The organism is Faecalicatena sp. (genome assembly GCF_058819085.1).
The window spans coordinates 1-57,671 of record NZ_JBZUUL010000039.1 but is presented as its reverse complement, the minus strand read 5'-3'; the positions used below and the strand labels follow the sequence as shown (position 1 = coordinate 57,671).

The following is a 57,671-nucleotide window of genomic DNA, read 5'->3' as shown; positions in this document are numbered from 1 at the left end:
GGTGGGGAAAATTCAGGCCGTATATTATCATCGCCCCGCCATTTCTGGCCATTTTTAATATTCTGACCTTTACGGTCTGGCCAGTCAATGGTACTGCAAAAGCAGTTCTGTGCGGAATCAGTTATATTCTTGCAGGAATGGCATATACGGCAGTAGGTGTTGCGATCAATGGTATTGTAAACCGGCTTTCTACCGATTCCACTGAAAAGATGAAGATGATTTCTGCAGCAAATGTAGCGAGTAACATCTTACAGACAATACTTGCCGCAATCGCAATGCCGATGATCCTTTTCTTTGGAAAATCTGATTCAGTGAATGGCAAGGGATTTTTATGGACAACGGTTGTGTTTGCTCTTGTGTCTATTCCGCTCTTCTGGCTGTGTGGATTCAAATGCCGTGAGGTGGAAATTGCAGAACCACCAAAGGCAGATAAGAAAGGTTCCTTAAAAAAGGAGCTTGGAACAGTTGTTAAAAACAGGCAGCTGCTGATTGCGATTACTACGGTTTTTGTAGGAGCCATGGCAGCAATCGCAAGAATGTCATTACTATCTTATTATGTGATTTATGTTGTAGGATCTTATACCATGATTTCAGCAGTATTTACAACGTTAACTGTATGTCAGATTATCGGAACTGCTACCCTTCCCTGGGGAACGAAAAAGTTTGGGAAAAAAGGATATATGATTATTTTAATTGTCATAAATGCGGTAACAGATTTGATTTTATTTTTCAACCAAAGTCCCACAATTACATTTGTAATTGCAGTCTCTGTCATCGGGGGATTTTCACAGGGCGGTGGAGCAATCTCCTATGGTATGATGTGTGACTGCATCGATTATGGCGATGATAGATTTGGGGTAAGAAATGAAGGAATCGCATCTTCTTTGATGAGTTTCAGTGTAAAACTTGCTTCTGCAATTACAGGATCTGTAAGTATCTTTCTACTTACAGCAACAGGATATGTAGCAGGAGCACAGCAGAGTCCGTCTGCGCTGACAGGAATCAACATCATTGTAAACCTTGTCCCTGCAATACTTCAGCTGGTCGGACTGGTTCCATTGATCTGGTATAAACTGGATGCAAAGAAGATGGATGAAATTGCTGCAAGCTTACAGAAGCGGAACAGTAGATTGGAATAATTGGAATAATTCTTACTCAATGGATGGACATTGTATGTTCTCTGCTATAAAATAGTTTTTATCGGAAGCGATACAAACAGGAAAGAGGAGAAGAGGCCAATGTACAAAATGAGTACCTTATGCTATATAGAAAAAGATAACAAATATCTGATGCTGCACAGAACTGTGAAGAAGAATGACGTGAACAAGGATAAGTGGATCGGAGTGGGAGGACATTTCGAGGCACAGGAAAGTCCGGAGGAGTGTCTGCTTCGGGAAGTGTGGGAGGAGACGGGATATACGCTGACCTCATATCGTTACAGGGGGATCGTAACGTTTGTCTATGGGGAGGACGTGACGGAGTATATGTCCTTATATACAGCGGATGGATTTACCGGGGTGCCGATCGCCTGTGATGAGGGAGAATTGGAATGGGTAGACAAGGAAGCGGTTCTCGGACTGAACCTGTGGGAGGGGGATAAGATTTTCTTCCGCCTTTTGGATGAGAATCAGGACTTCTTTTCCCTAAAACTGGTCTATGACAAGACGGATACGTTAAAGTATGCGGCCCTGGATGGAAAACCAATGGAACTGTTCGATATCCTGAATCCTGATGGAAGCAGGACAGGGATCGTCAAGGAACGGGGCGTTGCACACCGGGAAGGGAGTCTGCATGGCACTTCCCATACATGGATCGTGCGTGAAAATGAAAAGAGCGGATATGACGTACTGCTTCAGAAACGCAGTTCTGTGAAGGATTCGTATCCGGGATACTATGATATATCTTCTGCGGGACATGTGACGGCAGGAGACGAATTTCTCAACACTGCCATACGGGAGCTTAAAGAAGAACTGGGCATCAAGGCAGCGAAGGAAAGTCTTGGCTATGTAGGGATGCGGCAGGCCGGGCTTGAAGAGGTATTCTATGGGAGACTGTTTAAAGACGCGGAACTATGCACGATTTATGTATACCGGGAACCTGTTGATATCTCGGAATTAGAACTTCAGCCGGAAGAGGTGGAGGAGGTCATCTGGATGGACTACAGGGAATGTATGCAGGGAATACAGGATAGGACATTAAAACACTGTATTTATATAGAAGAGTTTGAAATGCTGGGAGAGTATCTCGGTGTGAAGTAGAAGGGAAGGCTGTCGCAAAACTGCGGCAGCCTTTTAGTAAATGGCATGCAGATCCGGTCTTCTGATAGATTCGCTCTACTCATTTCCGGTCAGACATCTGTATCAGCACAAGATCAGATTTGGATTTAGCTTTCTCACTCGTTCCTGCAGATCAGGATCAAGCTCTTTATTTGTAATGATATAGTCGTAATCCCAGAATTCGGTAAACTTTACAAGGCTGTTCCCGGTAAATTTTGTATGATCAGCCATCAGAAATGACTGGTCACTCTGCATGCAAAGTGTGCGCTTGAGTTCGGCATCCAGCTCTTCCGAGGTGGTTATGCCGAAATCTGTGGAACAGAACATGGTTCCTATAAAGCTTTTATTTACATGGTAGCGTCTTAGAAATTCCACCGTTGAGATATCGAGTGTCCCTCCGATCTGCTCCTGGTATGTTCCTGGAGCAATGACCAGTCTTATCTTGCGGTTCGTGCTAAGCTGCAGGATCGCAGACATAGAATTAGTGATCAGGGTAGCATGTACATCGGGGAAATATTTGGTGATCTGGACGGAGGTAGTACCGGAGTCTAAGAAAATAGTGTCCCCTTCCCGGATAAAGCCGGCTGCCGCCCTGCCGATCGCTTGTTTATAATGCAGCATTTTTTCACTGCGAGTAGGAAAATCAGGAATCGAGGGTCTTCCTTTAGAAAGGTGCGCACCGCCATAATGTGTTTCCAGGATTCCCTGCCGGGCAAAAAGGTGCAGGTCACGGCGTATGGTCATGGGAGATACACAAAATTCCTGTGCGAGGGCACTGACAGAGACCTCGCCGTTTTCTTCTAATTTCTGTAAGATCCTCTGCCGGCGGTTGATGCCGTCGAGTGTATCTGATGTTTGATTTGGTTCTTTTTTTTGATCCATAGCACAATATCCCCCTTATAATCAGTTAAATAAAACATGATTAAACATTAAAAAATGTTCTTATATGTGTTATTATATATGTGTGGAAACGATAATGCAAGACTTGAGGTACAGAGGGTTATGAAAAAATATGAAGTGGTAGTTTTCGATGTTGACGGTACTCTGATTGATACTCAGGAGACGATCCTGCTTTCCCTGCAGCATATGCTTTTCAGGATGACCGGACGGCTCTATCCTTTTGAGGAACTTTATTTTGCACTTGGGATACCGGGAGATAAAGCTCTCGACCAGCTTAAGATCGAAGATAAGGAAAATGCTATGAAGACCTGGCTTCTCTACGATGAAAGATATGGGTATCTGCAGAAACCATTTGACGGGATCAAGGAACTGATCAGCTGGCTGAAACAGAAGAAGATCCGGCTGGGGATTGTGACTTCCAGGACCCGGGAGGAGTTTAGGAAAAGTGTGGCAGGCTATGAATTTATGAAAAGCTTTGAGACCATCATCTGCGCAGATGACACGGGGAAGCATAAGCCCGAACCGGAGCCTATGCTGGAACTGCTGAAAAGGATGCACGCAGAACCTTCACGTGTTTTATACGTCGGAGATTCTTCCTATGATATGGAGTGTGCCAGAAGAGCCGGTGTGGACTGTGCTCTGGCCGTATGGGGGGCGCATTTTCCAGACAATATCCGTGCAGATTATAAAATGGAAAAAACGAATGATATAAAATCTCTTTTTATTTAGAAAATACTGCTTGACTAATTTTTAACAAGCGACTATTATAAGATTAGGTGCTAAATTATCTGAAAAAGGAGATGTCTAAAATGGGTATTTTTGACGGAAAAGTTGCAATTATCACAGGAGGCGGAAAGGCTAAGTCAATCGGGTACGGAATCGCAACAGCTTATGCGAAGGAAGGTGCAAACCTGGTTCTGACCGGAAGGAACATGCAGAAGCTTGAGGATGCGAAAGAAGAGCTTGAGCGCCTCTATGGGATCAAGGTCCTGGCTTTACAGGCAGATGTCAATCCTGACGATGAGTCAGAGGAAGCAGTGAACAATGTTGTAAAGAAGACGATCGAGGAATTTGGAAGGATCGATGTACTGATCAATAACGCACAGGCTTCTGCATCAGGAATCCCGCTTTCCATGCAGACCAAGGAGCATTTTGATCTTGGGATCTATTCAGGGCTTTATGCGGCTTTCTATTATATGAGAGCATGTTATCCTTATTTAAAAGAGACACAGGGAAGTGTCATCAATTTTGCATCCGGTGCCGGATTATTCGGAAATGCAGGCCAGAGTTCTTATGCGGCTGCAAAAGAGGGAATCCGCGGACTTTCCCGTGTAGCAGCCACAGAGTGGGGCAAGGATAACATCAATGTCAATGTCGTATGTCCGCTTGCCATGACTGCACAGCTTGAGAACTTCAAAGAGTCTTATCCAGAGGCTTATGAGAAAAACTTAAGAGCAGTGCCGATGGGACGTTTCGGAGATGCAGAAGCGGATATTGGACGAGTATGTGTGCATTTGGGATCTCCTGATTTTAAATATATGTCAGGTGAGACGATTACACTTGAGGGTGGTATGGGACTTCGCCCATAATTGGCTATAGCCGTCAAGTATATCCAGACAGAGGTGGCTATACCGATCCTGTGTAGTTTGCCGGTTTCTGCTTGACTGTGAATATTAGTACAATAAAAAAATAGAAATAATAATAGAAATAATAGAAATATACAAAAAGGTGTTGCATTTAATATGCTTTTGTGTTTATACTTGGGATAGACTGAAAGAACAGACATCATGGGAACTGAAACGTTCTATGTGACTGACGGAAAAGTGGAGCATACCACAAGGGAGCATAGAATTGAACGCCGACCGTCTGGGCAGCTCGATCATTGGGCTGCCCTTTTTTGCGTGTAAAAAGGACTTCTGTCCGCTGCGTGATATCAGAAAGAGTGCCTAAATGACCGGGAGGTAACGTAAATCTGAGATTTGAACGGAGGAAATATCATGGAACGAAAAAACTTTGAGCAATGGAACGGTTTTACAGCAGGGGATTGGCAGAAGGAGATCAATGTAAGAGATTTTATTCAGAAGAATGTAACTCCTTACGAAGGAACGGATGAGTTCCTGGAGACGAAAACAGAACGGACAGGCAGACTGATGGAACGTTTGAACAGTCTTCTGAGACTGGAACAGGATTTTGGCGGGGTATTGGATATCGATACACAGTCCGTTTCCTCACTGACCGCGTATCAGCCGGGATATCTGGATAAGGAAGAGGAATTGATCGTGGGGCTTCAGACGAACCGCCCGTTAAAGAGGGGAGTGAATCCCTTTGGCGGTATCAACATGGCAAGAAAAGCATGTAAGGCATACGGCTATGAGCTCTCGGATAAGATCGAGCAGGAATTCCAGTATAGGACGACACATAACGACGGCGTATTCCGTGTCTACACAGAGGAAATGAGGAAGGTCAGACATGCGGGGATTCTGACCGGACTGCCGGATGCATATGGAAGAGGGCGTATCATCGGAGATTACCGCAGGGTGGCTCTGTATGGCGTGGACCTTTTGATCGAGGAAAAGCAGCAGGATAAGAGGCGGATCGGCGAGGGGGATTTTGATGTGGATTCGATCCGTTTGTCTGAGGAAGTATTTCAACAGATCAATTTCCTGCATAAGATGAAGGAAATGGCACAGATGTATGGCTATGATATTTCGGCACCTGCCGGAAATGCAAGAGAGGCAGTTCAGTGGACCTATTTTGCATATCTGGCTTCTATCAAAGAGCAGAACGGGGCTGCAATGTCCTTAGGAAGAACGAGTACGTTTTTGGATATTTATATCCAGAGAGATATAAAGGCCGGCATTTTGGATGAAGTGCATGCGCAGGAGCTGATCGATGATTTTGTGATGAAGCTGCGTATGGCGAGACACCTGCGGACACCGGAATACAACGAGCTGTTCGGCGGTGATCCGATGTGGATCACAGAGTCTATCGGAGGTATGGATGAGCAGGGACGCACGCTGGTGACGAAAAACAGCTTCCGCTTCCTTAATACACTGTATAATTTAGGGCCGGCTCCTGAGCCAAACCTGACTGTCCTGTGGTCAGAAGGGCTTCCGCAGGGATTCAAGGATTTCTGTGCGAAGGTCTCCATCGATACGGATGCGGTCCAGTATGAGAATGACGATCTGATGAGGCCGATTTATGGGGATGATTATGGAATCGCCTGCTGTGTTTCGGCCATGAAGATCGGAAAGCAAATGCAGTTCTTTGGGGCCAGATGTAATCTGCCGAAGCTGCTTTTGCTTGCATTGAACGGAGGATATGATACCTATACCAAGGCATATGCCGGTCCGGAAATGTCAGTGTATGAAGGAGAGGTACTGGATTATAACGTGGTGATGGAGCGTTTGGCTAAATACAGGGAATGGATCTGCAGACTGTATACTAATACATTAAATGCGATTCATTATATGCATGACAAATATGCATACGAGAAGACCCAGATGGCGCTCCATGATACCGAGGTGGAGCGTTTCATGGCCTGCGGTGTGGCAGGGCTCTCTGTTTTGACGGATTCCTTAAGTGCGATCAAGTATGCACAGGTCAGACCGATCAGGGATGAGAAGGGATATATTGTAGACTTTGAGACAATAGGGGAATTTCCGACCTATGGGAATGATGATGACAGGGTGGACGAGATCGCAAAGCAGATCCTGGCAGAGATGTCTGCGGAGTTAAAGAAGACGAAAACATACCGCAGCGCAGTACATACCTTGTCAGTTCTCACCATCACATCGAATGTAATGTATGGTAAGAAGACCGGGGCAACGCCGGACGGCCGGAAAGCAAAAGAGCCGTTTGCACCGGGAGCAAATCCGATGCACAACCGTGAGAAAAATGGGGCGCTGGCTTCCCTGAATTCGGTGGCAAAGCTCTCCTATGATGACTGCCGGGACGGGATTTCCAACACATTTTCCATTACCCCGGATACACTGGGCCGGACCAGGGAAGAACGGCAGGAGAATTTGGTGCAGATCCTGGATGGATATTTCAGGCAGCTTGCCCACCATATCAATGTCAATGTGATCAACCGCGAGATGCTGGTGGAGGCATATGAGGATCCATCCAAATATCCGAACCTGACGATCCGTGTTTCAGGATATGCGGTGAATTTCCACAAGCTGTCAAAAGAGCAGCAGAAGGAAGTCATCATGCGCACCTTCCATGAGGCAATGTAAGTGTGAATATGTAAGCTCAGTATGCATTGTTTTTTGCGGCCATAGAGAGTATAATGATGGAAACTATGGTAGTGATACGCAGATTCAGGAAGGAGAATGAGTATGTCATACGCAGTTGTTTATAGCAGCCGTACAGGGAATACTGAGAAACTGGCGAAACACATCCACAATATCTTAGGGGAAGAAAAGTGTGCATACTTTGGAGGTGTGCCCAAGGAGGTGCCAGATGCGAAGGTGATATTTGCCGGGTTCTGGACTGACAAAGGGATCTGCTGTGAGGAAATGGCAGAATTTCTGGAAAAGCTGGAGGGGAGGACTATCTTCCTGTTCGGTACGGCAGGCTTTGGCGGGGCCAAGGAATATTTCGACCAGATCTTAAACCGTGTATCTGCATTTCTTTCTGAAGACTGTACGATTCAGGGGACTTATATGTGTCAGGGAAGCATGCCTGACAGTGTAAGACAGAGATATGAGGCAGTGCAGGAAAAGAACCCGGATGATCCGAAGATCAAAGCGATGCTGGAGAATTTTGACCGGGCATTGTCCCATCCGGATGAGGCAGACTTACAGGCGCTGGAAGGAGAAATCTATAGAGTATGGAAGGCTTAACCCAGGTAACACATGAATTCGAGCCGGTCTTCGATGAGAACTCAAGGGTGCTGATATTAGGCACCTTTCCCTCCGTTAAGTCCCGTGAGAATCAGTTCTATTATGGTCATCCCCAGAACCGTTTCTGGAAAGTCATGGCAGAGCTTACAAAGGAGCAGGTGCCGCAGTCCATCGAAGAAAAGAAGGCCTTGCTGCTGCGGCATGGGATCGCGGTCTGGGACGTTATTTCAAGCTGTGAGATCAAAGGCTCCAGTGACAGCAGTATCCGTAATGTTATTCCCGCTGATCTGAACAGGATCCTAAAGCATTGCGATATCCGCTGCATCTATGCTAACGGAGCAACAGCAAGGAAGCTGTATGATAAGTATAGTAAAGAACAGACCGGCAGGGAGATCATCGGATTACCCTCCACGAGTCCGGCCAATGCGGCATATTCTATCGACCGCCTGATGGAGAGCTGGGGGGAGATCGCGGGATTTCTCAAAGGGGTCTGACCCCTTTGCTCTCCGTTTTCAGAATATTCAGATTATTTTCTTTTTACCGATTGTTAACGGAAGTATAACAATGCACAGATAGAGGTATGTTACTTCCAATGTTAACATATATTAGTAAAGTACTGCATTGCAGGACGTACATGGATAAATATAAGTAGAGAGAAGTTGGGTCTGAATGAGTAAAGAGAGTAATAAGTTAAAGGAAAATTTGGTCGAAAGCGATTTCAGCATCAAGGGTGAGTGCGCGATCAGCCTGCTCCTGACGAAGCTGGACATTATTAATATCGAGCTGTCAATGGAATTGGACCGAAATGTGATCCAATTGAAGACAGGCCGGATGAAGTCCTATGAAAGTACATGCAAGAAGTTAAAAAAGAAGGGGCTGGAAAAGAACTTTTCCAATGCACTGGAAAAGATCAACGATCTCATCGGCGTCAGGGCAATCTGTTCTTATGTGGATGATATCTACCGGATTGCGGATATCCTTTCGGAGCAGAAGGATGTTAAAATAGTAAAGCAAAAGGATTATATTAAGAGTCCGAAGCCGTCAGGCTACAGAAGCCTCCATATCATCATGGAGATCCCGATCGCTTTCCAGGGAGGAACCCAGTGGATGAAGGCTGAATTACAGCTTCGTACCGCTGCAATGGATTACTGGGCTAACTTAGACCACCAGTTAAGGTATAAGAGGGGACGCAAAGAAGCAGAGCTGATCGATGCCGAATTGCGGGCGTGCGCTGACATGGTTGAAAATCTTGACACAAAAATGTTGGAAATCCGCAGAAAAATTGATAGAATATAGAAAAGCACATGAGAGGAGCTAGAGGAATGGTTGAGACAGGGGTTATACATGGACGATTTCAGATCTTCCATTTGAAACATATGGAATATTTACTTGCAGCGAAAATGAGGTGCAAAAAGCTTTATATAGGAATCACACATTCCGATATCGTGGCATTTGCGGCAACCTCCGATCTGGATCAGCACGGGACGACAAAGAGAGATAATCCTCTCACGTTTTTTGAGCGGTTTGAGATGATCCAAGGTGCACTGGCCGACTTTGGTGTGACGCGGGAGGAATATGAGATCGTTCCCTTTCCGATCAGCCAGCCGGATCTGATCCCCCAGTATATCCCGAAGGACGCGGTACATTTTATGAGCATCTGCAGTGATTGGGATGAGGAGCGTCTTCAGATCTTGGAGCGGCTGGGCTTGAATATAGAGATCCTCTGGAGAAAAAGTCCGGAAGAAAAGGGAATCACGGGAACAGAGGTCAGAAAGCTCATAGCCGAGGAAAAGGATTGGAAACAGTATGTGCCTAAGACAGTCAGTGAATACATTACCGGGCATGAGATAGAAAACAGGATCCGCAGTTTGAATTATCTGTATGAATAAAAGGTTTATAAAGCAGAAGCCGTACACATATCTTTGCAGAGGAAGGATATGTGTACGGCTTTTTTATTCATGACAATAGAATGTTCGCGCAAACGTGCTTTCTATCGTTTGGCGGCAGGAACGTTAGATGCATCAGCCGGCCTGCCCTCTGGATCTCTGATCCCGCTTAAGGAAGCAGAAATGCATACATCAGTACGAAATGACATGCGCTTCCTCCCATGACAAAGAGGTGGAAGATCTCATGGCTTCCGAAGTTCTTATGCTTACTGTCAAAGATCGGCACCTTCAATGCATAGATGATCCCGCCGATCGTATAGATGATCCCTCCTGCCAGCAGCCAGAGGAAGGCTGGTCTGGACATATTATTTAAGATCTGTGTAAACGCTAATACACAGGTCCAGCCCATACCGATATATAACACGGAGGAGACCCACTTCGGACAGAAAACCCAGAAGGCCTTGATCAGGATCCCTACGATCGCGATCCCCCAGACGAGTCCGAGCATGATATGTCCGGTCGGCTGGTTCAGCACGAGGAGGCAGATCGGTGTATAGCTTCCTGCGATCAAAACAAAAATCATCATGTGGTCGATCTTTTTCAGTACAGTATTTACCTTTTCTGACAGATCGAATGTATGGTAAGTGGTACTTGCTGCGTACAATAAAATCAGGCTTACCGAATAAATGGCAAGTGAGATGACATAAATCCTGCTTGGCTCATGTGCAGCCTTTATCAGTAGTGGAATCGCTGCAAATATAGCCATCAGCATTCCGATAAAATGTGTGATCGCGCTTCCGGGGTCTTTGAGTAAGTGCTTTTTGTTCATAATAAACGCCTCCTAGAAAATAAAAACATTACATGTAGTTTTAAAAACTATGTTTAGTATATGCTAATATTACAACTAATATTATTAAATTGCAAGAGTTTCACTTAAAAAACTTAAACAACAACTTTTGCAATGTATGCAACAAGTATGCCAATTGGATTTTTTGGGGGAGGATTTATAATGGAATTAACAAAAAAACAGACACTTGAAACGAAGGAATCAAGTGAAAGAAAAGGAGAATGATATTATGGAAATGACATTAAGATGGTATGGTTCAAAATTTGACACAGTAACATTACAGCAGATCAGACAGATCCCGGGGGTGACAGGAGTCATCACGACTTTATATGATACAGTACCAGGAGAGGTGTGGAGCAGAGAAAGAATCCGCGCGATGAAGGATGAGGTTGCAGCAGCAGGACTTCATATTGCAGGGATCGAGAGTGTGAATATCCACGATGCGATCAAGACAGGTGCAGAAGACAGAGACAAATACATTGACAATTATATTGAGACTCTGGAAAATCTTGGCGAGGAAGATATCCATCTCGTATGCTATAACTTTATGCCTGTATTTGACTGGACACGTACAGAGCTGGCACGTGTAAGGCCTGACGGATCTACAGTACTTGCTTATACACAGGAAGCAGTCGATGCACTGGATCCTGAGAAGATGTTCGATTCCATTGCCGGAGACATGAACGGAACGATCATGCCTGGCTGGGAGCCGGAACGTATGGCTCATGTAAAAGAACTGTTTGCAATGTACAAGGATATCGACGATGAAAAATTATTCGAAAACCTGAAATATTTCCTGGAGCGGATCATGCCGGTCTGCGACAAATATGATATCAATATGGCGATCCACCCGGACGATCCGGCATGGAGTGTATTCGGTCTTCCTCGTATCATTATCAATAAGGCGAATATCCTCCGTATGATGCAGATGGTGGACAACCCGCACAACGGTGTGACATTCTGTTCAGGATCATACGGAACAAATCTGGAAAATGATCTGCCGGATATGATTCGTTCTTTGAAGGGAAGAATTCACTTTGCACATGTCCGCAATCTGAAGTTCAACAGCCCGACAGATTTCGAGGAGGCAGCACACCTGTCATCTGACGGAACATTTGACATGTATGAGATCATGAAAGCGCTATATGAGATCGGATTCACAGGTCCGATCAGACCTGACCACGGACGAATGATCTGGGATGAAGTGGCAATGCCCGGATATGGACTGTATGACAGAGCACTGGGAGCAACTTACCTGAATGGATTGTGGGAAGCGATTGAGAAAGGAGCAAGATAATTATGAGATTAAATGAAAAAGGTCTTGAGAACAAAGCACAGTGGGAGGCAGCAGGATATCACCTGCCTGAGTTTGACCGCGAAGCTGTAAAAGCAGCGACAAAGGAAAATCCTTTCTGGATCCACTTCGGAGCTGGCAACATCTTCAAAGCATTTCAGGCAAATGTGGTGCAGAACCTGTTGAATGCGGGAGTACTGGACAGAGGTCTGGTCGTTGCAGAAGGGTTTGACTATGAGATCATCGAGAAGATGAACCGTCCTCATGATGACTATTCCATCCTTGTTACCCTGAAAGCAGATGGAAATGTGGAAAAAACAGTGGTCGGAAGCGTGGTGGAATCCTGCATCCTGGATTCTGAAAACGATGCAGAATTCGGCCGCCTCAGAGAAATCTTCCAGAAGGATTCTCTCCAGATGTCAACCTTTACGATCACAGAGAAAGGCTACAGCCTTGTAAACGGCAAGGGAGAACTTCTTCCGGCTGTGGCAGCAGATTTTGAGAACGGCCCTAAAAAGCCGGCAAGCTATATCGGGAAAGTAGCTTCTTTATTATATACACGCTATCAGGCAGGCGAGAAGCCGATCGCAATGGTAAGCACAGACAATTGTTCCCACAATGGGGATAAGCTGTATGCCGCTGTGAATGCTTTTGCAGAGAAGTGGGTGGAGAATGATCTGGTAGAAAAAGGATTCCTTGAATATATCAACAACAAAGAAAAAGTATCCTTCCCGTGGTCCATGATCGACAAGATCACCCCACGCCCGGATGCTTCTGTAGAGGAGATCTTAAGAAAAGACGGCCTGGAAGAGCTGGAGCCGGTCATCACCTCCAAGAACACGTATGTTGCTCCATTTGTAAATGCGGAGGAATGTGAATATCTGGTGATTGAGGATTCCTTCCCCAACGGACGTCCAGAGCTGGAAAAGGGCGGACTGATGTTCACAGAACGCGAGACTGTGGATAAAGTAGAGAAGATGAAGGTATGTACCTGTCTAAATCCACTCCATACTGCTCTTGCGGTCTTTGGATGTGTACTGGGCTATGACCTGATCTCCAAAGAGATGAAGGATGAATCCTTAAAGAAGCTGGTAGAAGGCATCGGATACACAGAAGGTCTTCCGGTAGTGATCGATCCGGGCGTTCTGGATCCAAAGGAATTCATCGATACTGTTCTGAATGTGCGTATCCCGAATCCATTTATGCCGGATACTCCGCAGAGAATTGCAACAGATACTTCCCAGAAGCTTGCGATTCGCTATGGTGAAACGATCAAGGCATATAAGGCTTCTAAAGAGCTTCATGTGGAAGATTTAAAGCTGATCCCGCTCGTATTTGCAGGCTGGCTGCGCTATCTGATGGCGGTAGATGACAATGGTAATGCATTTGAGCTAAGCCCGGATCCGCTTCTTGACACAGTATGCCCTTATGTGGCAGGCTTTAAGCTTGGTGAAGACGCCGATGTGGAGGCTGGTTTAAAACCGGTTCTGGAAAATGAGAAGATTTTTGGTGTGAACCTGTGTGAGGTCGGGATGGCAGAGAAGGTCTGCACATATTTCCGTGAAATGATTGCAGGAAAAGGCGCAGTACGTGCGGTTTTACAGAAATATGTAGGATAAATACGTTTATCATACCGGATAAGGCTGTCACATTTCGTGGCAGCTTTATTCACAAGGAAAACGAGAATTGTGGATAAGTAGGAGGAAAATGCGTAAGCAGGAGGGATAAAATGAAGAAAAAAGAGTTTGACCTGTTGGCATTGGGGGAGATTCTGCTGAGGCTCTCGCCGCCGGACAATGAAAGGATCGTACGCGGGGATATGTTCCAGAAGCAGGTCGGCGGTGCAGAATTAAATGTTGCCTCCGGGGTATCCTTGTTAGGACTGAGGTCCGGTATTATTTCCAGGATACCGGATACCAGCATCGGGATCTTTGCGAAGAACAAGATCCGATTCAGCGGAGTCAGTGATGATTATCTTGTATATGACATCAGCAGGGATGCACGTCTGGGCGTATATTATTATGAGAATGGAGCCTATCCCAGGAAGCCGGGAGTCGTATATGACAGACAGCACTCCTCCATGACAAGGATCTGTGTGGATGAATTCCCGGAGGAGATATATGGGGCCGCACGCTGTTTTCATACATCGGGGATCACACTGGCGCTCAGTGAGGCGTGCAGAAAGACCGGGGTAGAGATGATCAGGCGGTTTAAGGAGCAGGGAACGTTGATCTCCTTTGATGTGAATTTCAGGGGCAACCTGTGGACGGGGGAAGAGGCCAGAGAGTGTATCGAGGGGATCCTTCCCTATGTGGATATCTTTTTCTGCTCAGAGGACACAGCCAGGCTGACATTCAAAAAAGAGGGGGACGTAAAAGAGATCATGAAGAGTTTCGCCAAGGATTATCCCATCTCCGTGATCGCGTCCACCCAGAGAACAGTGCACAGTCCTAAGGTGCACAGCTTTTCCTCCGTGATCTACGATGCACAGGCAGACTGCTATTATGAGGAAAAGCCATACAAAAATATAGAGGTGGTGGACCGCATCGGCAGCGGTGATGCTTATGTATCCGGTGTGTTATACGGACTTCTGTCAGAGAATGGGGACTGTCAAAAGGCATTGAAATATGGAAATGCAAGCAGTGCCGTAAAAAACACCATTCCCGGTGATATGCCGTCTCTGACACAGGCTGAGATCCAGGATATCATTGCCGATCATGAAAATACAGGATACCACAGTGAGATGAAGAGATAAGGAGAAAAGTTATGAAAAAATTTTTAGACGATGATTTTTTGTTATCAACCAAAACTGCACAGAAATTATATCATGAATATGCGGAAGTGATGCCAATACTGGACTACCACTGCCATATCAGCCCCCAGGAGATCTATGAGGACAGAAAATTTGAGAACATCACCCAGGCATGGCTCGGTGCCGACCACTACAAATGGCGTCAGATGCGTTCTAATGGCGTGGAGGAAACTTATATCACTGGAGATGCCACAGACCGTGAGAAGTTCCAGAAATGGGCGGAGACACTGGAAATGGCGATCGGCAATCCTTTATATCACTGGAGCCACCTGGAGCTGAAAAAGTATTTCGGTTATACAGGGTACTTAAACAGCCAGACAGCAGAGGAAGTGTGGAATCTGTGCAATGAAAAGCTGGCCCGGGCTGACATGACAGCCCGTAATCTGATCAGACAGTCTAATGTTACATTGATCTGTACCACAGATGATCCGGCGGATTCCCTGATATGGCATCAGAAGATCGCAGCAGATGACAGCTTTGATGTGCAGGTGCTTCCCGCATGGCGCCCGGATAAAGCGATGAATCTGGAAAAAGCGGATTACACGGAGTATTTGAAGAAGTTAAGTGAAGTCAGCGGTGTTGAGATCAACAGCTTTCAGACCTTGAAGGAAGCGCTGAAAAAGCGTCTGGATTTCTTTGCCGAAAACGGCTGCTGCATATCAGACCACAGTCTGGAATATGTTATGTATGTTCCGGCATCCGAGGAGGAGATCGAGGCTATTTTTGCAAAAAGGCTGTCCGGCCAGAGCGTGGACCGTCAGGAGGAGTTAAAGTTTAAGACTGCATTCATGACTGTTCTTGGCAGAGAATACCACAAGAAAAACTGGGCGATGCAGATCCATTACGGTGTGAAACGTGACAACAACCAGAAGCTATTCAGGCAGATCGGGCCGGATGCGGGAGTCGACTGTATCAATAACTATGCTCCGTCTGCACAAATGGCGGATTACCTGAATGCCCTGGCAGAGACAGATGAGCTGCCGAAGACGATCCTTTACTCCCTGAACCCGTCAGATAATGCGTCGATCGGTACGATCATCGGATGCTTCCAGGATTCCAGCGCAGTCGGGAAGATCCAGCAGGGAAGTGCATGGTGGTTCAATGACAATAAGACAGGAATGGTTGAACAGCTGATCTCTCTTGCAAACTTGGGATTACTGGGCAATTTTATCGGAATGCTGACAGATTCCAGAAGCTTTTTGTCTTACACCCGGCACGAGTATTTCAGACGCATCCTCTGTGAATTGATCGGAGGCTGGGTGGAAAACGGAGAATATCCGGAAGATTATCAGACTCTTGAGAAGATCATCAAAGGGATCTCTTATGAGAACGCAGTGCGTTATTTTGGATTTGACCTGTAAAACAAAAGAAGAGCTCTTTCGCATACGAAGAGCCGTTCTGCCGGAAAGAAGCTTCAGGCAGAACGGCTCTCTTAAAGTGGGTTTTCCTCTTTTCGTGTAACCAAAGAGACCATATCCTGACAGTCCTTTGGAGAGATCCCGTATTCCTTTTTAAATGCCCTGTAGAAACTGGAATAATCGCCGAAACCAAACATCTGATAGGCCTGGGTGATATTATCACCGCCCTGTATTGCTTCGCGGCAGGCGCTCAAACGTTTCTTAGTGATATACTGGTGGATGGAGAGCCCCAGGTTATCTTTAAAAACATGGGCAATATGGTATTTGCTGACATAGAATTCACTGGCAAGGACATCCAGGGAGAGGTTCTCGTCCAGATGATCCTCAATATACTGGGTCAGATTCTGATAAAGAGATTCTGTGACCTGGGGATTCTGCGGATTATTCCGTTCATAGACCAGGCGGTTCAGATGCAGGATCAGATCGTCCACACAGAGCGTGATCTTAGGTTCCCGTCCGAACTTGTCAGAGCGCTGCTCCTCGATCAGACGCAGGATGCGGGACTGTATCGTATTAAATGTAATGCGGTCATTATGGAAAATGTAATCGTTCTTAATCTGGACATACTGCTGCAGATATACATAATCCGGGGAAATATGAAGCAGATGATTACAGTACTCCTGGCTGATCCAGAAGACAAATCTGCGGTAAGGAAGCTCCATATCCCCGATCACAGCCTTGTGGTGAACGTGGGGCGGGATCAGGATCAGATCACCATACTGCAGGGGGTATAGTGTGTCCTGTATCTGGATCTTCACATTTCCTTCCAGAAAAAAGTAGAATTCGTAATAATTATGGGCATGCATCTCCACATGCGGCGGGAGATTCCTGTCGTTATAGTAATAAATCTCAAAATCCTGCGACAGCATATACTGTCTGGTGCTGAATTTGGTCTGGAGATTCTTCTTCATAAATCGCTCCTTTCTGCTTACTATGTATGTTAGCAGAAAAGCGCAAGATTTACAATATCATACAATTCTTGGAATCCCGGGCCTCCTCCTGTTTCATTGCGGTCAGCAGCTTCATGGCATCCTGCTGTGTCAGTGTGTGCAGTTTTTCGTCAAATTCAGCACTGTTTTTTGTGTGCGATTCCAGGTAACGCAGTCGTTCAAACCATTCAAACTTCAAATCCGGCACCCCTTTCTTTTTACCTTGATTTTACTTTCACATGTGCCCCGATTACAGGTGGTTTTCTTTTGATTACCGTTATTCTGCCAGGTATATTGACTTCTGATTTTTAATGTACTACACTTCTTACTATGATATTATCGTATATCTATAAGGAAATATACCTATATAACGACCGGATTTTGGTAAAATAACGCCAGACAAGGCGGATACCAGTGACAGGAAAGGAGGGATCACATGTTCCTGGAGGAAATAAAAATGTCAGATCATAAAGAGGAAGAGATTTTCGAAATGAAGGCGGAATATCCTTATGTGATCCGTAAGATCGCACCGTCTCTTGGGCGGACCTACTTAGTCCCCTGGCACTGGCATCAGGAATTAGAATTTGTTGTAGTACACCAGGGGGTACTCGAATATTTCACCCCGGACAAAAAAGTATGTGTCCATCCGGGAGAGGGCTTGTTTGTGAATACAAATGTACTTCACCAGCTTAGTACACCGGAGCCGATGACTCCGATCAAATATGACGTGCATATGTTCCCGCGGGAGTTCATTGCCCCTCAAAAGAGTTTGATCGATACCAAGTACTTAACCCCGCTGCTTCAGTGCAGCAGTATCACGGTGGTTGATCTTAAAAGGAAGAATCCCATCCGTAAGAGGATATTGGATAAACTGGAGCAGCTGGCAGAATGGGAGAGGGCAGGTGCATTTGGGTATGAGATACAGTCCAGGAATTTGAGTGCAGAACTGATGCTGGACCTTTTTGAGGACCAGAAGGAATATATTTATACGGAAAGTGAACCCTCCTTCAATAGTGAGAGCAGGTTGAAATCAATGCTTTTATTTATTCAGGAGCACTATGCTGAGGAGCTCTCCCTAAAGGATATTGCGGATGCTGCCCACATCAGCGAGAGGGAATGTCTGCGCTGCTTTCAGAAAATGCTCCGTATCACGCCCTTTGCATATCTTAAGTCTTACCGCGTGCAGGTGGCCTGCGGTCTTTTGAGCTTTACGTCAGACAGTATCATGACGATCGCAATGAAAACAGGATTCAGCTCCAGCAGTTATTTTGGTAAGACATTCCGCAGGCATATGAACTGTACACCGAATGAATACCGGAAGAACAGCCGGGCGGGTACGGAAGTGAAGGGACAGCGCAGGAAAAAGGAAAACTGACAGACCGGCTGCAGGACAGAGAAGATGGGAAGTGGTTTCATGTTAGAGAAGGGAAAGGAACACATAGGGAAATTCAGGGATAATTTTGTGAAAGCGGTGCCGGTGATCGTATTTTACCTGGTAGTGTTCTACGGGGTCATTTTTTTATTTGGTACTTCGTATTTGTTACTGGTATCTGTAGCTACAACGACATTTAAGCTGAATTACCAGAAGCAGTTCTGCTTTAAGGCAGTCCTGTCTTTGGGAGTGGAACAGCTGGTTCTTTGTGTCCTGGCATTTGCAGCGCAGCAGAGTATGCTGCTGTGTGTCCTGCTGAACGGACTGGTTCCGTTTTTGTTGGTCTTTTTAAGGACGACCAGGTTCAATCAGAGGGGATATTTTATTAACGGCATGGTTTTCGTATTCCTGCAGCTGCGTCCGGTAGATAAGGAGGGGCTTCTGCCCCAGCTTTTGGTCTATCTGTGCATTCTCTGTGTGCTGGCCGCTGCTATGAAGCTGTGGGCCTTCCTGCATAGGAAAGAAAAGGATTACCCGGCAGTCAGGGAAGGACTGGGAGCCATAGCTTCCCGGTTTCAGGAGCTCTCAGAAGGAAAGCAGGTCAGGGGGATCTCTGCGGAGATGGCAGCGATACAGAACCGTTTCTATGCCGGCGGACAGGCTGCCAGAAGGGTCAGTGAAAACAGGACAGTAAGTGTTCCTTATATTTTTGCACTGCTGTTCCAGCGGACTGCTTACTTCGTAGTGGATTACCACCAGCAGAAGAATCCCTTCTCCCGGGCGGACAGAGTGCTCTTTGCCAAGCTTTCAGAATATTTGGAGCAGGTACGGGATCAGTTGAATGAGGAGGATAATGAGCCGCTGATCCAGAGGGCAGGAGAGATCCTGAATGAGATTCATGAAGTCAGTGAGACCGCCAGCCTTTTTACAAGAAACTTTATGCATCTGCTTGTATTTGCATTAAAGATTATTACAGAAAAGGAGAGGGAACAGGATGACAGCCATATTGACTGGCGGCACTTTTTCCAGGAAAAAAAAGAGCGTCTGCATCCAAACCAGTTTGAGATGAGGTTTGCCCTGAGGCTCTCCATCGTACTGATGATCAGCTTTAGCATCAGCAGATGCCTGAATATCACACATTCCTATTGGCTGCCTTTGAATGCATTTCTTCTGGTACAGCCTATGTATGAGGAGAGTACAAGAAGGTTAAAGAACAGGATCTTAGGAACGGCAGCAGGCAGTGTGGCCATTTTCTTTATATTGATGTACCTGAAAAGCATTACCGCACATTTTATCCTGTCGGCTGTGCTGATCTCTTTCATGTATTCTTTTACACCAGGAAGCATCCAGCAGGTATCATTTTCCACAGGATTTGCATTGACGCTGGCTTCCTTATCGCTGAACAGCACTACGGCCGTGGAATTGAGGCTGGTCTATGTGCTTGCTGCAGTGGTCCTGGTCTTGTTTGCAAACAGGTTCTGTTTCCCTACAAGTTTGTATGAGCAGTTTCGGTTCAATCTAAGAGAGGTGTTCCACATGGAGACGGATTACCTGGATTTCCTGAGGATCGGATGCCGCCGCAGGATCGACTACTCGGTGATGGAGGATGCCCTTGCACAGTTTGGACTTACATATGGGCAGGCGATGGAATACCTGACAAAGAACCGGGCAGAAGAGGTGGAACGCTATATGGGCTTTTTGAATGTGTTATGGAGGATGGTCGCGGAGGTCGAGCAGATGGTGTTCTATGTGACCACAGAGTCGATAACGGCAGGAGAGCGGGATGGGATCATCAGTTTTGCGATACAGATGCAGGGGGCATTGAAAAAAATCAGCGAAGGTCAGACAGAGCTGAATATGGAGAATGCAGCAGAAAGCGGGCTTGAGCCGAAAAATGATTTTTTCCTGGGACATCTGATGGAGAAATATATTGGGAACATGAGGAAGCTTAACAATATCTGCAGAAAAGATCCCGCACTGCAGGCTTATTTTGTGGAAAAAGGGGAATCCTAACAGGGAATTCACAGAATGAGGATCGTAAAATTGACATCCGGTTAAAAGTCTGTTATGATAACACGTGAGACTAATGAGTATCCTTTACTTGATGTCAGGTAAAGGGTGCTTTTTTTGAGTGATTTTAATGAATGAAGGAGTTTTATGGAAGAAACAAGATTTGAAGAATTGGGACTTTGTCCTGAAATTATGAAAGCAATTAAGAATATGGGATTTGAGGAGGCTTCCCCGATCCAGGCGAAGGCAATCCCTGTGATGAGGACAGGGAAAGACATCATTGGCCAGGCACAGACAGGAACAGGAAAGACAGCAGCGTTCGGAATCCCTCTTTTAGAGAAGATCGACCCGAAGAATAAGAAGCTTCAGGCGGTGGTACTCTGCCCCACAAGAGAACTTGCGATCCAGGTAGCGGAAGAGATCCGTTCCCTGGCAAAATATATGCATGCGATCAAGGTTCTGCCGATCTACGGCGGACAGGAGATCGTGAAGCAGATCCGTTCCTTAAAGAGCGGAACTCAGCTTATCATCGGAACCCCGGGACGTGTGATGGACCACATGCGCAGAAAGACCATCAAGATGGAAGAGGTTCACACTGTTGTTTTAGATGAGGCAGATGAGATGCTGAACATGGGTTTCCGCGAGGACATCGAGACGATCCTGGAGGGAGTTCCTAAAGAACGCCAGACCGTACTTTTCTCAGCTACTATGCCCCAGGCGATCCTGGATATCACAAAGAAGTTCCAGAAGGATGCACAGCTTGTTAAGGTGACGAAGAAGGAGCTGACAGTACCGAACATCGAGCAGTATTATTATGAAGTAAAGCCGAAGAATAAGGAAGAGGTGCTTGCCCGTCTTCTGGACATCTATACACCGAAGCTTTCAGTTGTATTTTGTAATACGAAGAAGCAGGTAGACCTGCTCGTGAACGGTCTTCTTGGCAGAGGCTACTTTGCAGCCGGCCTGCACGGAGATATGAAGCAGGCACAGAGGGACAGGGTGATGCAGGGCTTCCGTTCAGGAAAGACAGATATTCTCGTAGCCACAGACGTAGCTGCCAGAGGAATTGACGTGGAAGAAGTGGAAGCGGTATTCAATTATGATCTGCCGCAGGATGACGAGTACTATGTACACCGTATCGGCAGGACCGGAAGAGCCGGACGTGAGGGACGCTCCTTCTCCTTTGTATCAGGAAAAGAAGTGTATAAGTTAAAAGAGATCCAGCGTTACTGCAAGACGAAGATCTATGCCCAGAAGGTACCTTCATTGAATGATGTGGCAACCACAAAGATGGAGAATATCCTGGAGGAGATTGACAATATCATCGAGACAGAAGATCTGACCAAATATCTCCAGGCGATCGAGAGTAAGGTCAATGACTCCGATTATACGGCCATGGATATGGCAGCCGCATTCTTAAAGATCAGTTCCGGGCAGAATGAAATAAGCCAGGAAGAGATGGATTTTGGGGATACAGGTGCAGAGGAAGCCGGAATGGTAAGGCTGTTTATCAATATTGGAAAGAAAAATAGGGCGAAACCGGGAGATATCGTCGGCGCACTTGCAGGTGAGAGCGGAATCCCGGGAAAACTGATCGGATCCATTGATATGTTTGATAAGTATACTTTTGTGGAGGTTCCTAGAGAATATGCAAGAGATGTACTCAATGCAATGAATAATGCAAAGATCAAAGGAAAATCAGTGGCGGTAGAGCCGGCCAACCAGAAATAATCAAAGAAAGCCTCATTATGGATATGAGATCGATCATTCCATAATGAGGCTTTCTATTTGTGGCCGGTCAGATGTTGACCCTATTTGTGGATCCGTGTCCCTGCCTTTCCTTTCATCGCATCCTTTACCTTATCAAAGGAGGTGATGATCGCGCTTCGTCCTTCCCGCTCCCCGATAAATTCAGCGGCAGCCTTGAACTTTGGATACATATTGTAGATTCCAAAATGTCCCTGTTCCATATATTCCTTTGCCTGATCCAGGGTAATATCCCCGAGCTTCTCTTCATTCGGCTGTCCAAGATTGATGCATACCTGCTCCACGCTTGTCAGGATGATCAGTTCGTCAGCGTTCACACCCTCTGCAAGCTTTCCGGCAGTTAAGTCCTTTTCGATCACGGCGCTGGCCCCTTTTAAATGGTTGTCCTGCTCTAATACAGGAATACCGCCGCCTCCGCAGGCGATGACTACCTGGTCGGCATCAAGCAGTGCGTTCACAGCATCAAGCTCTACGATCCTGACCGGATTCGGAGCAGAAACAACACGGCGGAACCCTTTTCCTGGTTCTTCGATGACATAGTTCCCTTTTTTGCGTTCTTCGTTCGCCTCCTCGGCTGTCATATAACGGCCAAGCACCTTGGTCGGGGTATAGAATGCTTCATCGTATGGATCTACAATGACCTGTGTGAGAACGGTACTGACTGTCCGGTAGATCCCGCGGCTTAAAAGCTCCTCACGGATACCGTTCTGGAGGTCATAACCGATGTAACCCTGGCTCATAGCAGAGCAGACGGACATCGGAGCGGCTGTGTAATCATCGTGTGTCTTGCCAAATTCATTCATGGCGGTGTGGATCATGCCTACCTGTGGTGCATTACTGTGAGTGACAGCGACCTGGTATCCTTCTTCAATTAAATCCGCAATGGATTTTGCTGTATTCTTTACGGCGACCTTCTGCTCAGGAAGGGTAGTTCCCAGGGCACGGTGGCCTAATGCGACAACAACTCTTTTTTTCATGTTTGTATCCCCTTTTTCTATTTAAATTTGTGTCTATCAAGTGTTATACAGTGAATTATATTATTTTTCCATAGAAAAAGCAACGGTCAACTTACAGTTCAACAACACGGCAGCGGTGGCCTGTATATTTGACAAACTTTTTCAGGATATCATCCGTCTTGATCTTTAATGTGGAAGTATTGATACATGGATGGCATCCAAGATATTCATTTCCCAAAAGGTCCTTGTCGACCAGCAGGTCCACATACCAGTCTTTATCATTCATCAGACCCAGTACACTGACAGAACCAGGAGTGATGTCCAGATATTTCTCCATAAATTCAGGTTCCGCAAAGGAGAGCCGGGAGATTCCAAGCTGACCGGACAGATCCTTGGTGACAAACTTCTTTTCCCCGGGCATTAAAAGCAGGAAAAAGGTGGTCTTCTGGCGGTTGCGCAGGAATAGGTTCTTACAGGGCATGATACCCAGTTCGGTCTCGATCGCCTGGCAGGCCTCGATCGTAGGTGCAACATCGTGGTCTACACCTTCGTAGGGGATACCAAGCTTGTCCAGTACCTCATAGACCCGGATCTCCTTATCAAGGCGGCCTGTACAGTCAGGCCTGGATGTAAAGTGTTCTTTGCTGACAAAAATCTCGTCCATAATAAAAACCTCTCAATCAATTATTTTTTTCTAGAAACATTCCCTAAACCTTTGTGAATAAAAAGCCCGGTTTGAGCAGTTCAGACAGAAGTTCAGGGTGTGTCAGAGCATAGGTAAGATCTGCTGCAAATAAAACACACAGCAGAATACATAACACTAGCTGCATCTTTTTGGGCAGCCGATGGAAAAGGTCATCCCACCGCGGTGCCAGATAGTACAGGAAAGCACATCCCAGAAGTGCGAAGAAGATAGCACCTCCCATAAAAGTCTTTCCGTTTAAATTCAGCAGATATCCGGTATAGTCAGTCTGTACGATATCCCATTCATACTCCAAGAACCAGTTCATAAGATATTCGATCATAGAGTAGATCACCATCATCATAATGAATGCCGGGATGGGTCTGTGTACAAATTTCTGCACAAGGACAAGCAGGATCAATCCGCAGAATCCATATAAAGGAATCCAGGGACCCAATAAAAAGCCACGGTTCAAAAAAACACCGTCACGGATCAAATGTACAAAGCTTTCGAATACCCATCCGAATACGGAAAATGCGAAAAATAAAAAGATGCAGGATCTTAATCCATATTTTTTGTCTGCATGGATCGGTACTTTTACGGCCCTTGCAGGCGGCTGTATGGAATAAAGAAAAACAGGGTACTGTTCCGGGGCAAAGTAGGAAATCTTCGTGTATGGGCCTTCTGAGTCATCATAGAGGGCCTTGCTGATCAACAGCTCGTCTTCTGAGGGCACCTGCTCTAAAAGCCTGTCGTTGAAGTGCTCATATCCGGGAGAACGTGAGAGTACATAATTCCTGCGCAGCTCCATGTAAAGCTCTGCATCTGTTCCTGCCATGTAAGGATTGACAAACAAAAAGTCCAAAAGCCCTAAAGTGAACAGTGAGAGCATATGCCATCCCAGGAAGGAAACATGCAGAAGAAACATTCTCCATTTGTTCCCGTGCATCAGCTGCCTGGATAAATGAAAAGCATCACTGCGGTCCACAGCCGGATTTTCGGCAAGAATAAAAGGAATCATGCTGTATTCATAGTGTTTGATAATACCGCCTACAATGGTAAAGTTCCAGAGAAACTGGCATATAGAACGGCACAGCATGACCCATACAGGATTCCTTAAATAGTTTAACTTAAACAAAAAGAAAATCTTGCTGATCCGTGTCTGGTGATAATTCCGGGCCTCCAAAAAGAATCTGCGTTCTCCGATCAGGAGCGGATTCTCGATGAAAAGCTGGTATAGGATGGCCAGCAGTACTCCGGCTAATAAAAAGACGGTAGACAGCTGGAAGGTATTGACCAGAATATCATTGAAAGCCCTGAGGATGGAAAAGAAAATGGATTTGCTGCTGGTATAGGTATTGATCAGAAAGTCGGCGGCTGTACCGGCAGGGGTATGAAAAGCCTGTACCGGCTCGTCTGAAATATGTTCTACCGTATCGGCCACGATCTCAGAATTAGAAGCCCCGGCTGACACATCCGGTACAGCCTGGACCTCATGGTCCGGTTCATACCGGTTGATAAATATCGTGGAAGAGGTATAGGCAGTCGTCAGCATTGCCGTAAGAAAACAAACGGCAACCATACGCCAATAATTGAATTTTAAGGACTGTCTTGTCTTTCTCTTAAGTACTTTTCTCTTCCACATAAGGAACCCCCCTGGGCAGAACTCGTTATTATCTCTATTATAGTCAAATTGGCCGGATTAAGCAATCATAAACAGGAATTCATCTCAGAATGAAAAACAGCCAAGAAAAAATATAAGAGGCAGTACAGAAGCACTAAACTGCTTCGTACTGCCTCTTGGACTTGATTTTACAGCATCATGCCCATGATATAAAGATCATAATACTTGCCATTGAGCAGTGTGGAATTACGGCAGCAGCCCTCCACGATAAAGCCGAACTTCATATAAAGAGCGACTGCCTTCGGGTTATCTGCCCTGGTATCCAGACGGATGCGGGTGGTGACGCCGTTTCCGCGGGCCCATGCGATCAGCTGGGTGATCAATTCGGTACCGATTCCCTGTCCCTGATACTTCTCTGCCACCACGATCCCCAGTTCTCCCTCGTGGCGTGCCTTGATCTTGTGGCTGGAATTGATCGTAGCGATTCCGGCGATCTCGTCTTGGTCCATTGCCATCAGCATGATATTGGTCTGATTGCCTTCGAGCGCCTTGACAGCTTCGATTTGTTCCTGAACATTCAGTGGGTACTCATCCTTCTCAAAGCTGAGATAGGTCGTTTCTCCGCCGACAAAATTGTAAAAAGCGACAATTCTTTCGGCATCCTCTACTTTTGCTCTGCGGTAAACTACATTGGGATTACTCATTTGTATCCTCCTTTTTTATCCGCTGTAAGGTGTCCTTTTTCAAGAGCCGGCGGATCGATGAAATATGGTTTTTTAGTTTCCTAGTTAGATTGATACCATCCCCACAGGTATAAGATCGGCCAGATGAGGGAAATCAGACTTAATACTGAAAAACCGGTGGTCATGGCAGTGTAAACGATGCTGAAAACTTCATATGCTGCAAGGATGATCCCAAGGATCAATACGGACTGTTTGGATCTGTACAGGATCCCGACGATGCCGGAAGCCAGGAAAACCGCAGCCGCTATGAATGTCAGTGCATAGCCCAGTGTGGACGGCGGAGCGATGCCCATGGCAGCATAGGTCTGTTCGATCACACCGCGCATTGCGATAGCCATGATACCTGAAATTATGTTTAATGCTCCGATTACGATATAAATGATAGAAACTACTTTTAACATTGTACTTCTTTGTTTCATAGTGAGAACCCTCCTCGTTTTTTGAATGATATTTTAGTTGTTATATATTTTTAGTTCCTTTTAGGTTTCGCTCCTCAGATGTGACGTTTCTTATATGTTCTGCTGCATACAAGCCCTTTAAGCGGGCAGGGAACTTTACATCCGCCTGAGTGCCTCGATCGGACTAAGCCGGGCAGCTTTTCTGGCCGGATAGATCCCAAATATGATTCCCACGCTGCAGGAAAAAATCGTAGCGATCAGGATCGCAGGGAAGGAAAGCTGTGCCTTGATCCCTCCGATGCCCAGTGCTGAGATCAACGCGGTGAGCGCGGCTCCCAGAATGATCCCGATGACGCCGCCCATGCCGGAAATGATTGCGGACTCACACAAGAACTGGGCGATGATAGAACCCGTCTTGGCTCCCAGCGCCTTGCGGATACCGATCTCCCTTGTGCGCTCCGTCACAGATACAAGCATGATGTTCATGACTCCGATTCCTCCTACGATCAGGGAGATCCCTGCAACCAGTGCCACGAAAGCTGTGACGCCGTCCATAATGGAACCAAACATATCTGAAAGATCCATAGGCTTCTGCTGAATAAATGGTGTATCTCCCAGGTTCTGGTGTCTTGAATTCAAGATCTGTACGGCGCTTTTGGCGACTCTTGAGGCCTGGTCTTTATCCTTTGCCGTAATGGATACAGCAGGGAAGCCTTCGACCGGATTGCCAAATGTATTGGATGCGGTATAAGGCATTTCCAGGCTGATACTTTTATCCATTCCCATAGCAAGGTACTGCTTCTCTGCCTCCATCATTTCCTCGCTGGTATTCCGTACGCCTGCGATCAGCACATTTTGGATACTGCTGTCAACCTGCAGTTCAATGCTCATTCCGATGACATCCGTATTTCCAAACAGATAAAGTGCAGTCAGCTCGTTGATTACACAGACCATACTTCCATTTGCCACATCGCTGTCTGTAAAATATTTCCCTTTAACCAGAGGCTCCGTATACTGTGCGTTTTCATAATCCGGAGTAGTAAGTAAGACATAAGCGTCAAACTTACCCTTACGCGTTGTGATTGAAGCGACGGTCGTTGTGGTGGCAGATACGCTCTGTACAGAATCGCTGAGTGAGGTCTTTAAAAATGCAATATCATCTCCTGTGATGGAGTTTGGGTCAGAGACCTCCTCTGTATTGACCTGCACGGTCACGGTATTATTCTGCTCATTGGAGGCATCTACAACGTCCTTTTTCAAGCCATTACCGATGGAAACGATCGTGACAACAGAGGTGATCCCTATGATGATCCCCAGCATTGTTAAAAAGGAGCGGCCTTTATTGGAACGGATATTATCAAGAGCCATTTTTACATATTCTAAAAATTGTCCCATTTTATGTCCTCTTTTCTTTCACTTCAGGCTATTCCTTTACGGTGTCTGCGGCTGTATCCGCATCAGGATTCTTTTTCTCTGCGGCAACGGCTTTCATACCCTCTTTGATATCTACATTCAGGTCATTGACCACTTTCTCGCCTTTTTTCAAACCGCTTTTGACTTCGATCTGTGTTGTTGAGGCAGTTCCAAGTTCAACCGGCTTCTTTACAACAGTGCCGTTTTCGATCACATAAACAAAATCACCTTCGGAGGAAGTATTGATGACCTCTGTTGGAACAACAAGCACATCCCTGGCTTCTGAGACGGTCATAGAGATCTTGGCAGTTGCACCGATGCAGAGATTTTCATCCGGATTGTCAATATGGATCTCGGCACCGATGACAGGATTTCCCTTCGCATTTTCAATGGCGATCTTATTGACCTTCTTTAAAGTACCTTGATATTTATAATCTCCTACAGTGATCGTGGCCTTGCTGCCGACCTTCATCTTATCGTAGTCATCAGGAGAAACTTCGATCTTTACACGGACCTTTTCTGTACTGGCAATGGTGAACATTGCCATTCCCTGTGTGGCAGCATTGGACTGGAGTACATCAACAGATGCGACAACGCCATCCATATCTGCCTTCATTCCTTCTTTTCCTTTGGCAACCAATTCCGCCGGGGTCAGAGCAGAAAGCTCAGCAAGATTGTCGCTGATATCCAGGTTAGCTCTTTCAGCGGAAGTCATCCCCGTGTCAGGGGTTGGGGCTGCTGCAGCGTTGTAGGCGGCTTCCCATTCGGCATAGGCAGCATCATATTTGGCACTGAGTTCGGCATAGCCTGCATCTGTGATCTCAGGGTCAACGATCTGGTTCTGCTGCTCAGTCGTTTTATTTAAGTCTGCTTCTGCCTGGGTATAGGCATCCTGGGCAGCTTTATAAGCTTCATTGGTATCATTGTATGTATCCAGCAGGGACTGTTCTTCTGGTGTACGGCTGCTCTCATCCTTGGCTTCGATGACCGCCGCCTTTTCACCCAGGGCCTCTAACTTGATCGCCAGTGAATCCATCAGGTTTTTCTGCTCTGTCATCTGTGCATTGTACTGGTCGATCTGGGCCTGAAGCTTTTCCCGCTCTTCCTGGTTGGCCTGTATCACCGCCTGTGCGGCCTGTGATTCGCTGTCCATTTTTGCTTTTGCCGCTTCCATCTGTGCGGCCAGCTCATTGACCTTGTCTGCCAGCTTATTGGCCTGCTCTGCCGCCTGTGCAGATGCTGCATTTGCGGCATCGATGGCCTGGGCGTTCTTAGCGATGGCAGCTTTAGAGCTGTTCAGGCTTGACTGGAGATTCAGCTGTGCCTGCTGGTTATCACGCTCCAGATTTGTAGTGTCGAAGGAGATCAGGACGTCTCCCGCCTTTACTGGATTGCCGACAACTGCGTTGCATTTGGAGATCGGTGCGGTGACAGGAGAGTAGTATGTCTTGGTATTTTCGCTCTCTATCTTACCGCTTGCGTTGTATACCTCTTTGATATTCCCGTTGGACACTGCAGTGACTTGGAGTGTCGTGCTCTGGGATTTACTTCCACCCTTGGAAAGCTGGGAAGCTAATACGACGATACCGGCGAAAACAGCTACGATTGGTATGATCACCCATCCCGGAAGCTTCTTCTTCGGCGGCTTCTGGGCGGTTTCGTCTTCCAGCTCAAAAGACTGGTCATCCCCGGCTGCATCTGTGTCAATTGTGTCTAAAATCTCTTCCTGCTGCTTTTTCTTTTTGGAAAACATATCATGCTCCCTCCCTTTCTTCATTCAGATAATCATCCTCGATCCGGCCGTCTATGATCCGGACGACCCGGTTGACCTGTTTGGCGATATCGTCATCATGGGTGATAATGATGACGGTGCGTCCGCCCTTATGCAGTCCTTTCAAAATCTCCATGATCTCGGTAGTGGATTTGGTGTCCAGGTTACCGGTGGGCTCATCAGCAAGGATGATGGGCGGCTGTGCCGCAATTGCCCGTGCCACGGCGACCCTCTGCTGCTGGCCCCCGGAAAGCTCATTGGGCTTATGCTTCATTCGGCTTCCAAGTCCCACCTTTTTCAAGGCCTCAACGGCGATCCTGCGTCTTTTTTGCCGGCCCAGTCCACGGTAGATCAGCGGAAGCTCTACATTCTCCACAGCGTCCAGATTTGCGATCAGGTTAAAGCCCTGGAAGATAAACCCGATCTCCTTATTCCGTATGTCCGACAGCTGATTGTCGGTGAGTCTGGAGACATCATGCCCATTCAGAAAATAATTCCCTGAGGTTGGAACATCCAGACATCCGAGCATGTTCATCAGCGTAGACTTTCCGGAGCCTGAGTGCCCGATGATCGCTACGAATTCCCCTTTTTGGATCTCAAGGTCAATACCGTCCAGTGCGCGGACCTCATTCTCACCGGGATTGTAGATCTTATGTATGTTCTCAACTTTAATGAGTGGTTCCATAAAAATCCCTCCGTTTGTTTTAGTAAAGCATTCCTGTTATGAGAACACTCTTGGTAAGTAAACATTCATGAAAAACACTTTGTATTACTTAACTAATACAATATTCCTGTAAGGGTAAAATGTCAATACTTTATTAGTAAGAAATTCAGTGCAGAGAATTTCAAGGCACGTAGGGCGTTTACAGTTTGGAAAACCTCTGCTACAATATTAAAATGTATTGCGGCATATGGAGGGAATAAAATTGAGAAAATTACTACCGTTTTTGAGCGGATATAAAAAGGAAAGCGTGATCGGGCCGCTGTTCAAACTTTTGGAGGCGACGTTTGAATTGATCGTGCCTTTGATCATGGCACAGATCATTGATGTAGGCATCAAGTACCAGGATGTCCCTTATATATGGAAGATGGGGGCTGTGTTGGTTGCTTTCGGAGTATTGGGGCTGAGCTGTTCCCTGCTTGCACAGTATTTTGCGGCAAAGGCGGCAGTGGGCTTCGGAACGGGGCTGCGTCATGCACTTTTTCAGCATATCGGGGCATTGTCCTACGCAGAGATCGACAAAGCGGGAAGTTCTACGCTTGTGGTACGCATGACCAGCGATATCAATCAGGTGCAGTCCGGGGTGAATCTGGTGCTGAGGTTATTCCTGCGCTCACCGTTTATTGTTGTGGGAGCCATGATCATGGCCTTTACGATCGATGTAAAGACAGCGGTGATCTTCCTGATCACAGTACCGCTTCTGGCGGTCGTGATCTACGGGATCATGATGCTGACCATCCCTTTATATAAGAAGGTTCAGAAAAGCCTGGACGAGGTTCTTTTGTCTACGCGGGAGAACCTGGCGGGGATCCGTGTCATCCGGGCGTTTCGGACACAGAAACGGGAGAAGGCGGAATTCGAAGAGAAGAGTACCAATTTAATGCGTTTCCAGCAGCTGGTAGGCAAGATTTCCGCATTGTTAAATCCTCTGACCTACGTCCTTGTCAATCTGGGGATCATCGCAGTAGTCTGGTATGGGGGCAGTGCGGTAAATACGGGGCGTATCACCCAGGGTGAGGTGATCGCACTCGTGAATTATATGTCCCAGATCCTTCTGGCATTGGTTGCGCTGGCAAATCTGATCGTGTCCTTTACAAAGGCAGTGGCATCTGCGGGCCGGATCAATGAGGTCTTTGCACTGGAGCCGGGAATCAGGGACGGTGAAGGAGCACAAGAAGGGGGAAGTCTGCATCCGGACGAGCATGACAGGGAGCAGTCCAATGTGCCGCGTGTTGAGATGAGGAACGTTACCTTTTACTATCAAGGCAGCAAGGTGCCTGCCCTGTCTGATATTACATTTACCGCGGCAGAAGGGGAGACTATCGGGATCATCGGAAGTACCGGTTGCGGCAAGAGCTCCCTGGTGAATCTGATCCCCAGATTTTACGATGTGAACGAAGGACAGGTTCTTGTCAATGGGATCGACGTAAGAAAATGGAAATTAGATGAACTGCGTGATAAAGCGGGAGTAGTTCCGCAAAAGGCTGTTTTGTTCCACGGTACTATCCGTGATAATATGCAGATGGGAAAAGAGGGGGCCACGGATGAAGAGATCAGAAGTGCCCTGAAAACCGCACAGGCACTGGAAATCGTAGAATCAAAACCAGAAGGTCTTTATACCATGGTCAGTGAAGGCGGGAAAAATCTTTCCGGCGGACAAAAGCAGCGTCTTACGATCGCCAGGGCACTGGTGCGCAGGCCTCAGATATTGATTCTGGACGACAGCGCTTCCGCCCTGGATTTTGCCACAGATTCAAGGCTTAGGAGGGCGCTTCTGGAGGATACACCGGGCATGACGGTATTTATCGTATCCCAGAGAGCAGCCTCCATCATGTATGCAGATAAGATCATCGTACTGGAAGACGGCAGGATCGCAGGCTTTGGAACGCATGAGGAGCTTATGGCTTCCTGCGGGGTATATCAGGAAATCTGCTATTCCCAGCTTTCGAAAGAGGAGGTGCGTTAGGATGGCAGGAAAAGACCAGACAACAAGAAAGATATTGCGTTTGATCAGGCCGTATATGCATTACCTGATCCTGTCACTTTTATTTGCGGTGATTTCGGTGGCCCTGACTTTATATGCCCCGATTCTGACCGGAAATGCGATCGACTATGTGCTTGGAAGGGGAAAAGTAGATTTTGCTTCTATTTTCAATATCTTAAAGACCCTCGCGGTAGTCATCCTGATCACGAGTGTGGCGCAGTGGCTGATGAACCTGTGTAATAACACCATTACCTACCGCGTGGTAAAGGATGTCAGAACGCGTGCTTTTGCACAGCTGCAGATCCTTCCGCTCAAATATATCGACAGCCATCAGTATGGTGAGACGATCAGCAGGATCATCACAGATGTGGAACAGTTTTCCGACGGACTGCTGATGGGATTCACACAGCTGTTTACAGGAGTTGTAACGATTTTGGGAACGCTGATCTTCATGCTTTCTATCAATGTGAGGATCGCGCTTGTGGTCATATTGATCACGCCTGTCTCATTGTTTGTGGCCAGTTTCATTGCCAAGAGGACATACACCATGTTTAGGGCGCAGTCTGAGGCACGGGCAGAGATGACTTCTCTGGTGGATGAGATGGTGGGCAGCCAGAAGGTGGTCCAGGCCTTCGGATACACAGACCGTGCATTGGAGCGCTTTGATGAGATCAATCAGAAGCTCCAGAAGGTCAGCCTTAAGGCGATCTTCTTTTCTTCCATCACCAATCCGTGTACCAGGTTTGTAAACGGTCTGGTTTACACCGGTGTGGGGATCGTGGGAGCGTTTACTGCCATGGGCGGTGCGATCTCCGTGGGACAGCTCTCCTGCTTCTTGAGCTATGCAAACCAATATACAAAGCCCTTTAATGAGATTTCCAGTGTGGTTACGGAGCTGCAGAATGCCTTTGCCTGTGCAAAGCGTGTTTTCGACTTTATTGAGGAGACACCGGAGATCCCGGATTCAAAGGACGCTGTTTCCATGGCCCAGGCAGACGGAAGCTTAGAACTTAAGGATGTCTCCTTCTCCTATAAAAAGGATGTCCCGCTGCTGACAAACCTGAAGTTAGATGTCAAGCCCGGACAGAAGATCGCGATCGTTGGGCCGACCGGATGCGGCAAGACAACCCTGATCAATCTTCTGATGCGTTTTTACGATGTGGATGCAGGACAGATCATCTTAAGCGGACATGACATCCGTGAGGTGACCAGAGACAGCCTGCGGGCTAATTACGGCATGGTCCTTCAGGATACCTGGCTGAAATCTGGCACAGTTGCGGAAAACATTGCATACGGACGTCCGGATACTCGGATGGAGGATATCATAGCTGCCGCCAAGGCGGCTCATGCCCACAGCTTTATAAAGAGGATGAAGCTGGGATATGACACCCAGATCCAGGAGGAGGGAGGCAATCTCTCCCAGGGGCAGAAGCAGCTTCTGTGTATTGCCAGGGTCATGCTGAATCTTCCCCCTATGCTGATCTTAGACGAGGCGACCTCTTCCATTGATACCCGGACTGAGATCAAAGTCCAGGAAGCCTTCCAGAGAATGATGGAGGGACGGACCAGCTTCATTGTGGCACATCGTCTGTCTACGATCCGTCAGGCCGATGTGATCTTAGTCATGAAAGAAGGAAATATTATAGAACAGGGTACCCACGAAGAACTTTTACAAAAAGGCGGTTTTTACAAAAATCTGTACGAAAGCCAGTTTGCACATTAAAAACATCCCCCTGCCGGTCTGATCAGCGGCAGGGGGATGTTTTTTCAGTACTATTTTGCGATCTTCTGTAATTCTGTGTTGATATAGGACATGACTGCTTCCACATTCAGTCCTTCCTTCGATGGCATTTTACTTCCAAGGCTTTCCAGGGTCTGGGTTCCCATGATTCCCAGCATAGATTTTTTGAGGTTCATGCCCATCAGGCTGCTGATGGCATTTACAAGCACGGTGCTGGCCTCATCATTTTTCAGGATGTCGTTCATCGGGTCCTTAATGGAGAAATACCCCTCGTGGAAGGTCAGCGGCCTGGACTGGGTCATATCTACATTATCGAACCAGTTTGTAACTCCTGTATTGGATTCGTCTTCTATGAGCACATAAGGAGCATAAGGCTCAGCCACTTTCTCGAAGCAGGCTGTATCAGTATATTGTCCGGCTTTTACAGTAACGGTGGTAAAGCTGTCTTTCAGTTCTACATTCTCGAATGCGAACACGCGGTTTCCTGATTTTTTCTCAGTAAAGACGCCATCCACATATAAGGAGACCTCCGGCTGATTGCTGTATACCTTTACTGTGATCTTATCCTGGGCACGCTTTGCGTAGCGTTTGCTGCAGATGTGAAGTACCGGGGCCTCACTCCAATATGCCTGATATAAGAAGAAGCTGTCCTTCTTGATTTTGCGGTCCAGTGTCATAAGCCCCTTATTATTTCTTCCGGCTACGCCGCCCTCATCTCTGGCGTCACATCCAAAGTCGAACATGTTCCAGATATGGGTAGCCCACAGCCAGGGACGCTCATCAATAACCTGTGCCATGTGCTCGTGGTACGCAGCCTGGTATTCTTCGCTGTAATCCCCGCCTTTTGGTGTATCGTTGTGGTAGGTGATGATCCCCTCACAGCCGTACTCGGAGATTCCGAGTGCGCGGTCAGGATGCATCGCATGGAAGGCATCCAGCCATTTCTCATTATCCTCAAGCACGCCCTGGTACCATCCGAAGTAGTGATTATAGCTGACTACACTGGTGATCTGGTTCTGCTCGTCCTCCATTGGGAGAGCGGAAACCTGTGCCATGGTTGTCAGTCTGGATGGGTCAAGCTCATGGGCAAGCCGGTTTAATTCTTTTAAGTTTTTCACAAGCTGCGGATTGGATTCTCCGATGGTGATCTCGTTTGAGATACCCCAGAAGCAGATACAGCTGTGGTTATAATTCTGCATGATCAACTCGGTCATCTGGCTGATGCAGTTCTGATGCGCAGCAGGCAGCGGGTTCATGGAGGAGATAAATGGGATCTCCGCCCAGATGATGAAGCCCATCTCATCGCATATGTCATAGAAATCCTGGCTGTGCTGGTAATGTGCCAGACGGATCGTATTTGCTCCCAGCTCCTTAATAAGCTGTGCGTCCTCTAAGTGCTCCTTGTACGTCAGTGCATTGCCAAGGTCCAGACGGTCCTGATGGCGGGAAACACCACGCAGCGGGGTTAGGATGCCGTTCAAATAGAAGCCCTTCTGCGGGTCCACAGAAAAGCTGCGGAAACCGTGTCTGACCTTCACTTCATCCAATACCTCGTTATGGCGTACCAGCACAGCATCTACTGTGTAGAGATACGGATCTTTCACTCCCTGCCACAGATGTGGTTCCATAAGGAGAAGCTTGGCAGTGGTATCCTTTTGGGCTGGTCTTGCGGCAGAAGCGATCGGATTTTTTTCCTGATCATAGATAGTAAAAATTACCTGATCCATTTCCTGGGGGTCTGTGACATAAGCATGCAGAGTCACCTTTGCCTGCTTTTCCTCTGTAATCTTTGAGGTTACCGTGATTCCCTGGGAACCGTAGTGATCCAGGTCAAAGTGAGTTTCCGGAACGGTGATCAGATTTACACCGCGGTAAAGTCCGCCGTAAAATGTAAAGTCTGCCATCTGCGGGTAAATCTGATCCTGATGCTGGTTCGTCACCATGACAGACAGGACGTTTCCAGAGGCCTTGAGGAAGGTGGTGATATTCGCGCGGAAAATGCTGTAGCCGCCTTCGTGTGCAGTGACCTTCTGGCCGTTTACATAAGCCTCACAGGCTGATGCAGCAGCAAGGATCTCTATATAAGTCTGTGTGCCGGGCTTTAGTACCGGCAGTTCCAGATTCTTTACATACCAGCAGACACCGCGGTAGTAGTCAGCACCTCCGTCCTGTCCGTCATAACGGTTCCAGCAGTGGGGCAGGGACACAGATTCCCAGCTTTCATCCACGGAGACTGGAACCTGCTCCTTCGGTCCTTTTGAAAAGAACCAGTTATTTTCTAATTTGTAATCGTTTCGCATAGGAAAGCCTCCATTTATCATCATATTTTATGGTGTCATTTTAACATTTGAAGTAAATAGCGGTGAGTAAAATTATTATAGAATACCGTACAATTTTTCGCTATTTTATCAGCCTGTCGGTTAAAACTACTGGTTGGAATATGGAACCAGGTTTTCGCGGTATTCTTTTGGCGTCTGCTGGACATACTTTTTAAAGGTTTTTGTAAAATAATTTACGTCCGGGATCCCGCAGTACTGGGCAATGGTCTGAATCTGCATCTTGGTCGTATTTAAAAGGAATACGGCATGTTCGATCCGTTTTCTGTTCACGAATTCCGTCAGAGGCATACCGGTCTCCTTTTTAAATAAAGTAGAAAGATAACTCGCCGTGACATTTAAGAAGTCTGCCTGTGCTTTTAAGCTCAGGTCTGCGGTCAGGTCATAATCGATCCTTGTCAGTACTTTTCTAATCAGGAGGGAATACCCCTTCATAGAATGATTTTTAACGAGAAGGCAGTATTTACGCACCATCTCCTGCTGCAGGGCATATCCCGCCTCCACAGAATTGATCAGTTCGATCTTCTTGGCAAATTTGGTGGACAAGCTGTCAATGTGCAGAGGATGCACTGCTCCGGCCTCGGCACCTTTTCTAAGCAGCGTGTTCAGGATGATGGTATAATTTTTCATATTGCGCACAGGATCTGCAACACGGTCTTCGATCCCCTGGTTAGAGTAATTGCTTACCATCATCTCGGCTTTGTGTAACAGTCCCTGTGAGACAGCCTGGATCATACGGTTTTCAGAGGCATACCGCTCTTCCAAGACCTGCATGCTCAAAAAGGCATCCTCGGGTTCATAGCTTTCAGGACGCATGGCAAGTGCTTCAGTGTCACGGGAGATGGTGCGCTGTGTACTTTCATATGAAAAATTTTCAAGGCTTCCCCAGATCTTCTCTCCAAATGTATTGACAAGCACTAACAGGGTGGATTCATCCGGAACAAAAGGCAGGTCCGTATAAAATTTTTCAAGCTGTGGAAGCAGACGTGCAGGAATGAAAAGACGTTCTGCACAGCTGGAGACTACACGCAGAGGGTGCTGTGAATTGGTATATGGCCCGATGATCAGAAAACGCGATTGTGTATCCGGAAGCTGGAAAAAGATGTAGCTGCACAGATATTCATCGGTAACGCGGTAAACGGTATTAGACTTGTTGTCTTTCAATGGTTCGTGAAAAAGATGGGTGTAGTCAGGCTCTGAGAAGAGCAGACGCCTCAGCCCCAGATCAAATTCAGGAATAGAATGGTCATTTACATCAAGTACGTTGTTAGTTAAATGAAAATTTTCCAACAGTTTCCTGAAAAAATTCAATTCTGATTCGTAGTGCATAGAATTCCTCCTTTTTACTAATTCTATTCTACCAATTTAGTCTTACCATTAATAGTAATATTATCTGGTTTTATCGTACGATTTTTAGCTTATTTCAAAAGCTGATAAAAAATAGACGGATATTGACAAAAATTATACTCACTGTATATCAGAAAAATCTTTAAAATAGCCAGTACAAAGAAGGAGGAGATCATTATGTTAGAGTATTCAATGCTGTATCCAAAAACTACCAGGTCCAGAAGGGCCGTGTGCATGGATGGAATGTGGAATTTCCAATTAGATGAGAAGGAAGAGGGTTCTGCATCCGGATGGTGTGAAGGACTGCCGAAGCCGGATCAGATTCCGGTGCCTGCAAGTTTCCAGGATTTTTACACTGACAAGGAGATCCGCGAATATGCCGGAGATTTCTGGTATGAGAAGGAGATGTTCATCCCGGGCGAATGGGAAGGAATGAAGGTATTCGTGCGTTTCGGATGTGCTACCCACAGAGCGGAGGTTTTTGTAAACGGAGTGAAGGTGACAGAGCATGAAGGTGGTTTCCTTCCATTTTCAGCAGATGTGACAGACATCGTACGTTACAATATGCCGAATAAAGTTGTGGTAAAAGTAAATAATGAATTAAGAGTGACAAATATCCCGGTTGGAACAACCGTTACTTTATCCAATGGAAAGAAGATGGCAAAGCCATATTTTGATTTCTATAATTATTCAGGCCTTCAGAGAAGCGTATATCTGACAGCCGTTCCACAGGAGTATGTGTTTGACATCACAACGGATTATGAGCTTTGCGGAAAAGATGCAAAGGTCTCATATAAGATCGTGACCACAGGGGAGCATAACGTGGAAGTGGAATTGATCGATGAGGATGGCTGTGTAGCTGCATGTGCACAGGGAAAAGAGGGAATCCTGGAAGTAAAGGATGCACACCTGTGGGAAGTGCGCAATGCTTATCTTTACCGTATGCAGGTGCGGATCCTGGATGGGACCCAGATCCTGGACGAATACGAGGAAGAAATCGGTATCCGTACGGTAGAAGTAAAGGATACAAGCATCCTTTTGAATGGAAAGCCTGTTTATCTGAAAGGGTTTGGAAAGCATGAGGACAGTGATATCGTAGGCCGCGGATTCAACATCGGAGTCATGAAGAGGGATTTCGAGCTGATGAAATGGATCGGAGCCAATTCCTTTAGAACTTCACACTATCCATACAGTGAGGAGATTTATAAAATGGCAGACCGCGAAGGCTTTCTGATCATCGATGAGGTGCCGGCAGTCGGACTGTTCGAGAGCCTGATGAATTTTATGGAAGCAAGTACCGGAAAACAGACTGCATTTTTTGAAAAGGAGACGACCCCTGTCCTGCTTAAGAACCATCTTTCGGCAGTGGAGGAGATGATCGCAAGGGATAAGAATCATCCGAGCGTCATTGCATGGAGCCTTTTAAATGAGCCGGAGACAACAAGCGAAGCAGCTGTTCCTTACTTCAAGGAAGTGTTTGATAAGGCTCATGAGCTGGATGTCCAGAAGCGTCCAAGAACCTTTGCCCTGGTCATGAATTCCGTACCGGGCGTCTGCAAATGCCACCAGTTCAGTGATATTGTAGCATTGAACCGCTACTACGGATGGTATGTAAAGGGCGGATATGAGATGATCGATGCAAGGGAAATGATGATCAAGGAGATGGAAGGCTGGAAAGCAATGAATCTGAACAAACCGTTTATCTTTACGGAGTACGGTGCAGATACACTTGGTTCTGAACATAAGCTTCCATCCGTGATGTGGAGTCAGGAGTATCAGGATGAGTATTTAAAAATGACCCATGAGGTATTTGATTCCTTTGATTTCGTAAAAGGAGAGCAGGTCTGGAACTTTGCGGATTTCCAGACAACTGAGGGGATCATGCGTGTCAATGGCAACAAGAAGGGAATCTTCACACGGCAGAGACAGCCGAAAGATATCGCATATAAGCTGAAAGATCGTTGGGAAAACCTTCCGGTTGATTTTAAAGGATAATGAGGAGGAGAATCATGAATAACGAAAGTAATGTACGCCCATTTGGGATAAGAGATAAGATCGGTTATATGTTTGGTGATTTTGGAAATGACTTTACATTTATCTTTGCAAGTTCATTTCTGATGATATTCTACACAAAGGTATGGGGAATCAGTGCAGGGCTGGTAGGTGTGCTGTTTTTGGTAGCACGCTGTATCGATGCATTCACAGATGTTACGATGGGACGTATTGTTGACCGTGTAAAACCTGCAAAAGACGGCAGGTTCCGTCCGTGGATCCGCCGCATGTGCGGACCTGTTGCGATCGCCAGCTTCCTGATGTATCAGTCAGCGCTTGCAGATGCTTCCATGACAGTAAAGATCGTATATATGTTTGTGACGTATATTTTATGGGGAAGTATTTTCTATACCTCCATCAATATTCCTTACGGTTCCATGGCATCTGTCATCAGTTCTGATGCAGATGACAGAGCATCTCTGTCTACGTTCAGAAGTGTTGGTGCTACTCTGGCAGGCCTGGTGATCAGTGTTGGCGCCCCGCTGCTCGTGTATACCACAGATGCAGCAGGCAACCAGATCGTGGAGGGACCGAGATTCACAGCGATTGCCGGTGTATTTGCTGTATTAGCAGTAGGATGCTATCTTCTGTGCTACTTCCTCACAACAGAGCGCGTGAAGACAGAGCCAGACCAGAACGCACCGCAGGTGAGCTTTGGACAGACCATTAAGACATTAGTGACAAACCGTGCCCTTCTGGGAATCATCGCGGCTGCGATCTTACTGCTTTTGGCATCCCTGCTGGCACAGTCTGTAAACCAGTATGTGTTTGTTGACTATTTTAAAAACAAAAACGCTTTATCCATCATGGGACTGGCAGGAATCGTGCCTATGCTGTTCCTGGCCCCGTTTGCAGTGCCGATCACAAGAAAGTTCGGTAAGAAAGAGGTTGGAGCAGTGGGCTGTATCCTCGGCGGAATCGCATGTCTTGTATTGTTTTTCCTCCATACAAGCTCTGTTGCAGTCTTTATCGGAATTAATATTGTCGGATACTTTGGATTTGGTATTTTCAACCTAATCATCTGGGCATTCATCACAGACGTAATTGATGACCAGGAAGTGAAGACACACCAAAGAGAAGATGGTACAATTTATGCGGTATACAGCTTTGCAAGAAAGATCGGACAGGCGCTTGCAGGCGGACTTGGCGGATTTGCACTTGGCTTAGTTGGATATGACTCCAGCGTACAGGTACAGTCACAGGCAGTTGCAGACGGAATCTACAACATTGGAACACTGGTTCCTGGAATCCTTTATATTGGCGTAGGGCTCTGCCTGATCTTCATCTATCCACTGAATAAGAAGAGAGTAGAAGCTAACGTTTCAGAACTGAAAGCAAGAAGAGAAGCTTAAATATATAGGTTTAACTGAAGCATATATGAAAAACAGGAAATACTGCCGGGAAAGCAGTATTTCCTGTTTTTTATGATATAGGAAATTCCTCCGGGGGATACACGCGCCATGAGCATAAGCAGCAGGCAGTACGAGCCTTTATTTGGGGGCACTCATTGCTTCGTGTTCCTGCCTGATCTCTGCAAAACATTCCTGAGCTGTCCAGAACTGGTTGGTCGGTGTGAGGACGGCTTTGTATGGGAAGGGACCGGCACCGCTTTTTCTTAAGGCAGCTAGTGCCATATTCAGTCTGTTGTCATCGAAAAAGGCAAAGACAAACATCGTGTCCGGCAGGTCCTCACCGGTCCAGGCTTCTTTCGCGGGAACCGCATCCTTAATACCTGCCAGTACGCCCAGCGGCTGGCTGTAGTCTTCTAAAGCTACCTTCTTAAGCCGAATGTGGAGTGGGAAAAGTGCCATCTCGATCTTTAATAGTGTTTCTTTTTCTGGTGCATGAAATAATAATATCGTTTCTTTCATAATATAAATCCTCCTGCTGGTTTTTATTGTAACCTATTTAAGAAAATAAAAACAGGGTAAAATCAGAGTTTAAAATTGGAAAAAGATTATCCTTGACAAATGAGTAACAAAGATTTATATTTGTACTAACACAATAGTACAAAGAGGAGGAGGGAGATTATGATTGAAATCAGGAATCTTACCAAGATCTATAAATTAAACAAGAAGCAGATGAAGGAATCGAAGACTACAAATCCGATCAAGACTGCTGTCAATGATTTAAGCCTGTGTGCAAAGCCTGGTGAGATCTACGGGCTTCTGGGACCGAATGGAGCAGGAAAGACGACCACACTGCGCTGTATCTCTACGATCATCAGGCCGACGAAGGGTGAGATCTTTGTGGGGGGGCACGAGGTACAAAAGGAGCCGGAGAAGGTCAGGGAGAAGATCGGCTTCCTCACAGGGGATATCAAGCTGGATCCGCAGTTTTCAGTAGACTATATGTTCGATTTTTTTGGCAGGCTGCATCAGATACCGGAGGATCAGCTGAAGGCCAGGAAGAAGGAGTTATTTACATACTTTGGGATCCAGGATTTTTCACATAAGAAGATCAAGGAGCTTTCAACAGGTATGGCACAGAAGGCGGCAATCGCAGTCTGCCTTGTCCATGATCCTGACATTGTGATCTTTGATGAGCCGACTAACGGACTGGATGTTATTACGGCCAGAAGTGTGACCGATTATTTGAAGAAGCTGAGGGATGAAGGGAAGCTGGTAATCATCTCCACCCACGTAATGTCAGAGGCAGAGAAGATCTGCGACAGGATCGGTATCATTATTGATGGCTGTAAGGTCGCAGAGGGAAATCTGGAGGAGCTTCTGCATGAGACAGATGCAGAAGACCTGGAAGATGCTTTCTTTGAATTTTACAGAAGTATAAAGGGAGGGAACTAAGATGAGCGGAATCAAACAGATTTGCGGAAAAGAACTCGCAAGAGTATTTAAAGATACGAAGATGATCCTATCGGTATTCCTTCTTCCAGTGCTGGTTATGGTAGGTATTATGACACTGGTCAGTAACTTAAGTATGAATGCCCAGAAGGATGTGGAGGAGCACAGCTCCATCGTATATATTCAGAATGCACCGGAGGGATTCGAGGATTTCTTAAAAGAGGCAGGTCAGGACTGTAAAGTATCTGCAGTGAGTGACCGTGCGAAGACAGAGACGATGATCAGAAATGGCGAGGCAGACCTGCTGATCGAGTTCCCGGAAGGCTTCCAGGATGCGGTGACGAATTACAATGCAGGGGATCTGGTACCTCAGATCAAGACCTATTACAATCCTTCCGAGGATTATTCACGGGCTGCTTATAATGCGATCTCCACCGGAGTTCTTGAATCTTACCGTGAACTGCTTCTGTCACAGCGCGTAGATGATATGGATGGTCTGACAGTATTTACAGTGAATTCCGACAATCCGGATATGGTGATCCAGGATGAGGAAAAAGCAGGCGGCAAGGTGCTGGGTATGATGCTTCCTTACTTTGTAACGATTCTTCTGTTTGCAGGGGCAATGGGGATCGGAACGGATATGGTGGCAGGAGAGAAAGAGCGCGGAACAATGGCAAGCCTGCTTGTGTCTCCAATCAAGAGAAGCTCCATCGTATTAGGAAAGGTATTTGCATTGATGATCATCTCTGGTATATCCTCTGTTGTCTATGTGGCGGCCATGGTTGCGTTTATGCCGCAGATGATGGGCGGAATGGGAGCCGGTGATACGGGACTGAACCTGACACTGAATCCGGGGCAGATCGCGATGCTCGCTTTCCTGCTGATCTCGATCGCATTCTTATACTCTGCTTTGATCGTACTGGTGTCTGTGTTCGCTAAGACGGTAAAGGAAGCAAGCTCCTATATCATGCCGGTCTACATGCTGGTATTAGTGCTGGGGATTACGACGATGTTTACAACGAAGGCGCCGCAGGACTGGACGTATGCGATACCGATCTATAACACCTCGATCACACTGCAGGGGATCCTGACACAGGAGGTGACCATGATGCAGTACGGTATGGCATTAGGCGTGACCTTACTGCTTGGGGCAGTTTTAATCGGAGTGATCGCAAAAGCATTTGAGAGTGAAAAGGTAATGGCGATCTAATCTGCACAGATCTTGATGAGTCCGCATATGGTAACAGTAAGAGAAGCTGTTACTGTGTGCGGACTTTTAATTCATGACCATAGAAAGTTCGCACAAGCGTGCTTTCTATCGTTTGGCAAAAGCAGGGAGATGTTGTGATGAGATTATGTGAGCTGCGGGAAAAAGAAGTGATCAATGTGTGTGACTGCAAGAGGCTCGGCTGTGTTGTGGATGTAGATATTGATATTAAAGATGGAAAGGTGCTGGCGATCATCATTCCCGGGCCGGGGAAAATCTGCGGTTTCCTGGGGACGGACTGCGAATTTGTGATACCGTGGCACTGCATTAAGAAGATCGGGCCGGACATCATATTAGTAGAAATGCATGAGGATAAGTTCCTGCAAAAGTTCTGATGAGGGCAGTTGGAATTTCATTTTATTTCGTATTTCAAAATACCGAAAAATACCGAAAAACGTGAGAATTTCTTCTATATTAATGTGGAACATCAACTAGACACTATACAAGATATTGTGTATAATGAGTGCAGAATTTGGAGAAAGGCGGAATATATTATGAAATGTCCTTATTGCGGCAATCCAGATACAAGGGTAATCGATTCAAGACCTGCGGAAGATAATAATTCCATACGCAGAAGACGCTCCTGTGATGAATGCGGCAAGCGGTTTACTACCTACGAGAAGGTAGAGACTATCCCGCTGATCGTGATCAAGAAAGATAACAACAGGGAACAGTATGACCGGGCAAAAATAGAACACGGGGTGTTAAGCGCCTGTTACAAACGCCCGGTTCCGGCATCAGAGATCCAGAAGACGATCGATGCCATTGAACTGGAGATCTTTAACCGGGAGGAGAAGGAGATCCCAAGCAGAGAGATCGGGCAGATCGTGATGGACAAGCTGATGATGCTCGATCCGGTGGCATATGTGAGATTTGCTTCTGTGTACCGGGAGTTTAAAGATGTGAATACATTTATGTCGGAGCTTAAAAAGTTTTTGGAGTAGGAGAGAAGGAAGAAGCAATCCTGATGAGGGTATCAGGGTTGCTTTTTTATGATATAGGAAAATCCCTTGGAATTTCCTATATCATAAAAAACTCCGGGGGATGTGCGCTGCGGCGTAAGTTGTAGAGGCCGCGGTGCGGATGCCGCAGGCGCGGGGCCCACAAGCGAAACTCTTTCTGATAAACCAGACCTATTTTGAAATAGCACAGGTCCCAGTAAATATGAAGTAAGGAAAATCGTGCCACAGTTTGTTGACAGTGAGGTTGATGGAGAGGATTGGTATTATAATAGATGTCAGAAGAACAATATGCACATTGTACAAAAAGGAATGATGGGGGTGGTAATATGCTGCATATTTCAATTTGTGATGACGAATCTGTGATTGCAGAACAGGTTAAGAAGTTGATCCAGGAGGAATTATCAAATCAACAAATAACGGCTTATATAGAGGTATTCTCAAATGGTGGAGAATTCCTTGAACAGTATGAGGTAAGGGATAATGAGTTAATCTTTCTTGACATGGATATGCCGGTAAAATCAGGAATGGATGTAATGAAAGAGTTAGAGCCGTTAAGTAAGAATAAAAATATCATACTGCTTACGAACCATGATAATCTGATTCTAGAATCGCTTTCTTTTTGTCCGTTTCAGTGTATCAGGAAGAAAAACATGGAGAAAGATATACCCAAGGCTCTGCGGCAGTATATGAAGGAAAAACTTAGGCGTGAGGAAATGATCGAGTTTGTGGAAAAGGGGGCTGCATATCATGTAAAGAAAGAGGAAATAGAATATCTTGAAAAGTACAGGCATCATGTTATTGTTCATCTTATAAGTAAAGAACCTATGACAATAAGAGGAAAGATGCAGGAGTATGAGGTCGCTCTTTCCGGCAGCGGTTTTTTGAGGATACATTCCGGTTATATTGTGAATCTTGATAAATGTTTTTCCATAGAAAAGAATGAGATGGTCCTGTATTCTGGCATCAGGCTTCCTATAAGCAGAGACAGGCAGAAGCTGGTAAAAGAACAGTTTACGATTAGCAGGAGAGATTGAGATGGAATGGGGCATGAATTTAATCGGACAGATGCTAAGTATGCTGGAGATTCTGATTATTGTGGAGTTTCTAATTAGGTTTCTGGGATGGAAGAGGAGAGTATCTTACAGGAAAATATGGACATGTGTGCTTGTAGTGCTTCTGTATCTGGCAGTGCAGTTTAATGTTATGTCGAGGCACAGTCATGTAATCGTTCTTTTCACATACTTTCTGATTCTTTTTACATTTAGTTACTTACTTCTGGAACAAAAGTGGGAAGTTCGGCTTTTAGTTTGTTTATTTCCACTTATGGTAATAGCAGTGATAGATATTTTGGTTATACAAGTTTTTGCTTTTGCCAGTGAAAGGACAGTGTATTTGTTTTTAGAGAATGAAAATGGGTATCTACTGTTGGCTGCGTTTTTAACTAAAATCATCCTTTGGTATTCACTGAGAAGGATACGTTTGTTTTACAAGCGAAATGTCATCAACCTTACTAAGAAATTTTATCTGATCGCTAATATATTGATTATGTTAAATATTAGTATAGAAGTACTGCTCTTTTATGTCATAAATTCAGGTGTGTACAATTTGACAGTCAATACAATATTAATTGCTGTTTCAGCAGGTATGGTTTTGATCAGCATTTACATAGGATATTCCATATTCAAAATCAGTGATCAGGATAATAAGCTGCTGAAATTTGAACTGATACAACTGCAGACACAGGAAAAGGAGAAACAAATTAAAGAATTCAAACGATCCTATACACGGATTCGTCAGTTTATACATGATTATAAGAATCACTGTATGAGCATGCAGACGCTTTTAGCAGATGGGAAGTATGAAGAACTGGATAAATATTTACAAAGTATAACTGGCAGATACCTTGAAATGAACTGTGAGTTTGTGAATACTAATAATCCCTTAATAGATTCCATAGTTAACACAAAGATATATCAATGTAAAGAGAATAAAATAGATATCGCATGCACGATTTCAGGTGACATCAGTCTTTGGAATAAAATAGAAATTGGAATTATTCTTTTTAATCTGCTGGATAATGCTATTGAGGCCAGTATGAAGGAGCAGGAAATTAGAAAGATAGATTTCATACTTAAGAGGGAAGAGGGGGTATCTAATATTACAATAAAAAATAGAATCAGCAGATCAGTGCTGGACAGTAACCCTCAATTACATTCAGACAAGGAAGATCAGGAGATGCATGGAGTCGGTCATACAACAGTGATCGAGCTGGCAGAGGAGCTAGGTGGGGTAGTAGAATACTATGAAGAGGATTCTAAATTCTGTGCACATGTATTTTTGCCTTTATAATAAGATTGGAAAAGAGATGGAGAAGAGCTCTCCATCTCTTTTTTGTGCAATTTGTATGCTAACAATGCGAAATATGACGTTTTAACGGCATTTTGTACCAAAAAGGTTGTCGTATAAACCATAAAAAGTTAAGATTTCGTTTAAAGGAGTGAATAGGCATGATTCGTTACGGGGCAAGAAAAATAGCAGTTCTTTTTTTAAAGGAAGACATAATCAATGAGGACGATAAAGAAATTTATGAATACGGTTTGGAATTGCTGATATCCACAGTGATTAATCTTTTATTGGTGCTGATGCTTTCCAGCTTTTTTCGAGACATTGGACAAGGAATCTTGTATTTTTTAGTATTGGCAACACTGAGGCCATATGCTGGTGGTTTCCATGCCTCATCTTATACCAGATGTGGATCACTGTACTGCATTATATTCATTATAATAGCCTGTTTTTCACGTTTTTTGAATTATTTTGAAATAAATCCCGCATTATTTTTGCTGGTTTTATTGATAAATCTATGTGTAATCCGGAAGTATGCACCGGTTCTTCATCGGAACAAATTAACTGATGAAGAGAAAATGCATGCAAAGAAGAAGGCAGTAAGCAGATGCATGGTGTGGATCATACTGGCTATGGCAATCTGTCGGATTGGCCAGATATGGACATATACGATTGTTCTGTCAATTACTGCTATCACTGCTTTAATGGCAGTAGGAAAAGGAATGGAGGAAAGAAGACATGAAAAAGGAGACTAAGAAAAACGTATTGGGCAAAGTGGCAAAGATATCTGAAGAAATGGCTTTGAGGGGAGGGGGACTTCCTACACTATTTGGCCTCTATGAGCCTGAAATCCCAGAAAAGGTAAAAAAATTAAGCAAGAAAAATAAAAGATAGGCACTGGCACCACCAGGTTTACCAGTAAAACCACGCCGCGGGATTTATTAACCAATTCATGAGGGAGGACACGAATGAAAAAGAAGCGAATCTTTAGAACAGCCGTGAGTTTATTTATGGCAGTGATTTTAGCCGGGCAGGGGACTGGCCCTGTGTTTGTATATGCAAAAGATATGATTGAGAATGCCCCAAGAGAAGTCACAATGGAGCAGCCTGAGGCAATATCGGATGTACAGGAAGTTCTTGATGAGGGGGATGTAGCAGGAACAGGCGAGCCTGCCGGTCAGACTGAAGAGCCAAAGGCAGAAGAACCGCAGCCAGAGGAACCACAGCCAGAGAAACCCAAGACAGAAGAATCACAGCCAGAGGAACCTAAGGCAGAGGAACCGAAGCCGGATGCGCAGGACAGCACGGAGAATCCAGATGCCAGGGATGAATCTGCTGATGAAAAGAAGACAGAAGAGGACGGTAAGAAGGAACCGGTAGAACTAAAAGAGCCGGAAGACTATTATCCGATTCCAGAAGAACCGGAGGGTGAATTAATAGATTACAATGAGACATCTAAGACTTACAAGCAGGCGGACGGAGAATATCTGACTCAGTTCGGCGGCTATATGGGTGTCTATGAAGATACAGACGGGGAACTGAAAAAGGTAGACAATAACCTGGTGGAACCAAAGACCCGCAGTGCTGAGGGAGCCGTGGTGAATCAGGCAAATGACTATCAGGTGACCCTGCCTAAGAATATCACAGAACAGGCGGGAGTCGTTCTGGAGAAGGAAGGAAAGCGTCTGGAGATCATACCTTTATCCGGAGATTACAGTCATCCTGTGATCAAGGACAATGCAGTTCTTTACAATCAGGTGCAGGAAGGAATTGATGTCCAGTATACGATTCTCGATAATAATATCAAGGAAGACATTGTTCTACAGAAGAAAGCAGAGATACCGGAGTATAAATATGAACTGGTATTAGATGGCTTAGAGGCAGTGGAAGAGGACGGAGTCATATGTCTGTATGAAGAAGGCAGCCGCGAAGAGACGATCTATGTCTTGGAAGCACCGATTATGATGGATGCCGCAGGAGCGATATCCATGAATATCACACTTTCCCTGCAGACAGAAGAGGGGAGAACCTATCTTGTTGTCACACCGGACCAGGAGTGGCTGAATAGCGAGGAACGCCAGTATCCGGTCAGAATTGATCCGACGACAGTTAATGTGACCAGAGAATATTTCAGCCTGATCGATGTGGAACAGGGCGCACCGGATACGATTGTGGGAGATAATGGTTTTCCGTATGTAGGATATGATGATGGAATTGTATCTGGAAACCTTATCACAAAGGGTGCCATGCTGATGATCTGCAGGACTTATGTCAGAGTAAACTATGACTTTGCAGAGATTCCAAAGGACTCCAAGATCGACAGCGCTACCTTTTCGGTCAGCCAGCTGACAAACTTCGGCGATGGATCAGCAGAATTCGGATTGTACCGTGTAGATTCTGAATGGGCGGATGATATCACCTGGATCCATCAGCCGGCAGAACATACCTTTATTGATGTACAGAATTCAAAACCAGTAGCAAATGAGTATATCAATTATAATGTCAAGGACATGATCAATGACTGGATACAGGGAACGTATCCGAATCACGGCATGGTCTTAAAGGCAATTGACGAGGCCAGCGGACTTGAGGCTGCAATGCAGTGTGAAGTTATGAATAACAAGAATTCACCGTACGGTCCGAAGCTGACGGTGGAGTGGTCATCCGCAGAAGACCCGTTCCTGCGTGACATGCCGCTGGAAGATCTGTCCATACAGCTGCGGCCGATGACCGAAAAAAGCCCGGAAGGCAAGCTGCAGTTCGATGCGGTATTTGCAGACGGACTTTCCAAGAGCAAGTCAGTTGTAGAGTATTACCTTTCACCAGATGAAGATGATGCAGAGATTCATCTCGTAGCAGATGCCCAGGGAGAGTATAAATACCCGGATAACACAGAGTTTCTGGCGCAGTTTCCGAATGCCACAAAGTATAAGAGCAAAGATTCCAACTGGCAGAGCGCGCTGTATGCGGGGTTAAAGACAGATAAGCTCTACAAGATCAAGGCGATTGCCAGGAAGGATGACAAGAGCAGCGGCGAGAAGGAGAGTGACAGCTTTGTTATCTACAAAGTGAAGCAGTTTGACACATTCCCGAAGATCGCGAAGTATTATGGCGTACCACTTGTTGATATTATGAAGGATAACCATGTACAGGATACGCTTGTGATCGAAAACAATACGATCTTTATCCGCAATCCGAAGACGAATGAGCCTTACAGTCCGGAACCATTGTCTGATATTGACAAACGTAAGATTGACGGAGCACTTATGGGGCGCGGCCTGCATTGTGAATTTGGGTTTGAACCGGTCAATCTGAATACGGGCAACTTCTTCATGGAACAGGAGGATGCCGTACTTCCTGAGCTGAACGGGGAATTTTCTATCCGCCGCAGTTACAATTCTAAAGGAACAGATCAGAACTCCATGTTCGGACGTGGCTGGTCCTTTGAGTACGGGCAGGCTCTGAGCAAGGCTGAGGATGGCAGCATCATCTTTTCCAGAGGCGATGGCAGTTATCTCTTCATGGCTCCAAAAGGTGATGGAACCTATCAGGCGCCGGAAGGCTATCAGTATCAGCTGAAAGAAGTATCCTATGAAAACACTGACCATGATTATATCGGTTATGAACTGACTGACTCCGATAAGACAGTATGGTCCTTCGATAAGTATGGAATGCTGAGATATTGTACAGATATCAAAGGATTTAAGACGACTCTGGACTATGATGAAGAGTATAACCTGAAAAATATAACAACTCCGTCAGGTAAAGTATTTTCTTTCGAGCAGGACAAACAGGGATACATTACAGCAATCACACTTCCTGACGGATCAAAACTGACTTATCAGTATGACAAGCATCATAATCTGACAGAAGCTGTCAATGCAAACGGCAGCAGCCGTACTTACGCATATGATAAGAAGAACCGTATGACATCATGGAAGGACGAGAACGGCAATACTGTTGTGACCAATGAATACGACAAAGAAAACCGTGTGACTGCACAGACAGATGCAAATGGAAATCAGTCTACCTTCGCCTATGCGGATGGCCAGACAACAACGACCGACAATGAAGGCAATGTGACAGTTTACCATTATGACGATCAATACCGTACCACATCCATTGAATACCCGGATGGCAGTACGAAGAGCAGTACCTATGAAGGCAATCAGCTTTCCAGTCAGACTACGGCAAAAGGTACAGCATCTTATACTTATGATGGCAATGGGAATGTATTAAGTGAGACAAGGGAAGACGGAGCAGTACGCTCTTATACTTATAACGAACTGAATCTGCCGGTTTCTGTGACAGACTATGACGGTGCTGTCACCACCATGCAGTATGACGGCGCAGGGAATGTGACTTCTGTAACCTCACCGAACGGAGCAGTGACCACTTTTGCATACGATGAACTGCACCGCCTGGTATCACAGACCAATGGAAATGGTGTTGCGAACTCCTACGGTTATGATGGACCGAATCTGGTATCCTATACAGACGGCAATGGAAATACATGGGGCTTCTCCTATGATGCCATGGGACGGCAGACGGGGATGACTGACCCATTGGGACGCACCGTATCCAAGGTATATGATGCAGCAGGCAATCTGCTTTCCGAGACAGCAGGCGACGGATCGGTGACCTCCTATGGGATCGATCAGATCGGAAATATTCTGTCCATTACAGACCCGGTGGGAAATACAACAGGTTTCGAATACGATGCCATGTATAACATCACCAAAGGAATCCTGCCAAATGGCGGCGAGATGCTGTACACCTATAATAAGAACGGTCTGGAGATCAGCCAGACGGATCCGAAGGGAAATGTTATTGTTACAGAATACGATTCCATGGGACGTATTATCAGCAAGACAACAGAAGAAGCAGGAACCATCAGCTTTACTTATGATGCAGCCGGAAATATGACCGGGATGAAAGACGGCCGGGGATATGAGACGCTTTCCGAATATAACAGCCTGGGCCTTGTTACGAAAACAACAGATGCAAAGGGCAATGTTCTGACTTACAAGTACGATTCTGCCGGACATATCACAGAGACGAACTACCCGGATGGAAGTAAAGCATCTTATATCTATGATGCCATGGGGAATCTCGTATCGGAAACAGATGTGATGGGAGTGACAACATCCTATACATATGATGCATTAGGCCAGCTGTTGACAGCAACAGATGACAGTGGCAGAGCGCTGACTTATTCTTATGACAAGAACGGGAATTTGCTGTCAGCCACAAAGCCGGATGGCAGTGTCGTATCCTTTACCTATGATGCTGCAAATCAGCAGACAGCAGTTACAGATGAGGAGGGACGCACAGAAGCATACGGCTATGATGCAGCCGGTAGAGTGGCAGAGATCAAAGATGCTGCCGGATATACAAACACCATGGTCTATAATGGAAACGGAGAGCTGCTTGAATCCACAGACGGAAATGGGAATTCTTATAAGTTTACCTATAATGCATTGGGCAAGATGACATCCCTGACAGACAGCCTGGGGAATATCACAGCCATGAAGTACGATAAAGCAGGAAACTTAAAGCAGACGATAGATGCCTTAAAAGGGACCACCTCTTACCAGTATGATTCCAGAGGTAAAGTCATAAAAATGACGGATGCAATGGAGAATGTCTATACCTATACTTATGATAAGACAGGCAGCAATACATCCATGACTCTGCCGAACGGCGACACTGTGACGATGAAGTATGACCGACTGGGCCAGCTCAAAGAGGTAACCGATGTACAGGGAATGGTGATCAAGTATTCCTATGACAGCATGGGAAGAATGTTAAAAGCAGCCGACAGCGAAGGCCATTCCATGGAATACACCTATGATGCCGCAGGCAATGTGACAAGCCAGACCGATAACCTGGGCAGGACTGCCGTATATACCTATGATAAATATGGCAGACTGATTACGTTAGAAGAGGCAGACGGAAGTAAGACCAGTTACGAATATGATGTCATGGACAATATCATCGCCGTGACTGATGCCGAGGGACATAAGACGACATTTACCTATGATAAGGCCGGAAACCAGCTGACGATGACGAAGTCGGAAAAAGCAGTGTACCAGTATGCCTATGACCAGAGGGACCGGGTGATCTCTACGACAGATCCGATGGGGGCATCCACCACATTTAAGTATGACGGCAACGATAACCTGACCGAAGTAAAGGATGCCAATGGCAGCAAGACTGTTTATGGATATGACGGCAATGACAACCTGATCTCCCTGACGGACGGCAGAGGCAATACAACGACTTATCAGTACGATGCTCTTGGCAGGCTGATCTCAGAGAAGACACCGGAGGGAGCAGTCAGCGAGTACGCTTATGATGCATTAAGCAACCTGACGAAATACAAGGATCCGATGGAACTGATCACAGAATACCAGTATGATGTAGTCGGCAACATGATCAAGGAGATCTCTCCGAAGGGTGCAGAGACAGCATATGCATATGACAAGCATGGCAATCTGATCCGGCAGACAGATCCGATGGGTAATGTGACCTCCTATGAAGTCAACCAGACCGGTAACCTGACGAAGCTGATCCAGGCAGACGGAGGAGAATATACCTATCAGTACGACGCAGCAGACAGACTGAAAAAAGTGACCACACCGCTCGGATATGTGAAGAACTTCTCCTATGACAAGGTGGACAACCTGGTCAAAGAAACAGACAGCCTTAAACGGACTTCTTCTTACACTTATGATAAGCTTCACCACCTTCTGACCGGAAAAGATGCTCAGGACGGCGTGAATACTTATACCTATGATGAAAGAGGCAATCTGACAGCCGAGACAGATCCGCTTGGGCGTACCAGGCAGTATCAGTATGACCTGGCTGACAGGATGGTCAAGGCGCTGGACCCGCAGGGCAAGGTATCTGAGTATACTTACGATCCGGTCGGCAATCTGACGGCACTTACCAGACCAGGCGGGCGTACCACGAAGCTTAGCTATGACCAGAATTCGAATCTGACATCCATTACGGATCCGATGGGCTATGTGACGGCAGCAGTATATGATAAAGACAACAGGCTGACAGAAGAGATCGACGCATTAAAACAGAAAACTCAGTATGCATATGATCTGAACAGCCGTATCACAGCCGTTACAGATAAGACAGGCAGTACGGAAAAGTACGAATACGATCCGCACGGCAATATCACGACTATTACAGACAAGACGGGTGTGAAGACCCAGCTGGAATACGATAAGAACGATAATCTGGTCAAAGTAACGGACCCAATGGGCGGTGTGACCACTTACGCTTATGATTCCATGAATGAGATGACGGCCTTTACGGATGCGCTCGGCAGAACAACCGCGTATACCTATGATAAAGAAGGGAATCTGACAGAAAATAAGGATTCCTCAGGAAGAACCAAGGTCATGACATATGATGAGTCCGGAAGACTGATCTCCTATGTCTCACCAAGTGGAAAAAAGACCAGTTACGACTACGACAAACTGAACAACCTGATCGAAAAGTCCTATCAGGATGCCAAAGGCGAACAATCAGATACCTCTGCACAGTATGCTTACAATGCAGCAGGCGAACGGGTTTCCATGAAGGATGCAACAGGAAAGAGCACCTATGAATACGATGAACTGGGAAGACTTAAGAAAGCAGTCAATGGTTCTGGAAAAGAAGTGACATATGTCTATGATGAAGCCGACAACCTGAAAGAGATCGTATACCCTGACCAGACGAAGGTGGTCTACGAATATGACCTGAATGATAATCTGATCAAGGTGACAGACAACAATGGTAAGGCAACAGAATATAAGTATGATGCACTGAACCGGATGACAGAGACGATCCGCCCGAATAGCACAAAGACAACGGTAACCTACGATGCAGAAGACCGTGTTACCAAACTGGTCAATGAGTGTACGAAGTGCGGACAGGTCATTTCCTCTTATGCATATAAGTACAATGCTCAGGGATATATCGTAAGTGAAGAGGCATCCGAGCTGGAAGCAGGTACAAGGAAGCCGGTCAGCTATGAGGACTGGTATAACTGGGGCGGAAAGAAGGAAGAGGCAGATAAGGACTGCTGTCACCAGGAAAAGACGGTTCAGACGAACCGGACTTACGAATATGATGACAACTGGGAGCTGACCCGGTGTACAGAAAAAGAAAAGGGCGGTAAGACCACAGTCCACAATTACACTTATGATAAAGTCGGAAACCGCACGACCTATGAGAAGATCGAGGATGGAGTCCAGAAAGAAAAATACCAGTATAAATACAATGATGCCAACCAGATGGTCTCCAGAAAGAACTGCAGGATCTGGGGCGATAAGGGAATCAAGTATGAATACGACGGAGACGGAAACCTGATCAAGACCACAGAGAATTCCTATGATGATCCGGTCACCTATGAGTATACTGCCGAGAACAGGCTAAAAGTCGTAAAAAAAGGAAAGACCGTGCTGATGGCAGCCTTATATGATGGAGACGGCAACCGTGTATTCCAGATCGACAATACCTATGACTGGGAAGACTGCTATGGCGATGAGGTACTGATCCCTGAATCCCAGAGGACAGAGGATAAGAATACACCGAAGGAGAAGCTGGCAGAACTCATTCCAGGCGGAGCAGACACAAAGGGCTACACACTGACCGAGTACATCAATGATGTTACGCAGGAAAATACACAGGCACTTGCAGAATACAATGCAGACGACTCTCTGCGTCAGTCCTATACCTATGGAGAGAACAGAGTCAGTGTTGCGAAAGGCAAGGAAACGGGGTATTATTTATATGACGGACGCGCCAGCGTAACAGGCCTGATCAGCGATAAAGGAGCATTAACGAACAGCTATCGCTATGACTCTTACGGAAACCTGACCTCGGGAACACCGGATGCGGTGAACTACTATGGATATAATGCAGAATCCGCCAACACCAAGACCGGACTGCAGTATCTGCGGGCAAGATATTATGACCCGGCGACAGGAAGATTCATCAGTGAAGATACGGAAAGCGGAACGAAGGAGAATCCGCTGACAAGGAACTCCTATCTCTACGTGCTGAACAACCCACTCAACTACTGTGATCCTACAGGAAAGTTCTTTAAAGAATTATGGAATGGGGTCAAGAAGGCTGTTAAGAAAGTTGGAAATTTTGTAAATGAGCATGTTGTCAAGCCGATTAAAAAGGCTGTATCGTGGGTGGCTGATAAGGCTTCTTCTGCCGTAAAGGCTGTATCTAACTGGTGGGATAAGGTAACCGGTGGTAGCGGCGGCAAGGTGAAACGTGGGACACCAAGTCCTTCCGCAGCAAGCTATAATGGTAATCTTGGCAGCTATCCTGAGAATAATGGCGGTTCATCGTATCCTGCAAATATACAGCAAAAATCAGCTCTTATGAGTGATCAGGAGATTAGTCAGCTTGAAAGTGGATGGGGATTGACAGGAATCGAATTAGGAAGGTATTTTTCAGTAAAAAAGGAAGTCATAAAAGCAAAAGTAGAAAAAATGTACTGTCACACAAACAAGACAGTTAAAGATAAAGATGAACTTCGACAATATGAAGAGTTAATGATACAATACTTTAAGGAGAAAGAATTAGAAGAAGACGAATTAATGCAGAAATTTAACAAAAATAATCCATATGCAAAAGAGTATTATATAGATCCACTCTCAAAGAAAAAAGTATATTATGCTGATCTTCTTAAAGAAATTAGGAAACAAGAGGCTATTACATTGGAAGTAGAGGAGGCCGTAGAATATACAGCAGATGGAATTAAATCGCAAAATCTAAAAGATAAAACTTTAATACTTTTGGGTGGAACACTTACGGAGGCAGGGCCAGGATTACAATTGATTGCACAATATGCTAAAACATCGAGTCAGCAGGGAAAGCAGTTAGGAAAAGCAGAAGCGGAGTTAGGAGTGTCAATAATTAAGGACGCTTTTGGGAAATATGTGGGTAAAAAATATTCCGAAGAAATTAAAGAAAAAATGGACTTAGCTGACACGGTGGGTGATATAGTAAACTATGATCCAGAGGAAGTATTGGGTATTCAATATAATTCGGGACCAAATGTAAAGGGAGATGATGGAGGAAAGAGTCATTTTCTTATAAAAGCAGGAGATGTTGGAATTCTGTACAATGCTTATAGAAATCATGAATTT

Annotated in this window: 44 protein-coding genes and 1 riboswitch (1 of these 45 running past the window's edge); of the genes, 29 read left to right on the top strand and 15 right to left on the bottom strand. The window is 45.9% G+C overall.

Going from position 1 to position 57,671, the window contains the following annotated elements:
• Window positions 1-1,139, top strand: partial view of an MFS transporter gene (locus AC4OGX_RS18600; protein ID WP_493332192.1) — the 3' portion only. The gene continues 214 nt to the left of window position 1, outside the view; only the last 1,139 of its 1,353 coding nucleotides appear in the window; its start codon lies off the left edge, out of view; the stop codon is at window positions 1,137-1,139.
• A gap of 99 nt (window positions 1,140-1,238) precedes the next feature.
• The gene (locus AC4OGX_RS18595) at window positions 1,239-2,258 is read left to right on the top strand and encodes an NUDIX domain-containing protein (RefSeq protein WP_493332191.1); all 1,020 of its coding nucleotides are present in this window, start codon (window positions 1,239-1,241) and stop codon (window positions 2,256-2,258) included.
• Window positions 2,259-2,360: 102 nt separating this feature from the next.
• On the opposite strand, the gene AC4OGX_RS18590 is transcribed toward AC4OGX_RS18595, so the two are convergent.
• Window positions 2,361-3,158, bottom strand: a complete 798-nt coding sequence (locus AC4OGX_RS18590) for a DeoR/GlpR family DNA-binding transcription regulator (RefSeq protein WP_493332189.1) — start codon at window positions 3,156-3,158, stop codon at window positions 2,361-2,363.
• Window positions 3,159-3,278: 120 nt separating this feature from the next.
• Between AC4OGX_RS18590 and AC4OGX_RS18585 the strand changes: the two genes are divergently transcribed.
• The 7 genes from AC4OGX_RS18585 (at window position 3,279) to AC4OGX_RS18555 (ending at window position 9,912) form a co-directional block, all read left to right on the top strand.
• A complete protein-coding gene (locus AC4OGX_RS18585) occupies window positions 3,279-3,905 on the top strand; it encodes an HAD family hydrolase (protein WP_493332188.1) in 627 nt (208 codons plus the stop codon).
• Between the two features lie 80 nt (window positions 3,906-3,985).
• Window positions 3,986-4,765, top strand: coding sequence for an SDR family NAD(P)-dependent oxidoreductase (locus AC4OGX_RS18580; RefSeq protein WP_493332187.1), 780 nt, complete (start codon window positions 3,986-3,988; stop codon window positions 4,763-4,765).
• A 209-nt stretch (window positions 4,766-4,974) separates the two neighbouring features.
• Window positions 4,975-5,055, top strand: a riboswitch (ZMP/ZTP riboswitch).
• 118 nt (window positions 5,056-5,173) lie between these two features.
• Complete coding sequence (gene pflB / locus AC4OGX_RS18575; RefSeq protein WP_493332185.1) at window positions 5,174-7,414, top strand: formate C-acetyltransferase; 2,241 nt, start codon at window positions 5,174-5,176, stop codon at window positions 7,412-7,414.
• Window positions 7,415-7,516: 102 nt separating this feature from the next.
• Window positions 7,517-8,023, top strand: coding sequence for a flavodoxin family protein BilS (gene bilS, locus AC4OGX_RS18570; protein WP_493332184.1), 507 nt, complete (start codon window positions 7,517-7,519; stop codon window positions 8,021-8,023).
• Entirely contained in the window at window positions 8,011-8,517 is a 507-nt protein-coding gene (locus AC4OGX_RS18565; RefSeq protein WP_493332182.1) for a DNA-deoxyinosine glycosylase, read from the top strand. The genes bilS and AC4OGX_RS18565 overlap by 13 nt, the downstream gene beginning before the upstream one ends.
• Window positions 8,518-8,692: 175 nt before the next feature.
• The gene (locus AC4OGX_RS18560) at window positions 8,693-9,319 is read left to right on the top strand and encodes a GTP pyrophosphokinase (RefSeq protein ID WP_493332181.1); all 627 of its coding nucleotides are present in this window, start codon (window positions 8,693-8,695) and stop codon (window positions 9,317-9,319) included.
• A 26-nt stretch (window positions 9,320-9,345) separates the two neighbouring features.
• A complete protein-coding gene (locus AC4OGX_RS18555; protein ID WP_493332180.1) occupies window positions 9,346-9,912 on the top strand; it encodes a nicotinate-nucleotide adenylyltransferase in 567 nt (188 codons plus the stop codon).
• A 166-nt stretch (window positions 9,913-10,078) separates the two neighbouring features.
• Here the strand turns inward: AC4OGX_RS18555 and trhA are convergent, their stop codons facing one another.
• Window positions 10,079-10,738, bottom strand: a complete 660-nt coding sequence (gene trhA / locus AC4OGX_RS18550) for a PAQR family membrane homeostasis protein TrhA (RefSeq protein ID WP_493332179.1) — start codon at window positions 10,736-10,738, stop codon at window positions 10,079-10,081.
• Window positions 10,739-10,985: 247 nt separating this feature from the next.
• Here trhA and uxuA point away from each other — a divergent pair, with 247 nt between their 5' ends.
• The 4 genes from uxuA (at window position 10,986) to uxaC (ending at window position 16,223) form a co-directional block, all read left to right on the top strand.
• Complete coding sequence (gene uxuA / locus AC4OGX_RS18545; protein ID WP_493332177.1) at window positions 10,986-12,053, top strand: mannonate dehydratase; 1,068 nt, start codon at window positions 10,986-10,988, stop codon at window positions 12,051-12,053.
• 2 nt (window positions 12,054-12,055) lie between these two features.
• On the top strand, window positions 12,056-13,669 hold the full coding sequence (locus AC4OGX_RS18540; protein WP_493332176.1) for a mannitol dehydrogenase family protein: 1,614 nt from the start codon (window positions 12,056-12,058) through the stop codon (window positions 13,667-13,669).
• 110 nt (window positions 13,670-13,779) lie between these two features.
• Window positions 13,780-14,805 (top strand): sugar kinase, encoded by a 1,026-nt coding sequence (locus AC4OGX_RS18535; protein WP_493332175.1) that lies wholly within the window; start codon window positions 13,780-13,782, stop codon window positions 14,803-14,805.
• Window positions 14,806-14,816: 11 nt separating this feature from the next.
• Entirely contained in the window at window positions 14,817-16,223 is a 1,407-nt protein-coding gene (uxaC, locus tag AC4OGX_RS18530; protein ID WP_493332173.1) for a glucuronate isomerase, read from the top strand.
• 71 nt (window positions 16,224-16,294) lie between these two features.
• Here uxaC and AC4OGX_RS18525 read toward each other — a convergent pair whose 3' ends face one another.
• Window positions 16,295-17,191, bottom strand: a complete 897-nt coding sequence (locus AC4OGX_RS18525) for a helix-turn-helix domain-containing protein (protein WP_493332172.1) — start codon at window positions 17,189-17,191, stop codon at window positions 16,295-16,297.
• A gap of 49 nt (window positions 17,192-17,240) precedes the next feature.
• Window positions 17,241-17,408 (bottom strand): hypothetical protein, encoded by a 168-nt coding sequence (locus AC4OGX_RS18520; RefSeq protein ID WP_493332171.1) that lies wholly within the window; start codon window positions 17,406-17,408, stop codon window positions 17,241-17,243.
• Window positions 17,409-17,666: 258 nt separating this feature from the next.
• On the opposite strand from AC4OGX_RS18520, the gene AC4OGX_RS18515 reads away from it, so the two are divergent.
• The 3 genes from AC4OGX_RS18515 (at window position 17,667) to AC4OGX_RS18505 (ending at window position 22,322) form a co-directional block, all read left to right on the top strand.
• Window positions 17,667-18,584 (top strand): cupin domain-containing protein, encoded by a 918-nt coding sequence (locus AC4OGX_RS18515; protein ID WP_493332170.1) that lies wholly within the window; start codon window positions 17,667-17,669, stop codon window positions 18,582-18,584.
• 39 nt (window positions 18,585-18,623) lie between these two features.
• Window positions 18,624-20,594 carry an FUSC family protein gene (locus tag AC4OGX_RS18510; RefSeq protein WP_493332169.1) on the top strand — a complete coding sequence of 657 codons (1,971 nt, stop codon included), beginning with the start codon at window positions 18,624-18,626 and terminating at the stop codon, window positions 20,592-20,594.
• A gap of 144 nt (window positions 20,595-20,738) precedes the next feature.
• Window positions 20,739-22,322 (top strand): DEAD/DEAH box helicase, encoded by a 1,584-nt coding sequence (locus AC4OGX_RS18505; RefSeq protein WP_493332168.1) that lies wholly within the window; start codon window positions 20,739-20,741, stop codon window positions 22,320-22,322.
• Window positions 22,323-22,402: 80 nt separating this feature from the next.
• Here AC4OGX_RS18505 and arcC read toward each other — a convergent pair whose 3' ends face one another.
• The 8 genes from arcC to AC4OGX_RS18465 all read right to left on the bottom strand — a co-directional run bounded on the left by arcC (window position 22,403) and on the right by AC4OGX_RS18465 (window position 30,630).
• The gene (arcC, locus tag AC4OGX_RS18500; protein ID WP_493332167.1) at window positions 22,403-23,335 is read right to left on the bottom strand and encodes a carbamate kinase; all 933 of its coding nucleotides are present in this window, start codon (window positions 23,333-23,335) and stop codon (window positions 22,403-22,405) included.
• A 91-nt stretch (window positions 23,336-23,426) separates the two neighbouring features.
• Window positions 23,427-23,978 (bottom strand): prolyl-tRNA synthetase associated domain-containing protein, encoded by a 552-nt coding sequence (locus tag AC4OGX_RS18495; protein WP_493332166.1) that lies wholly within the window; start codon window positions 23,976-23,978, stop codon window positions 23,427-23,429.
• 43 nt (window positions 23,979-24,021) lie between these two features.
• Window positions 24,022-25,641 carry a DUF975 family protein gene (locus tag AC4OGX_RS18490; RefSeq protein WP_493332165.1) on the bottom strand — a complete coding sequence of 540 codons (1,620 nt, stop codon included), beginning with the start codon at window positions 25,639-25,641 and terminating at the stop codon, window positions 24,022-24,024.
• A gap of 167 nt (window positions 25,642-25,808) precedes the next feature.
• Window positions 25,809-26,324, bottom strand: a complete 516-nt coding sequence (locus AC4OGX_RS18485; RefSeq protein ID WP_493332164.1) for a GNAT family N-acetyltransferase — start codon at window positions 26,322-26,324, stop codon at window positions 25,809-25,811.
• An 80-nt stretch (window positions 26,325-26,404) separates the two neighbouring features.
• The gene (locus AC4OGX_RS18480) at window positions 26,405-26,782 is read right to left on the bottom strand and encodes a hypothetical protein (RefSeq protein WP_493332163.1); all 378 of its coding nucleotides are present in this window, start codon (window positions 26,780-26,782) and stop codon (window positions 26,405-26,407) included.
• 135 nt (window positions 26,783-26,917) lie between these two features.
• On the bottom strand, window positions 26,918-28,156 hold the full coding sequence (locus AC4OGX_RS18475) for an ABC transporter permease (RefSeq protein ID WP_493332162.1): 1,239 nt from the start codon (window positions 28,154-28,156) through the stop codon (window positions 26,918-26,920).
• Window positions 28,157-28,184: 28 nt separating this feature from the next.
• The gene (locus AC4OGX_RS18470; protein ID WP_493332161.1) at window positions 28,185-29,951 is read right to left on the bottom strand and encodes an efflux RND transporter periplasmic adaptor subunit; all 1,767 of its coding nucleotides are present in this window, start codon (window positions 29,949-29,951) and stop codon (window positions 28,185-28,187) included.
• The gene (locus AC4OGX_RS18465) at window positions 29,929-30,630 is read right to left on the bottom strand and encodes an ABC transporter ATP-binding protein (protein WP_493332160.1); all 702 of its coding nucleotides are present in this window, start codon (window positions 30,628-30,630) and stop codon (window positions 29,929-29,931) included. The genes AC4OGX_RS18470 and AC4OGX_RS18465 overlap by 23 nt, the downstream gene beginning before the upstream one ends.
• Window positions 30,631-30,871: 241 nt before the next feature.
• Here AC4OGX_RS18465 and AC4OGX_RS18460 point away from each other — a divergent pair, with 241 nt between their 5' ends.
• On the top strand, window positions 30,872-32,632 hold the full coding sequence (locus AC4OGX_RS18460) for an ABC transporter ATP-binding protein (protein ID WP_493332159.1): 1,761 nt from the start codon (window positions 30,872-30,874) through the stop codon (window positions 32,630-32,632).
• A gap of 1 nt (window position 32,633) precedes the next feature.
• Window positions 32,634-34,373 (top strand): ABC transporter ATP-binding protein, encoded by a 1,740-nt coding sequence (locus tag AC4OGX_RS18455; protein WP_493332158.1) that lies wholly within the window; start codon window positions 32,634-32,636, stop codon window positions 34,371-34,373.
• 50 nt (window positions 34,374-34,423) lie between these two features.
• Here AC4OGX_RS18455 and AC4OGX_RS18450 read toward each other — a convergent pair whose 3' ends face one another.
• The gene (locus AC4OGX_RS18450) at window positions 34,424-36,691 is read right to left on the bottom strand and encodes a glycoside hydrolase family 2 protein (protein WP_493332157.1); all 2,268 of its coding nucleotides are present in this window, start codon (window positions 36,689-36,691) and stop codon (window positions 34,424-34,426) included.
• Window positions 36,692-36,817: 126 nt separating this feature from the next.
• The gene (locus AC4OGX_RS18445; RefSeq protein WP_493332156.1) at window positions 36,818-38,056 is read right to left on the bottom strand and encodes a helix-turn-helix domain-containing protein; all 1,239 of its coding nucleotides are present in this window, start codon (window positions 38,054-38,056) and stop codon (window positions 36,818-36,820) included.
• A 195-nt stretch (window positions 38,057-38,251) separates the two neighbouring features.
• Here AC4OGX_RS18445 and uidA point away from each other — a divergent pair, with 195 nt between their 5' ends.
• Together uidA and AC4OGX_RS18435 are read left to right on the top strand one after the other, a co-directional pair.
• Window positions 38,252-40,069, top strand: a complete 1,818-nt coding sequence (gene uidA, locus AC4OGX_RS18440; RefSeq protein ID WP_493332155.1) for a beta-glucuronidase — start codon at window positions 38,252-38,254, stop codon at window positions 40,067-40,069.
• A gap of 14 nt (window positions 40,070-40,083) precedes the next feature.
• Window positions 40,084-41,478 (top strand): MFS transporter, encoded by a 1,395-nt coding sequence (locus AC4OGX_RS18435; RefSeq protein WP_493332154.1) that lies wholly within the window; start codon window positions 40,084-40,086, stop codon window positions 41,476-41,478.
• Between the two features lie 138 nt (window positions 41,479-41,616).
• On the opposite strand, the gene AC4OGX_RS18430 is transcribed toward AC4OGX_RS18435, so the two are convergent.
• The gene (locus tag AC4OGX_RS18430) at window positions 41,617-41,997 is read right to left on the bottom strand and encodes a DUF3783 domain-containing protein (protein ID WP_493332152.1); all 381 of its coding nucleotides are present in this window, start codon (window positions 41,995-41,997) and stop codon (window positions 41,617-41,619) included.
• Window positions 41,998-42,156: 159 nt separating this feature from the next.
• On the opposite strand from AC4OGX_RS18430, the gene AC4OGX_RS18425 reads away from it, so the two are divergent.
• The 9 genes from AC4OGX_RS18425 to AC4OGX_RS18385 all read left to right on the top strand — a co-directional run.
• Entirely contained in the window at window positions 42,157-42,930 is a 774-nt protein-coding gene (locus AC4OGX_RS18425; protein WP_493332151.1) for an ABC transporter ATP-binding protein, read from the top strand.
• A gap of 1 nt (window position 42,931) precedes the next feature.
• Window positions 42,932-44,137, top strand: coding sequence for an ABC transporter permease (locus AC4OGX_RS18420; RefSeq protein WP_493332150.1), 1,206 nt, complete (start codon window positions 42,932-42,934; stop codon window positions 44,135-44,137).
• A 137-nt stretch (window positions 44,138-44,274) separates the two neighbouring features.
• Complete coding sequence (locus tag AC4OGX_RS18415) at window positions 44,275-44,529, top strand: YlmC/YmxH family sporulation protein (RefSeq protein ID WP_493332149.1); 255 nt, start codon at window positions 44,275-44,277, stop codon at window positions 44,527-44,529.
• 159 nt (window positions 44,530-44,688) lie between these two features.
• Window positions 44,689-45,138: a transcriptional regulator NrdR gene (gene nrdR, locus AC4OGX_RS18410; RefSeq protein ID WP_493332147.1), complete on the top strand. Its 450-nt coding sequence runs from the start codon at window positions 44,689-44,691 to the stop codon at window positions 45,136-45,138.
• A gap of 290 nt (window positions 45,139-45,428) precedes the next feature.
• Window positions 45,429-46,190 carry a LytR/AlgR family response regulator transcription factor gene (locus AC4OGX_RS18405; protein WP_493332145.1) on the top strand — a complete coding sequence of 254 codons (762 nt, stop codon included), beginning with the start codon at window positions 45,429-45,431 and terminating at the stop codon, window positions 46,188-46,190.
• 289 nt (window positions 46,191-46,479) lie between these two features.
• Complete coding sequence (locus AC4OGX_RS18400) at window positions 46,480-47,505, top strand: sensor histidine kinase (RefSeq protein ID WP_493332144.1); 1,026 nt, start codon at window positions 46,480-46,482, stop codon at window positions 47,503-47,505.
• A gap of 158 nt (window positions 47,506-47,663) precedes the next feature.
• Window positions 47,664-48,254 (top strand): accessory gene regulator B family protein, encoded by a 591-nt coding sequence (locus AC4OGX_RS18395; RefSeq protein ID WP_493332143.1) that lies wholly within the window; start codon window positions 47,664-47,666, stop codon window positions 48,252-48,254.
• Entirely contained in the window at window positions 48,238-48,393 is a 156-nt protein-coding gene (locus AC4OGX_RS18390) for an AgrD family cyclic lactone autoinducer peptide (RefSeq protein WP_493332141.1), read from the top strand. The genes AC4OGX_RS18395 and AC4OGX_RS18390 overlap by 17 nt, the downstream gene beginning before the upstream one ends.
• 74 nt (window positions 48,394-48,467) lie before the next feature.
• The coding region (locus AC4OGX_RS18385; protein ID WP_493332140.1) for a DNRLRE domain-containing protein at window positions 48,468-57,671 on the top strand (9,204 nt) is incomplete at its 3' end.

What these genes read in the sequence shown, in the direction of transcription:
- AC4OGX_RS18400 (WP_493332144.1), top strand. Translation starts at nt 46,480, where the DNA reads ATGGTAATAGCAGTGATAGATATTTTGGTTATACAAGTTTTTGCTTTT.
- trhA (WP_493332179.1), bottom strand. Translation starts at nt 10,738, where the DNA reads ATGAACAAAAAGCACTTACTCAAAGACCCCGGAAGCGCGATCACACAT.
- AC4OGX_RS18420 (WP_493332150.1), top strand. Translation starts at nt 42,932, where the DNA reads ATGAGCGGAATCAAACAGATTTGCGGAAAAGAACTCGCAAGAGTATTT.
- AC4OGX_RS18555 (WP_493332180.1), top strand. Translation starts at nt 9,346, where the DNA reads ATGGTTGAGACAGGGGTTATACATGGACGATTTCAGATCTTCCATTTG.
- uxuA (WP_493332177.1), top strand. Translation starts at nt 10,986, where the DNA reads ATGGAAATGACATTAAGATGGTATGGTTCAAAATTTGACACAGTAACA.
- AC4OGX_RS18455 (WP_493332158.1), top strand. Translation starts at nt 32,634, where the DNA reads ATGGCAGGAAAAGACCAGACAACAAGAAAGATATTGCGTTTGATCAGG.
- AC4OGX_RS18425 (WP_493332151.1), top strand. Translation starts at nt 42,157, where the DNA reads ATGATTGAAATCAGGAATCTTACCAAGATCTATAAATTAAACAAGAAG.
- AC4OGX_RS18470 (WP_493332161.1), bottom strand. Translation starts at nt 29,951, where the DNA reads ATGAAGAAAGGGAGGGAGCATGATATGTTTTCCAAAAAGAAAAAGCAG.
- AC4OGX_RS18595 (WP_493332191.1), top strand. Translation starts at nt 1,239, where the DNA reads ATGTACAAAATGAGTACCTTATGCTATATAGAAAAAGATAACAAATAT.
- AC4OGX_RS18475 (WP_493332162.1), bottom strand. Translation starts at nt 28,156, where the DNA reads ATGGGACAATTTTTAGAATATGTAAAAATGGCTCTTGATAATATCCGT.
- AC4OGX_RS18560 (WP_493332181.1), top strand. Translation starts at nt 8,693, where the DNA reads ATGAGTAAAGAGAGTAATAAGTTAAAGGAAAATTTGGTCGAAAGCGAT.
- bilS (WP_493332184.1), top strand. Translation starts at nt 7,517, where the DNA reads ATGTCATACGCAGTTGTTTATAGCAGCCGTACAGGGAATACTGAGAAA.
- AC4OGX_RS18395 (WP_493332143.1), top strand. Translation starts at nt 47,664, where the DNA reads ATGATTCGTTACGGGGCAAGAAAAATAGCAGTTCTTTTTTTAAAGGAA.
- AC4OGX_RS18390 (WP_493332141.1), top strand. Translation starts at nt 48,238, where the DNA reads ATGAAAAAGGAGACTAAGAAAAACGTATTGGGCAAAGTGGCAAAGATA.
- AC4OGX_RS18515 (WP_493332170.1), top strand. Translation starts at nt 17,667, where the DNA reads ATGTCAGATCATAAAGAGGAAGAGATTTTCGAAATGAAGGCGGAATAT.
- AC4OGX_RS18415 (WP_493332149.1), top strand. Translation starts at nt 44,275, where the DNA reads ATGAGATTATGTGAGCTGCGGGAAAAAGAAGTGATCAATGTGTGTGAC.
- AC4OGX_RS18510 (WP_493332169.1), top strand. Translation starts at nt 18,624, where the DNA reads ATGTTAGAGAAGGGAAAGGAACACATAGGGAAATTCAGGGATAATTTT.
- arcC (WP_493332167.1), bottom strand. Translation starts at nt 23,335, where the DNA reads ATGAAAAAAAGAGTTGTTGTCGCATTAGGCCACCGTGCCCTGGGAACT.
- AC4OGX_RS18485 (WP_493332164.1), bottom strand. Translation starts at nt 26,324, where the DNA reads ATGAGTAATCCCAATGTAGTTTACCGCAGAGCAAAAGTAGAGGATGCC.
- AC4OGX_RS18525 (WP_493332172.1), bottom strand. Translation starts at nt 17,191, where the DNA reads ATGAAGAAGAATCTCCAGACCAAATTCAGCACCAGACAGTATATGCTG.
- uidA (WP_493332155.1), top strand. Translation starts at nt 38,252, where the DNA reads ATGTTAGAGTATTCAATGCTGTATCCAAAAACTACCAGGTCCAGAAGG.
- AC4OGX_RS18565 (WP_493332182.1), top strand. Translation starts at nt 8,011, where the DNA reads ATGGAAGGCTTAACCCAGGTAACACATGAATTCGAGCCGGTCTTCGAT.
- AC4OGX_RS18480 (WP_493332163.1), bottom strand. Translation starts at nt 26,782, where the DNA reads ATGAAACAAAGAAGTACAATGTTAAAAGTAGTTTCTATCATTTATATC.
- AC4OGX_RS18540 (WP_493332176.1), top strand. Translation starts at nt 12,056, where the DNA reads ATGAGATTAAATGAAAAAGGTCTTGAGAACAAAGCACAGTGGGAGGCA.
- AC4OGX_RS18430 (WP_493332152.1), bottom strand. Translation starts at nt 41,997, where the DNA reads ATGAAAGAAACGATATTATTATTTCATGCACCAGAAAAAGAAACACTA.
- AC4OGX_RS18495 (WP_493332166.1), bottom strand. Translation starts at nt 23,978, where the DNA reads ATGGACGAGATTTTTGTCAGCAAAGAACACTTTACATCCAGGCCTGAC.
- pflB (WP_493332185.1), top strand. Translation starts at nt 5,174, where the DNA reads ATGGAACGAAAAAACTTTGAGCAATGGAACGGTTTTACAGCAGGGGAT.
- AC4OGX_RS18450 (WP_493332157.1), bottom strand. Translation starts at nt 36,691, where the DNA reads ATGCGAAACGATTACAAATTAGAAAATAACTGGTTCTTTTCAAAAGGA.
- AC4OGX_RS18535 (WP_493332175.1), top strand. Translation starts at nt 13,780, where the DNA reads ATGAAGAAAAAAGAGTTTGACCTGTTGGCATTGGGGGAGATTCTGCTG.
- AC4OGX_RS18505 (WP_493332168.1), top strand. Translation starts at nt 20,739, where the DNA reads ATGGAAGAAACAAGATTTGAAGAATTGGGACTTTGTCCTGAAATTATG.
- AC4OGX_RS18405 (WP_493332145.1), top strand. Translation starts at nt 45,429, where the DNA reads ATGTCAGAAGAACAATATGCACATTGTACAAAAAGGAATGATGGGGGT.
- AC4OGX_RS18490 (WP_493332165.1), bottom strand. Translation starts at nt 25,641, where the DNA reads ATGTGGAAGAGAAAAGTACTTAAGAGAAAGACAAGACAGTCCTTAAAA.
- uxaC (WP_493332173.1), top strand. Translation starts at nt 14,817, where the DNA reads ATGAAAAAATTTTTAGACGATGATTTTTTGTTATCAACCAAAACTGCA.
- nrdR (WP_493332147.1), top strand. Translation starts at nt 44,689, where the DNA reads ATGAAATGTCCTTATTGCGGCAATCCAGATACAAGGGTAATCGATTCA.
- AC4OGX_RS18585 (WP_493332188.1), top strand. Translation starts at nt 3,279, where the DNA reads ATGAAAAAATATGAAGTGGTAGTTTTCGATGTTGACGGTACTCTGATT.
- AC4OGX_RS18465 (WP_493332160.1), bottom strand. Translation starts at nt 30,630, where the DNA reads ATGGAACCACTCATTAAAGTTGAGAACATACATAAGATCTACAATCCC.
- AC4OGX_RS18580 (WP_493332187.1), top strand. Translation starts at nt 3,986, where the DNA reads ATGGGTATTTTTGACGGAAAAGTTGCAATTATCACAGGAGGCGGAAAG.
- AC4OGX_RS18590 (WP_493332189.1), bottom strand. Translation starts at nt 3,158, where the DNA reads ATGGATCAAAAAAAAGAACCAAATCAAACATCAGATACACTCGACGGC.
- AC4OGX_RS18445 (WP_493332156.1), bottom strand. Translation starts at nt 38,056, where the DNA reads ATGCACTACGAATCAGAATTGAATTTTTTCAGGAAACTGTTGGAAAAT.
- AC4OGX_RS18435 (WP_493332154.1), top strand. Translation starts at nt 40,084, where the DNA reads ATGAATAACGAAAGTAATGTACGCCCATTTGGGATAAGAGATAAGATC.